The organism is Mesonia algae, assembly GCF_003253545.1.
Classification (GTDB): Bacteria; Bacteroidota; Bacteroidia; order Flavobacteriales; family Flavobacteriaceae; genus Mesonia; species Mesonia algae.
In genome coordinates, this window is record NZ_QKYV01000002.1 from 57,672 (window position 1) to 115,342 (window position 57,671).

The 57,671-nt window shown below is 31.9% G+C and carries 47 protein-coding genes and 1 tRNA gene (2 of these 48 cut by a window edge); 37 read left to right on the plus strand and 11 right to left on the minus strand.

The annotated features are described in order from the left end of the window. Positions 1-1,141, minus strand: the 5' portion of a protein-coding gene (gene porX, locus LX95_RS03470) for a T9SS response regulator signal transducer PorX (protein WP_111540050.1). 407 nt of this gene lie to the left of the window's left edge; the window shows 1,141 of its 1,548 coding nt (coding positions 1-1,141); the start codon lies at positions 1,139-1,141; the stop codon falls past the left edge of the window. 35 nt (positions 1,142-1,176) lie between these two features. Here porX and LX95_RS03475 point away from each other — a divergent pair, with 35 nt between their 5' ends. The 23 genes from LX95_RS03475 (at position 1,177) to LX95_RS03585 (ending at position 25,926) form a co-directional block, all read left to right on the plus strand. After that, positions 1,177-2,406 (plus strand): HD domain-containing protein, encoded by a 1,230-nt coding sequence (locus tag LX95_RS03475; protein ID WP_111540051.1) that lies wholly within the window; start codon positions 1,177-1,179, stop codon positions 2,404-2,406. A 23-nt stretch (positions 2,407-2,429) separates the two neighbouring features. Beyond that, on the plus strand, positions 2,430-3,461 hold the full coding sequence (lpxD, locus tag LX95_RS03480; protein ID WP_111540052.1) for a UDP-3-O-(3-hydroxymyristoyl)glucosamine N-acyltransferase: 1,032 nt from the start codon (positions 2,430-2,432) through the stop codon (positions 3,459-3,461). Between the two features lie 4 nt (positions 3,462-3,465). Beyond that, positions 3,466-4,851: a bifunctional UDP-3-O-[3-hydroxymyristoyl] N-acetylglucosamine deacetylase/3-hydroxyacyl-ACP dehydratase gene (locus tag LX95_RS03485; protein WP_111540053.1), complete on the plus strand. Its 1,386-nt coding sequence runs from the start codon at positions 3,466-3,468 to the stop codon at positions 4,849-4,851. A 9-nt stretch (positions 4,852-4,860) separates the two neighbouring features. Further along, the gene (lpxA, locus tag LX95_RS03490) at positions 4,861-5,643 is read left to right on the plus strand and encodes an acyl-ACP--UDP-N-acetylglucosamine O-acyltransferase (RefSeq protein ID WP_111540054.1); all 783 of its coding nucleotides are present in this window, start codon (positions 4,861-4,863) and stop codon (positions 5,641-5,643) included. A 12-nt stretch (positions 5,644-5,655) separates the two neighbouring features. Beyond that, on the plus strand, positions 5,656-6,222 hold the full coding sequence (gene efp / locus LX95_RS03495; RefSeq protein ID WP_111540055.1) for an elongation factor P: 567 nt from the start codon (positions 5,656-5,658) through the stop codon (positions 6,220-6,222). 6 nt (positions 6,223-6,228) lie between these two features. Further along, positions 6,229-7,164 (plus strand): UDP-3-O-(3-hydroxymyristoyl)glucosamine N-acyltransferase, encoded by a 936-nt coding sequence (locus LX95_RS03500; RefSeq protein WP_111540056.1) that lies wholly within the window; start codon positions 6,229-6,231, stop codon positions 7,162-7,164. Positions 7,165-7,166: 2 nt separating this feature from the next. After that, positions 7,167-7,577 carry a nuclear transport factor 2 family protein gene (locus tag LX95_RS03505; protein WP_245924719.1) on the plus strand — a complete coding sequence of 137 codons (411 nt, stop codon included), beginning with the start codon at positions 7,167-7,169 and terminating at the stop codon, positions 7,575-7,577. A 104-nt stretch (positions 7,578-7,681) separates the two neighbouring features. Beyond that, a complete protein-coding gene (sucD, locus tag LX95_RS03510; RefSeq protein WP_111540058.1) occupies positions 7,682-8,554 on the plus strand; it encodes a succinate--CoA ligase subunit alpha in 873 nt (290 codons plus the stop codon). A 112-nt stretch (positions 8,555-8,666) separates the two neighbouring features. Beyond that, positions 8,667-11,645, plus strand: coding sequence for a M16 family metallopeptidase (locus LX95_RS03515; protein ID WP_111540059.1), 2,979 nt, complete (start codon positions 8,667-8,669; stop codon positions 11,643-11,645). 111 nt (positions 11,646-11,756) lie between these two features. After that, entirely contained in the window at positions 11,757-12,503 is a 747-nt protein-coding gene (fabG, locus tag LX95_RS03520; protein WP_111540060.1) for a 3-oxoacyl-[acyl-carrier-protein] reductase, read from the plus strand. Positions 12,504-12,526: 23 nt separating this feature from the next. Next, entirely contained in the window at positions 12,527-14,554 is a 2,028-nt protein-coding gene (locus LX95_RS03525) for a vWA domain-containing protein (protein ID WP_111540061.1), read from the plus strand. 18 nt (positions 14,555-14,572) lie between these two features. After that, a complete protein-coding gene (locus LX95_RS03530) occupies positions 14,573-15,388 on the plus strand; it encodes a prohibitin family protein (RefSeq protein WP_111540062.1) in 816 nt (271 codons plus the stop codon). Between the two features lie 226 nt (positions 15,389-15,614). Further along, on the plus strand, positions 15,615-16,472 hold the full coding sequence (gene hisG / locus LX95_RS03535; protein ID WP_111540063.1) for an ATP phosphoribosyltransferase: 858 nt from the start codon (positions 15,615-15,617) through the stop codon (positions 16,470-16,472). A 235-nt stretch (positions 16,473-16,707) separates the two neighbouring features. Further along, positions 16,708-17,991, plus strand: a complete 1,284-nt coding sequence (gene hisD / locus LX95_RS03540; protein WP_111540064.1) for a histidinol dehydrogenase — start codon at positions 16,708-16,710, stop codon at positions 17,989-17,991. Positions 17,992-18,071: 80 nt separating this feature from the next. After that, positions 18,072-19,124 carry a histidinol-phosphate transaminase gene (gene hisC, locus LX95_RS03545; RefSeq protein ID WP_111540065.1) on the plus strand — a complete coding sequence of 351 codons (1,053 nt, stop codon included), beginning with the start codon at positions 18,072-18,074 and terminating at the stop codon, positions 19,122-19,124. Positions 19,125-19,172: 48 nt separating this feature from the next. Further along, the gene (hisB, locus tag LX95_RS03550; protein WP_111540066.1) at positions 19,173-20,315 is read left to right on the plus strand and encodes a bifunctional histidinol-phosphatase/imidazoleglycerol-phosphate dehydratase HisB; all 1,143 of its coding nucleotides are present in this window, start codon (positions 19,173-19,175) and stop codon (positions 20,313-20,315) included. Positions 20,316-20,561: 246 nt separating this feature from the next. Then, positions 20,562-21,149, plus strand: a complete 588-nt coding sequence (gene hisH, locus LX95_RS03555; protein WP_111540067.1) for an imidazole glycerol phosphate synthase subunit HisH — start codon at positions 20,562-20,564, stop codon at positions 21,147-21,149. A 101-nt stretch (positions 21,150-21,250) separates the two neighbouring features. Next, positions 21,251-21,994, plus strand: a complete 744-nt coding sequence (gene hisA, locus LX95_RS03560) for a 1-(5-phosphoribosyl)-5-[(5-phosphoribosylamino)methylideneamino]imidazole-4-carboxamide isomerase (protein ID WP_111540068.1) — start codon at positions 21,251-21,253, stop codon at positions 21,992-21,994. Between the two features lie 200 nt (positions 21,995-22,194). Beyond that, the gene (gene hisF / locus LX95_RS03565) at positions 22,195-22,950 is read left to right on the plus strand and encodes an imidazole glycerol phosphate synthase subunit HisF (protein WP_111540069.1); all 756 of its coding nucleotides are present in this window, start codon (positions 22,195-22,197) and stop codon (positions 22,948-22,950) included. Positions 22,951-23,221: 271 nt separating this feature from the next. Further along, positions 23,222-23,818: a bifunctional phosphoribosyl-AMP cyclohydrolase/phosphoribosyl-ATP diphosphatase HisIE gene (hisIE, locus tag LX95_RS03570; protein ID WP_111540070.1), complete on the plus strand. Its 597-nt coding sequence runs from the start codon at positions 23,222-23,224 to the stop codon at positions 23,816-23,818. Continuing rightward, entirely contained in the window at positions 23,818-24,462 is a 645-nt protein-coding gene (locus LX95_RS03575) for a thiamine diphosphokinase (RefSeq protein WP_111540071.1), read from the plus strand. The genes hisIE and LX95_RS03575 overlap by 1 nt, the downstream gene beginning before the upstream one ends. A gap of 300 nt (positions 24,463-24,762) precedes the next feature. Further along, a complete protein-coding gene (locus LX95_RS03580; protein ID WP_111540072.1) occupies positions 24,763-25,044 on the plus strand; it encodes a GIY-YIG nuclease family protein in 282 nt (93 codons plus the stop codon). 204 nt (positions 25,045-25,248) lie between these two features. Then, positions 25,249-25,926 (plus strand): DUF2461 domain-containing protein, encoded by a 678-nt coding sequence (locus LX95_RS03585; protein ID WP_111540073.1) that lies wholly within the window; start codon positions 25,249-25,251, stop codon positions 25,924-25,926. 1 nt (position 25,927) lies between these two features. Here the strand turns inward: LX95_RS03585 and LX95_RS03590 are convergent, their stop codons facing one another. The 3 genes from LX95_RS03590 to epsC form a co-directional block, all read right to left on the minus strand. Beyond that, the gene (locus tag LX95_RS03590) at positions 25,928-26,467 is read right to left on the minus strand and encodes a hypothetical protein (RefSeq protein ID WP_111540074.1); all 540 of its coding nucleotides are present in this window, start codon (positions 26,465-26,467) and stop codon (positions 25,928-25,930) included. 115 nt (positions 26,468-26,582) lie between these two features. After that, positions 26,583-27,470 (minus strand): cysteine synthase CysM, encoded by an 888-nt coding sequence (gene cysM, locus LX95_RS03595; protein ID WP_211307640.1) that lies wholly within the window; start codon positions 27,468-27,470, stop codon positions 26,583-26,585. Further along, on the minus strand, positions 27,460-28,248 hold the full coding sequence (gene epsC, locus LX95_RS03600; RefSeq protein WP_111540076.1) for a serine O-acetyltransferase EpsC: 789 nt from the start codon (positions 28,246-28,248) through the stop codon (positions 27,460-27,462). Before epsC ends, cysM begins: the two co-directional genes overlap by 11 nt. Before the next feature lie 148 nt (positions 28,249-28,396). On the opposite strand from epsC, the gene LX95_RS03605 reads away from it, so the two are divergent. Both LX95_RS03605 and LX95_RS03610 read left to right on the plus strand, forming a co-directional pair. After that, positions 28,397-29,182: a tRNA pseudouridine synthase A gene (locus LX95_RS03605; protein ID WP_111540077.1), complete on the plus strand. Its 786-nt coding sequence runs from the start codon at positions 28,397-28,399 to the stop codon at positions 29,180-29,182. A 42-nt stretch (positions 29,183-29,224) separates the two neighbouring features. Next, positions 29,225-29,914, plus strand: a complete 690-nt coding sequence (locus tag LX95_RS03610) for a TVP38/TMEM64 family protein (RefSeq protein WP_111540078.1) — start codon at positions 29,225-29,227, stop codon at positions 29,912-29,914. A 32-nt stretch (positions 29,915-29,946) separates the two neighbouring features. Here the strand turns inward: LX95_RS03610 and LX95_RS03615 are convergent, their stop codons facing one another. The 3 genes from LX95_RS03615 to LX95_RS03625 are packed head-to-tail and all read right to left on the minus strand — an operon-like array spanning position 29,947 to position 31,978. Continuing rightward, entirely contained in the window at positions 29,947-30,468 is a 522-nt protein-coding gene (locus LX95_RS03615) for a DUF3124 domain-containing protein (protein ID WP_111540079.1), read from the minus strand. A 13-nt stretch (positions 30,469-30,481) separates the two neighbouring features. Next, the gene (gene corA, locus LX95_RS03620; RefSeq protein ID WP_111540080.1) at positions 30,482-31,564 is read right to left on the minus strand and encodes a magnesium/cobalt transporter CorA; all 1,083 of its coding nucleotides are present in this window, start codon (positions 31,562-31,564) and stop codon (positions 30,482-30,484) included. 3 nt (positions 31,565-31,567) lie between these two features. Then, positions 31,568-31,978, minus strand: a complete 411-nt coding sequence (locus tag LX95_RS03625) for a glyoxalase (protein ID WP_111540081.1) — start codon at positions 31,976-31,978, stop codon at positions 31,568-31,570. A 165-nt stretch (positions 31,979-32,143) separates the two neighbouring features. Between LX95_RS03625 and LX95_RS03630 the strand changes: the two genes are divergently transcribed. The 3 genes from LX95_RS03630 to LX95_RS03640 all read left to right on the plus strand — a co-directional run bounded on the left by LX95_RS03630 (position 32,144) and on the right by LX95_RS03640 (position 35,297). Next, positions 32,144-33,496, plus strand: coding sequence for an NAD-dependent succinate-semialdehyde dehydrogenase (locus LX95_RS03630; RefSeq protein WP_111540082.1), 1,353 nt, complete (start codon positions 32,144-32,146; stop codon positions 33,494-33,496). Positions 33,497-33,616: 120 nt separating this feature from the next. Further along, positions 33,617-33,690, plus strand: a tRNA-Arg gene (locus LX95_RS03635). A 224-nt stretch (positions 33,691-33,914) separates the two neighbouring features. After that, complete coding sequence (locus LX95_RS03640; RefSeq protein ID WP_111540083.1) at positions 33,915-35,297, plus strand: NAD-dependent succinate-semialdehyde dehydrogenase; 1,383 nt, start codon at positions 33,915-33,917, stop codon at positions 35,295-35,297. 76 nt (positions 35,298-35,373) lie between these two features. Here the strand turns inward: LX95_RS03640 and LX95_RS03645 are convergent, their stop codons facing one another. Continuing rightward, on the minus strand, positions 35,374-35,886 hold the full coding sequence (locus tag LX95_RS03645; RefSeq protein WP_111540084.1) for an NADPH-dependent FMN reductase: 513 nt from the start codon (positions 35,884-35,886) through the stop codon (positions 35,374-35,376). 120 nt (positions 35,887-36,006) lie between these two features. Here LX95_RS03645 and acnA point away from each other — a divergent pair, with 120 nt between their 5' ends. Together acnA and LX95_RS03655 are read left to right on the plus strand one after the other, a co-directional pair. Then, entirely contained in the window at positions 36,007-38,793 is a 2,787-nt protein-coding gene (acnA, locus tag LX95_RS03650) for an aconitate hydratase AcnA (RefSeq protein WP_111540085.1), read from the plus strand. A gap of 283 nt (positions 38,794-39,076) precedes the next feature. Next, positions 39,077-40,201: a PepSY-associated TM helix domain-containing protein gene (locus LX95_RS03655; RefSeq protein ID WP_111540086.1), complete on the plus strand. Its 1,125-nt coding sequence runs from the start codon at positions 39,077-39,079 to the stop codon at positions 40,199-40,201. 53 nt (positions 40,202-40,254) lie between these two features. On the opposite strand, the gene LX95_RS03660 is transcribed toward LX95_RS03655, so the two are convergent. Continuing rightward, a complete protein-coding gene (locus tag LX95_RS03660) occupies positions 40,255-43,854 on the minus strand; it encodes a metallophosphoesterase family protein (protein ID WP_111540087.1) in 3,600 nt (1,199 codons plus the stop codon). 221 nt (positions 43,855-44,075) lie between these two features. Here LX95_RS03660 and LX95_RS03665 point away from each other — a divergent pair, with 221 nt between their 5' ends. The 3 genes from LX95_RS03665 to LX95_RS03675 are packed head-to-tail and all read left to right on the plus strand — an operon-like array spanning position 44,076 to position 52,079. Continuing rightward, positions 44,076-49,145, plus strand: coding sequence for a translocation/assembly module TamB domain-containing protein (locus LX95_RS03665; RefSeq protein WP_146240733.1), 5,070 nt, complete (start codon positions 44,076-44,078; stop codon positions 49,143-49,145). Positions 49,146-49,156: 11 nt separating this feature from the next. After that, positions 49,157-51,442: a translocation and assembly module lipoprotein TamL gene (gene tamL / locus LX95_RS03670; RefSeq protein WP_111540387.1), complete on the plus strand. Its 2,286-nt coding sequence runs from the start codon at positions 49,157-49,159 to the stop codon at positions 51,440-51,442. A 25-nt stretch (positions 51,443-51,467) separates the two neighbouring features. Further along, positions 51,468-52,079: a class I SAM-dependent methyltransferase gene (locus tag LX95_RS03675; RefSeq protein WP_111540089.1), complete on the plus strand. Its 612-nt coding sequence runs from the start codon at positions 51,468-51,470 to the stop codon at positions 52,077-52,079. A 186-nt stretch (positions 52,080-52,265) separates the two neighbouring features. Here LX95_RS03675 and LX95_RS03680 read toward each other — a convergent pair whose 3' ends face one another. After that, positions 52,266-54,113, minus strand: coding sequence for a cation:proton antiporter domain-containing protein (locus LX95_RS03680; protein ID WP_111540090.1), 1,848 nt, complete (start codon positions 54,111-54,113; stop codon positions 52,266-52,268). Positions 54,114-54,164: 51 nt separating this feature from the next. Then, positions 54,165-55,052, minus strand: a complete 888-nt coding sequence (locus LX95_RS03685) for an AraC family transcriptional regulator (protein WP_111540091.1) — start codon at positions 55,050-55,052, stop codon at positions 54,165-54,167. Between the two features lie 170 nt (positions 55,053-55,222). Here LX95_RS03685 and nfsB point away from each other — a divergent pair, with 170 nt between their 5' ends. From nfsB to LX95_RS03710, 4 genes are all read left to right on the plus strand, one after another. Then, a complete protein-coding gene (gene nfsB, locus LX95_RS03690) occupies positions 55,223-55,882 on the plus strand; it encodes an oxygen-insensitive NAD(P)H nitroreductase (protein ID WP_111540092.1) in 660 nt (219 codons plus the stop codon). A gap of 208 nt (positions 55,883-56,090) precedes the next feature. Then, positions 56,091-56,453: an MBL fold metallo-hydrolase gene (locus LX95_RS03695; protein ID WP_111540093.1), complete on the plus strand. Its 363-nt coding sequence runs from the start codon at positions 56,091-56,093 to the stop codon at positions 56,451-56,453. Between the two features lie 232 nt (positions 56,454-56,685). Further along, entirely contained in the window at positions 56,686-56,988 is a 303-nt protein-coding gene (locus LX95_RS03700; RefSeq protein WP_111540094.1) for an ArsR/SmtB family transcription factor, read from the plus strand. A gap of 325 nt (positions 56,989-57,313) precedes the next feature. Then, positions 57,314-57,671 carry the 5' portion of a short chain dehydrogenase gene (locus LX95_RS03710; protein ID WP_111540096.1) on the plus strand. It continues 245 nt past the right edge of the window, so only the first 358 of its 603 coding nucleotides appear in the window; it begins with the start codon at positions 57,314-57,316; its stop codon lies beyond the right edge, outside the window.

Consider the following 57,671-nt stretch of genomic DNA (forward strand, 5'->3'; position numbering starts at 1 on the left):
GATAAGACTTATCGTTAGAAGCCAATTCTTTTATAACTTCCATTTCTGTTTTTGAGTGTGAAAGCATATCAACAAAATTGTAAACTACAACGGTTAAATCGTTTTCTTTTTGCGATTTAAAGTTGTCTACCAACTTTTTTCCGCCTTTAAGGCTAGTTATTTTATGGTATGCAGTTTTATAATCTAAGCCTAAGCGTTTCATTTGGGCAATAAGAAAATCTTCTTCGTGCAAGTTTTTACCTCCGTCATCTGTATCATTTAACCACCATTCTGGATGTTTCTTTTCCATATCGGAAGGCATTAAGCCCGAAAAAATGGCATTTCTAGCATATTGGGTTGCTGTAGGTAAAATACTATAGAAAGGAATCTCACTTTCTTTTTTGTAATAATTATTAACTATTGGCTCAAAAGCACGCCATTGATCATAACGGAGATTGTCAATTACCACTAAGAGTGTAGGTTGTTCTTTATTAAGTTGCGGAACTACTTTTTCTTTAAATAAAGTATGAGACATAACTGGCTTATCATCGCCATCGAACCAAGTGGTGTAATTTTTCTCTACAAATTTACAAAATTGACTATTGGCTTCAGTTTTTTGAGATTCTAGAATTTCAAACATTCCAGTGTCTTCAATATTTTCTAACTGCAGTTCCCAGTAAACTAAACGTTGATAAATTTCTGCCCATTCTTCAAAAGTGTTAACCATAGACATATCCATTGCGATTTTTCTAAACTCTTGTTGATAGTTAGAAGTAGTTTTTTCTGAAACTAAGCGCGAGTGGTCTAAATTTTTCTTTAAACTTAATAGAATTTGATTGGGATTAACAGGCTTAATAAGGTAATCGGCTATTTTAGAACCAATAGCTTCCTCCATAATATATTCCTCTTCGCTTTTGGTAATCATTACTACAGGAAGTGTGCTGCGTTTTGATTTTATTTCCGATAAGGTTTCTAGTCCGGTTAAACCAGGCATATTCTCATCTAATAATACAATATCAAAATTATTTTCATTTACCTCCTCAATTGCTTCAGTTCCACTTTGGCATGTGGTTACATTGTAGCCTTTTCCTTCTAAAAAAATAATATGAGGTTTTAATAAATCTATTTCGTCATCTACCCAAAGTACTTTGATATGGTTCATATATGTATATTTGCTTTAATTATTAAATTTTTGATTTGAATCAGAGAAACAAACTTAAAATATTAAACGATCCAATTTACGGATTTATTACCATTCCCAACGAACGGATTTTTGATATTATCGAGCATCCATATTTTCAACGCTTAAGAAGAATATCTCAAATGGGCATGTCTTATTTGGTATATCCAGGAGCTCATCATACTCGATTTCATCATGCTTTAGGTTGCATGCATCTTATGAGAAAATCTTTAGATGTGCTTAGATTTAAAGGAGTTAAGGTTTCAGACAAAGAAGAAGAAGCTTTACTTATTGCTATATTGTTGCACGATATTGGACACGGACCTTTCTCTCATGCTATGGAACATAGTATTGTAAATGGGATTAGTCACGAGTCAATTTCGCTTCAATTTATGGAAAAAATGAATGCTGACTTTAACCAAAGTTTAACGTTGGCTATTCAGATCTTTAAAGGTGAATATCACAGAAAATTTTTTAAGCAGCTAATTGCAAGTCAGCTCGATGTAGACCGCTTAGATTATTTAAAACGAGATAGTTTCTATACAGGTGTTGCCGAAGGTAGTATTAATAGTGAGCGACTCATTACCATGCTAAATGTTGTTAATGATGAGTTAGTGGTAGAACAAAAAGGAATTTATTCAGTAGAAAAATTCTTAGTAGCTAGAAGACTTATGTATTGGCAAGTGTATTTGCACAAAACTAGTTTAGGTGCAGAGCAACTGTTAATTAGAGTTTTAAAAAGAGCTAAATATTTATCTAGTACGGGAGTTAAGCTTCATGCGAGTAGAGCTTTAAATTATTTTTTAAATAATGAAATTGCTCAAGATAACTTTACGGAAGAGACTCTAGATATATTCAGCAAGTTAGATGATTACGATATTGTGTCGGCCATGAAAGAATGGGTTTATATAGATGACTTTGTGTTAAGTAATTTATGTAAAATGGTCATAGATCGAGATTTGTTGAAGGTAAAATTAAAAAAGCAACCCGTTTCTGAAAAGAAAAAAGAACGACATTTAAAAAGATTAATTGAAAAGTATAATATTAGCGAAGAAGAGGCTTCTTATTTTGTTTTTACAGGTAAAGTTGCTAACCTTGCATATAATACTAACTTAGAGAATATAAATATTTTACATAAGAACGGGAAGATAAGCGATGTAGCAAAAGTTTCAGATCAATTAAACTTAGATGCATTATCAAAAGCTGTTGTAAAATATTATATCTGCTATCCAAAACAAAAAGATTAACATTTTTTTCTATTTTTGTCAGAATGAAATTTAAAGCAGCACAAATAGCCGAAATATTAGAAGGGGAGATTCATGGTAATCCTGAGGTAGAAGTTTCTCAGCTTGCCAAAATTGAAGAAGGCACCGAAGGGTCACTAACTTTTCTTTCTAATCCAAAATACGAATCTTTTATTTACAGTACTAATGCATCTATTTGTATAGTCAATAAAGATTTCGTTCTAGAAAAACCAGTCGACACTACGCTTATAAAGGTAGAAGATTCATACAAATCGTTTACGACACTTTTAGAATATTATAATCAAGTAAAACTAAATAAATCTGGAATAGAGCAACCTAGTTTTATAGGGGAGTCTTCAAATTATGGAGATAATATTTATTTAGGAGCATTTGCATATATAGGTAATAATGTAAAGTTAGGTAATAATGTAAAAGTTTACCCTAATGCTTATATAGGTGATAATGTAACAATAGGAGATAATGTAATTGTTTTTGCTGGAGCAAAAATATATTCAGAATCTATTATAGGTAATTACTGTGTAATTCATAGTGGCGTTATAGTTGGTGCAGACGGATTTGGCTTTATGCCCAATGAGAGTGGAGAGTACCAAAAGGTTCCTCAAATAGGAAATGTTATCGTTGAAGATTATGTAGATATAGGAGCAGGCACAACGATAGATCGTGCTACATTAGGTTCTACCATAATAAGAAAAGGAGTAAAATTAGATAACCAAATTCAAATAGCTCATAATGTAGAAATTGGTGAACATACTGCTATTGCTGCACAAACGGGTATTGCAGGTTCTACTAAAATTGGTAAAAACTGTATTATTGGTGGGCAAGTAGGTATTGTTGGGCACATAAGAATTGGGGATCGAGTTAAAATACAAGCACAATCTGGTATAGGTAGAAATGTAAAAGATGATGAGGTTTTACAAGGTTCTCCTGCTTTAAATTACGGAGATTTTAATAAATCTTATGTGCATTTTAAAAATTTATCAAAATCGATCAATAGATTAAATCAAGTAGAAAAACAGCTAAATAGTAAGAAAGCTTAAAAAAATGAAACAACAAACTATCCAAAAAGAGGTCTCTTTAAAAGGTGTAGGACTTCATACAGGAAAAGAGGTAAACTTAACTTTTAAGCCAGCTCCTGAAAATCATGGCTATGTTTTTAAAAGAATGGATTTAGAAGGTCATCCTTCTTTACCTGCTGAAGCAGCTTATGTTGTAAATACACAACGAGGTACTTCTTTAGAGAAAAACGGAGTTCAAATACAAACCTCAGAACATGTATTAGCTGCTTGTGTAGGTCTAGAAATTGATAACGTACTTATAGAGATGGATGCTAGTGAACCTCCTATTATGGATGGTTCTTCTAAATATTTTGTAGAAGCTTTAGAGCAAGCAGGAGTAAAAGAGCAAGAAAGTGAAAGAGAGATCTACGAGGTAAAAGAAATCACAAGTTATGTAGATGAAGAAACCGGGAGTGAAATTATGGTAGTTCCTGCTTGTGATTATGAAATTACCACCATGGTAGATTTTGGCACTAAAGTATTAGGTACTCAAAATGCTAGCATTAAAAACCTTAAAGAGTTTAAAGAAGAAATAGCAGATTCAAGAACTTTTAGTTTCTTACATGAAATAGAAACCTTATTAGATCACGGCCTTATTCGAGGAGGAGATTTAAATAATGCTATAGTTTATGTGGACAAAGAATTGTCTCCAGAAACAATGGAAAAACTAAAGAAAGTTTTTGATAAAGATGAAATTTCAGTAAAATCTAATGGAATTTTAGATAACTTAACTCTTCATCACCCTAATGAAGCAGCGAGACATAAATTACTAGATATTATTGGTGATTTAGCTTTAATAGGAACAAGAATAAAAGGAAGAATTATTGCCAATAAGCCAGGACATAAAGTAAACACTGAGTTTGCAAAGAAAATGGCAAAAAAGATCAAAGCTGAAAAGCGAAATCAAGTTCCTCAAGTAGATTTGAATCAGGCTCCGTTAATGGATGTCAATCAAATCATGAAAATGTTACCACATAGACAACCTATGTTGTTAATAGATAAGATTTTTGAACTAACAGATAATCACGTTTTGGGAACAAAAAATGTGACTATGAATGAAGAGTTCTTTAAAGGTCACTTCCCAGGAGCTCCAGTTATGCCTGGTGTTCTTATTGTAGAAGCAATGGCCCAAACAGGTGGAATTCTTATTTTAAGTACCGTTCCAGATCCAGAAAATTACTTAACCTATTTTATGAAAATAGATAACGTTAAGTTTAAACAAAAAGTAGTTCCAGGAGATACTCTAATTTTTAGATGTCACTTAATTTCTCCAATTCGAAGAGGGATTTGTCATATGCAAGGTTATGCATATACTAATGGAAAATTATGTGCCGAAGCAGAGTTAATGGCACAAATAGTAAAATCAAAATAATTTAATTTTATGAACCAACCTTTGGCATATGTGCACCCAGGTGCAAAAATCGCAAAAAATGTTGTAATTGAGCCTTTTACAACGATTCATAATAATGTAGTAATAGGAGAAGGAAGTTGGATTGGTTCTAACGTAACCATAATGGAAGGTGCTAGAATTGGTAAGAATGTTAGCATTTTTCCTGGAGCAGTAATTTCTGCAGTTCCACAAGATAAAAAGTTTAATGATGAAGATACGCTTACTATTATTGGAGACAACACTACTATAAGAGAGTGCGTTACCATTAATAGAGGAACTTCAGACCGTATGAAAACGGTTGTAGGAAACAATTGTTGGATTATGGCTTATTGTCATATTGCACACGATTGTATTGTAGGTGACAATTGTATTTTTTCTAATAACAGTACCCTTGCAGGACACATTAATGTAGGAGACTACGTTATTTTAGCGGGGATGACAGCAATACAGCAGTTTTGTAGTATTGGAAGCCACGCTTTTATAACGGGTGGTTCTTTAGTAAGAAAAGATGTACCTCCATTTGTAAAAGCAGCAAGAGAACCTTTATCATATGTAGGAATTAACTCTATAGGCTTACGCCGAAGAGGTTTTACTACCGAAAAGATTAGAGAAGTTCAAGATATATATAGAATTTTATACCAAAAGAATTATAACAACTCTCAAGCAGTTACTATTATTGAAGCTGAAATGGAAGCTACACCAGAGAGAGATGATATTTTAGAGTTTATCAAAAACTCTCAGCGAGGAATTATGAAAGGTTATTTTTCAAACTAAAAACAAAACAGAATGGCAACGACTAGCGATATTAGAAACGGATTGTGTATTAAATACAATCATGATATATATAAAATTATAGAGTTTTTACATGTTAAACCAGGAAAAGGTCCAGCATTTGTAAGAACGAAAATGAAAAGTGTTACTAACGGAAAAATTTTAGAAAACACTTTTTCTGCAGGTCATAAAATTGAAGATGTTCGTGTAGAAACTCATAAATTTCAATTTTTATATAATGATGGAGAATTTTATCATTTTATGAATACTGAAGATTATACTCAAATTAGATTATTAGAGTCTGCTTTAGACACTCCTGGATTATTAAAAGAAGGGGAAGTGGTAACAGTAATTATCAATTCAGAAGATAATATGCCGCTTTCTGTAGAAATGCCACCAAGTGTAATTCTTGAAGTAACACACACAGAACCTGGTGTAAAAGGAAATACAGCAACGAATGCTACAAAACCTGCAACAGTAGAAACTGGTGCAGAGGTAAACGTTCCACTTTTTATAAATGAGGGAGATAAAATAAAGGTAGAAACCGATAAAGGAACTTACAAAGAACGTATCAAAGAGTAATTTGAGATGAATTTCCCTCAACAACATACCCTTCAGCAAATTGCCACAATTATTCAGTCAGAGTTTGTAGGCGATAAAGATTTTCCTGTATGGGGAATGAATGAGATCCATGTCGTTAGGGAAGGAGATATTGTATTTGTAGATCATCCAAAATACTACGATAAAGCTTTAAATTCCGCTGCGACGGTAATTCTTATCAATAAGAACGTAGAATGTCCAAAAGGAAAAGCTTTATTAATTTCAGACGATCCATTTAGAGATTTTAATAAACTCACAACGTTTTTTAAACCCTTTAAAAATTCTACTCAACAAATTTCAGCTTCCGCGGAAGTAGGAGAGAGAACAACCATTCAGCCAAATGTATTTATTGGTAATCACGTTCGCATTGGTAAGAATTGTATTATTCATTCTAATGTGAGTATTTATGATCATACGTTTATAGGCGATAATGTTACCATACATGCAGGAACTGTTTTAGGTGGTGATGCTTTTTATTACAAAAACAGACCTGAAGGTTTTGATAAATTAAAATCTGGAGGGAAAGTGGTTATTGAAGATAACGTAGATATAGGAGCTGCTTGTACTATTGATAGAGGAGTAACTGGAGAAACTACAATTGGTGAAGGTTCTAAAATAGATAATCAAGTACAGATAGGTCATGATACGATAATTGGTAAGAAGTGTTTGATAGCTTCTCAAGTAGGTATTGCTGGTTGTGTAGTTATAGAAGATGAAGTGACTATATGGGGACAAGTAGGGATTACTAGCGGAATTATTATTGGTAAAAAAGCAGTTATTTCCGCGCAAAGCGGAGTAAGTAAATCACTTGCGGGAAATACTTCTTATTTTGGGACGCCAGCAGACAGTTTTAGAAAAAAATATAAAGAAATTGCTTCTATACGCTTAATACCAAGTTTAATTGAAAAAATAGATAAGTTGTAATGATGAAACAAGCTAAGGATATTGTTAGAGAATTTTATGATTCAGATATAGCAAATGATGCATCAATCATAGAAAAATACTTTCACCCAAATGCTGTTTTAACGTGGAATGGAATTGAAGGTCTTACTAATCTAGGTTTTGATAAAATTTCTGACTTTTTCGCAGATATTAGAAAAAACTATAAAGAACTTAAAATTGAAGTAAGTCACTTACTTCAAGACAATGATACTGTAACCATTCGTTATAAGTATTATGTGCATCCTATAGAGAATCCTGATGAAGAAATAGGAATTGCTCATTTTATTTGTATTTGGGAGATTAAAGATGAAAAATTATACCGAGGATATCAAGTAAGTCAGCCTTTTAAGGATCAAGACGAAAAAGATAATTCTTATGAGAAGGTAAAAGCCTAATTTTTTTTCAAAGCTGTAGTAAAAAAGTTACCTTTGCGCAGCTACTTATAAAATAAGACGTAGTAAACTGAAATAGAAAACAATTAATAAAACCAACTAGTAAAATGAGTGTTTTAGTAAATAAAGATTCAAATATAATCGTTCAAGGTTTTACCGGAAGTGAAGGAACTTTTCACGCTGAACAAATGATTGAATACGGTACAAATGTAGTAGGTGGAGTTACTCCAGGAAAAGGAGGGCAAAAACACCTAGACAAGCCTGTTTTTAATACTGTAGCCGAAGCGGTGAAAGAAGTTAATGCAGATACTACTATTATTTTTGTACCACCAGCTTTTGCAGCAGATGCTATTATGGAAGCAGCAGACGCAGGTATTAAAGTAATCATTACCATTACAGAAGGTATTCCCGTTGCAGATATGATTAAAGCTGCAGAATATATTAAAGATAAAGAATGTAGATTAATAGGTCCTAACTGTCCAGGTGTAATTACTCCAGGTGAAGCTAAAGTTGGTATTATGCCAGGTTTTGTTTTCAAGAAAGGAAAAGTAGGAATTGTATCTAAATCTGGTACATTAACTTATGAAGCTGCAGACCAAGTTGTAAAACAAGGATTAGGTATAACTACTGCCATAGGTATTGGTGGAGATCCAATTATTGGGACTACAACAAAAGAAGCTGTTGAGTTATTGATTAATGACGAAGAGACTGAATGTGTTGTAATGATCGGAGAAATTGGAGGTCAATTAGAAGCAGATGCTGCAGAGTGGTACAAAGCAAGTGGTTCTAAAAAGCCAATCGTAGGTTTTATCGCAGGAGAAACTGCTCCAGCAGGAAGAACCATGGGACACGCAGGAGCTATTGTAGGAGGTAGTGAAGATACGGCTCAAGCTAAAAAGAAAATTATGAGAGAATGTGGTATTCACGTAGTAGATTCTCCAGCAGAAATAGGTAAAAAAGTAGCTGAAGTATTAGGTTAATATAAAATTTGTTAAATTTTAACAAATTTACTTTATATAAAAGTTCGTTAGTAAGTATTTACTAACGAACTTTTTTTATTTTTAACCATCTCTTAACAAATTATTTAAAATAATGAAAAAAATCTATTTACCATTTTTTCTTTTCTTATCTAGTTTAGCAATTATCAGTTGTGGCGAAAAGAAAGAAAATGAAACTTCAGATGAAAATAAGTATCAGCATACAGATGATGCGGGATTTGCTTATCAAACATTTAAAGACGACCCTACAGGACTTAGACTGTATACCTTAGACAACGGACTTAAAGTTTATTTAGGGAAAAATGAAGAAGAACCTAAAATTCAAACTTTAATTGCTGTAAGAGCTGGCTCTACTTATGATCCTGCAGATAATACAGGATTGGCTCATTACTTAGAGCATATGGTTTTTAAAGGAACCCATAAAATTGGAACCCAAGATTGGGAAAAAGAAAAAGTACTCTTAGACAGTATTTCAGATCTATATGAAATGCATAAAGCTGAAAAAGACGAGGAGAAAAAACTGAATCTTTATAAACAAATAGATAGTGTTTCTCAAAAAGCTTCAGAATATTCTATTGCTAATGAATATGATAAAATGGTAGCCTCTTTGGGAGCAGAGGGTACGAATGCATTTACTTCTAATGAACAAACGGTTTATGTAAATAAAATTCCTTCAAATGAATTAAATAAATGGTTACAAGTAGAAAGTGAACGTTTTAGTACATTAGTTTTACGTTTATTCCATACAGAATTAGAAGCGGTTTATGAAGAATTTAATCGCGGTCAAGATAGCGATGGTCGTAAGCAATACCAAGCTACCTTAGAAGGTTTGTTCCCAACTCACCCTTATGGTACGCAAAGCACCATTGGTAAGTCTGAACATTTAAAAAATCCATCTATGGAAGCTATTCATAATTATTTCAATACTTATTACGTGCCAAATAATATGGCAGTGGTTTTGGTAGGGGATATAGATTTTGATGGAACTATAAAAAAAGTAAATGACGCTTTTGGAAGCTATGAGAAGAAGGAGGTTACTCATCCAACATTTAAGAAAGAACAACCTATTACCTCTCCAATAGAAAAGGAAGTTTTTGGACCAACATCAGAGTCGGTGTATGTTGCGTTTAGAACTGGAGGAATAGGTAGCAAGGATGAAAAAATAGTAACTTTAATCGATTATATTTTAGCAAATTCTCAAGCGGGTTTAATCGATTTAGATTTAAATCAGCAGCAAAAAGTACAAAATGCATCTTCGTTTACAAACTTTGATAACGATTACGGTTTTCATCTCCTTTACGGAATGCCAAAAGCAAACCAAACACTAGAAGAAGTTCAAGCTTTACTCTTAGAAGAAGTTGAAAAAATAAAAAAGGGAGAGTTTGATGATTGGTTGATAGAAGCGGTTATTAATGATTTAAAACTTTCAGAAATTCGTGAATATGAAAATGCTTCATCTACAGCTTACGCCTATATGGATGCTTTTATACATTTTCAAGATTGGCAGTCTAGATTAGATTTTATAGAAGGTTTAAAATCAGTTACTAAAGAAGAACTAGTAAATTATGCTAACGAGCACTACAACGACAATTATGTTGCCGTATATAAACGTAAAGGAGAAGATGCAAACATCGCTAAAGTTGAAAACCCAGGAATAACTCCAGTAAAATTAAATCGCGATAAGCAATCTGTATTCATTCAAAATTTTAACAAAGAAGAATCTCCTGCCTTAGAGCCACAATATATTGACTATAAAAAAGCTATAGGAAATTCAGAAACCAAAAACGGATTACCCGTAGCTTACATAGAAAATGAAAACAATGATTTGTTCAACTTGTACTTTATTTTTGATATGGGTCAAGATAACGACAAAGAAATTTCTCTAGCTGCTGGTTATCTAGATTATTTAGGAACAAATAAGTTATCACCCGAGCAAGTAAAACAAGAATTCTATAAATTAGGAATTAATTATTCTGTAAACTCAGGAACAGATAAAACTTACGTTGGTTTATCTGGTTTAAAAGAGAATTTACCAGCAGGTTTATCACTTCTAGAAGATCTTTGGCAAAATGCGGAAGCTAATCAAGAAACCTATGACAAGTATGTAGAGCAGATTTTAAAAGGTCGTGAAGATAATAAAACACAAAAAGGAAATATTTTATTTAACGGATTAATGAACTACGGTAAATATGGAGAAGAATCTAGGTTAAGAGATATTTATTCAGCTGCTGAATTAAAATCTAAAGACCCACAAGAATTGGTTCAGAAAGTTAAAGATTTACGTAATTACAAACAACGTATTTTTTATTACGGAAAAGATTTAGATAAGGCCATTACTTCTTTAGATAAAGAACACCAATTGCCAAGTGAATTAAAGGAATACCCAGAAGCTAAAAAGTTTAATGAGGTAGAAACTGGCGGTAAAGTGTACTTTGTAGATTACGATATGGTGCAAAGTGAAATGGTTTTCTTAGCAAAAGGAGATAAATTTGATGCTGAAAATATGGCAGCAACCGAATTGTTTAATACCTATTTTGGTAGCGGTCTTTCCTCTATTGTTTTTCAAGAAATTAGAGAATCAAAATCTTTAGCTTACTCTGCCTATTCATCTTACCAAATGGCAAATGAAAAGGAAAAGCCAAATTATGTAATGGCTTATATAGGGACTCAAGCCAACAAGATGCCACAAGCCGTAGATGCCATGATGGAGTTAATGACCAATATGCCAGAAGCTGAAGAGCAATTTCAGTCGGCTAAAGAAGCGGCGTTAAAACAAATTGCTGCTAATAGAATTACTAAAACATCTATTTTCTGGAATTATGAAAGTTTAAAGAAAAGAGGCTTAGAGGAAGATTATAGAAAAGAAATGTACAATACTATTAAAGGCATGTCTTTAGAAGATTTAAAAACTTTCTTCAACAACAATATTAAAGGACAAGAATATAATGTATTAGTAATAGGAAACAAGAAAGATGTAGATATGCAATCGCTTTCTAAACTAGGGAAAGTAGAAGAATTAGATGTAGATTATTTGTTTAACTATGAAAAATCTGGAGATAAATTAAAGTTATAAATATAACTCCTTACAAATATGAAAACCTCTTGAAATCTCAAGAGGTTTTTTTATGCCTTCCCGCTATAGTTGCTTATATTTGAGGCTAGGTTATTAATTACACCATCAACTATGAAATTATTAGAAGGAAAAAATGCAATTATTACTGGAGCTAGTAGAGGAATAGGTAAAGGAATTGCCATGATATTTGCTCAGCACGGCGCAAATGTAGCTTTTACTTATAGTTCTTCTGTAGAAGCAGCTCAAGATTTAGAAAAAGAATTAACCGATTTAGGGATTAAAGCAAAAGGTTACAAAAGTAATGCAGCCAATTTTGAAGATGCTCAGAAACTAATAGAAGACGTAAATAAAGACTTTTCTAGTATAGATATTTTAGTAAATAATGCAGGGATTACCAAAGACAATTTGTTAATGCGTATGACCGAAGAAGATTTTGATAAAGTTATAGAAGTTAACTTAAAATCAATTTTTAACATGACTAAAGCAGTACAGCGTACTATGCTTAAGCAACGTAAAGGAAGCATTATTAATATGAGTTCTGTAGTTGGAGTAAAAGGAAATGCAGGCCAAGCAAATTATGCAGCTTCTAAAGCAGGTATGATTGGTTTTTCTAAATCTATGGCTTTAGAATTAGGTTCTCGTAACATTAGAACTAATGTTATTGCGCCAGGATTTATTGAAACAGAAATGACTGCAAAACTTGACGAAAAAACGGTTGAAGGTTGGAGAAATGCTATTCCTTTAAAACGAGGAGGTAGCCCAGAAGACATAGCTAATGCTTGCGTATTTTTAGGTAGTGACCTTAGTGGTTACATTACAGGACAAGTATTAAATGTAGATGGCGGTATGCTTACCTAACCAATCAATTATAAAGTAACTTAATGTCAGGACAAACCCTAATTTTTATTATTCTATCTGCAATTGCAGCGTTAGGTTTGTCTTTATTATTTTATTTATTCAATAAAAAAAAGAAACGCCCAAAACACTGGATCATTTTCAGTGTTTTGCGTTTTTTAAGTCTCTTTTCACTCTTTCTATTGTTGATTAATCCAACTTTAGAATCCCTTCAACTTTCTACAGAAAAACCGAACCTCGTTGTAGCGATAGATAATTCTTCCTCTATAGCTTACTTTAAAGAAGAAAATAAGGTTTCTTCCTTCGTACAACAAATTAAAGAGCACCAAGAATTACAAAAAAAGTTTAATGTTCATTATTATAGCTTCGGGGAGCAAATTAAAAAATTAGATACACTTTCCTTTACGGAAAACAAAACCCAAATTACTCCTTTATTCTATGATTTAGCAGACATTTATGAAAACCAAATAACACCCACCGTTTTAGTAACCGACGGGAATCAAACCTATGGCGAAGATTATTTGTATAAAGCTTCTCAGTTTCCACAAGATATCTATGCAGTTGCGGTAGGTGATACGACGAGTTATAGTGACTTAAAGATTGAAAGAGTCAATGTAAATAAATATGCCTTTCTAAATAATAAATTCCCTGTAGAACTTTTTTTAAATTATAAAGGAGAAAAAGCAGTGCAAAAAGAGGTTTCTATTCAATTAGGTAATTCAACTGTTTTTTCACAGAAAGTCACATTTTCTAAAGAAGATAAAAGCGAAATTCTACAAATAAAATTACCAGCCAATCAAATTGGTTTACTCAATTATACAGTTAGTGTAGAAACGATCGACAATGAGAAAAATATAGCTAATAACACTAAAAAGTTTTTGGTAGAAGTGATCGATGAAAAAACGAAGGTTTTAATTTTATCATCGTTTTTACATCCAGATCTAGGTTCTCTTAAAAAGTCTATAGAGAGTAATCAACAAAGGGAAGCTAATATAGAACTCGTTTCTAATTTCCGAGGAAGTTTGTTAGACTATCAATTAGTTATCTTATATCAACCTAATCCTCTTTTTAAGACTATCTTTGATCAAGTTGCTAAGGAAAATTTAAACTCTTTTATTATTACAGGAACAAAAACTGACTATGATTTTTTAAATAGGAGTCAGGATAATTTCCGTAAAGAAATATTTACTCAATTAGAAGAATTTCAACCCAGTTACAATTCGGATTATAGTAGTTTTCAGCAACCCGATATTCAATTTGGTAGTTTCCCTCCTTTACAAGATTACTTTGGCGGAATATCTTTTAATAAAACACCGCAAATACTGCTTTACCAGAATATAAACGGAATAAAAACCAAAACTCCTGTAATTGCAACCTTAGAAGAAAATCAACGAAAAACAGGTTTTTTATTCGGAGAAAATAGTTGGCAATGGCGTTCTAAAAGCTTTGTTCAGCAAAAAAGTTTTGAAAGTTATGATGATTTTTTAGGAAAGCTAATTCAATACCTTTCTTCAAATAAACGAAGAGAGCGTCTAACAGTAGATGCACAACCATTTTATAATTTCGGAGATAAAATCATAATTCAGGCAGGATATTTTGATAAAAACTATGCTTTTGATGATCGTGCAAAATTAAATATTTCAGTAAAAGAAAAAGAAACTAAAAAGAATAATGAATACCCTTTTATACTTCAGGACAATACTTATGAGGTGAATTTAAGTCAGCTTCAACCTGGTGATTATACTTACAAAGTTTTTACTGAAGAGGAAAATATTCAGAAAACAGGCAGTTTTACCATTATAGATTTTGAAGTAGAAAAGCAGTTTTTAAATGCAGATGTAGAGAAACTGACACAAGTAAGTCAAGATAAAATTTATTTTTTATCTGAAAGCGAGCAACTTTTTAAGCAACTTCTTGAAAACAAAAAATACCAACCCGTTCAAAAAAGCGAGGTTAAAAAAAGCAGTTTAATAGATTGGAAAATCCTTTTAGGTATAATTATAATTTGCCTTTCGGCGGAATGGTTCTTCCGAAAATATAAAGGATTAATATAAATTAATAAGTAAAATTATATGGAAAGATTACCAAAAATAGCATTACCAATAGTATTTATTGGGATTGTAGTAGTTATTTTAATTTTTAAAAGTACAGTAACTATTGGCTCTGGAGAGGCAGGAGTACTTTATAAAACTTTTGATGGTGGAGTTGTAGCCGATGAGCCGCCATTAAGTGAGGGGTTTCACTTTGTTGCTCCTTGGAACAGTGTTTTTGTTTATGAAGCAAGACAACAATCTTTAGAAGAAAAAATGCAAGTTTTAAGTTCTAACGGATTGGAAATTAGATTAGATGCCTCAACTTGGTTTCAACCTAAATATGCAGATTTAGGAAAATTACATAAAGAAAAAGGAGAAAAATATATTGAGCGTTTACTTAAACCTGCTGTAAGATCTGCAGCTAGAGCAGTGGTAGGGAGGTATAGTCCTGAACAATTGTATGCCAGTAAAAGAGAAGCGATACAAAATGAAATCTTAGAAGAAACTCAAATTCTTTTAAAAGATCAGTATGTACAAGTTAATGAAGTATTGGTGCGAGATGTGTCTTTACCAACAACCATTAAAGATGCTATTGAGCGTAAGTTAAGACAAGAGCAAGAATCTTTAGAATATGAATTTAGGCTGACTAAAGCTACAAAAGAAGCAGAACGTCAAAAGATTGAAGCTGAAGGTAAAGCTAGAGCAAATAGCATCCTAAGCCAGTCTCTTACCGATAAAGTATTACAAGAAAAAGGAATTCAGGCCACTATAGAACTTTCTAAATCGAATAATGCAAAAACTGTGATTATCGGTAATTCAGATAATGGTATGCCACTTATATTAGGAAATAATTAGACAAATACTAAAGTTATCTAAAAACCCATTTTTTTGAAAAATAATCTCTAAGTTTGTACCCACAATGAGAAATTTAAATTTACATCATCATCATTTTCATATCCACGCTCAAGCGAGGTGATTTTGTATTTGATGTAATTCAAAAATAATTTACAAACCCGTTTGAGTAATTTCAAACGGGTTTTTTGTTTCCTGTCTGCAATTATTCAAACTATAATTTACCTAAATGAAAAAATTAAAAATTGCGATTCAAAAGTCAGGACGATTGAACGAAGACTCCGTTAAAGTATTAAAAGAAGCTGGTATTTATATAGATAATGGGAAGGAGCAGCTTAAAGCATCTGCTCGTAATTTCCCTTTAGAAGTTCTATATTTAAGAAATGGCGATATTCCTCAATATTTAAGAGATGGAGTGGTAGATATTGCTATTGTAGGTGAAAATTTATTGATAGAAAAAGGAGAAGATTTACAAATTATAGAAAAGCTAGGTTTTTCTAAATGTAAAGTTTCTATCGCCATACCTAAGGAACAAACTTATAGCGGAATTCAAGTTTTACAAGGCAAAAAAATTGCTACTTCTTACCCAAACACTGTCAAAAACTACCTAGCTAAACAAAATATTACAGCAGATTTACACCAAATATCAGGTTCTGTAGAGATTGCGCCAAGCATTGGTTTGGCAGATGCTATTGTAGATATTGTTTCTAGCGGTAGTACTTTATTTAAAAATAATTTAAAGGAAGTAGAGCAAATTTTAACTAGCGAAGCTGTTTTAGCAGTTTCTCCTAGAATATCTGTAGAAGCAAATGAAATTTTAGAGAAATTACAATTCAGAATTCAATCGGTTTTAAAAGCAAGAACTTCTAAATATGTATTGTTAAACGCTCCTAATAGTAAAATTGAAGATATTATAAAAATCTTACCAGGTATGAAAAGTCCAACTGTTTTACCACTTGCAAAAGAAGGTTGGAGTTCTTTACACTCAGTTATTAATGAAGAAGCTTTTTGGGAAGTAATTGATGAGTTAAAAAATAACGGAGCAGAAGGAATCCTTATTTGTCCAATAGAAAAAATGGTGTTGTAAATTTTTATTTAGCTGAATTGTCACACTGAGCGTGTCGAATTGTGTTCTTGTATTAGGTATAAATTCATAAATAAAAAAATTAAAACGCGTCATGCTGAACTTGATTCAGCATCACATCAGCGATATAAAATTGAAATAAGATAGATGAGATCCCGGATCAGGTCTGGGATGACGAAGCAATAAAATAAATATAGTCTGTCATTTCGAGAGAAGTCGAGAGATAAAAAACATAAATATGAAAATCATAAAAAATCCGCTTCAAGAAAATTGGCAAGAAGTCTTAAAAAGACCAACACAGACCATAGATGATATTGAGGCAACGGTTAACGAGATTTTTACAGAAGTAAAAGCAAAAGGAAATCAAGCCATTGCAAAATATACAAGTTTGTTTGATGGTACTTCTATAAGTAATATTGAAGTTTCTGCAGAAGAAATTGAACAAGCAGAAAAGAAAATTTCTACCGAGTTAAAAAATGCTATACAACTTGCTAAAGAAAATATTACCAAATTTCACGCTGCTCAAAAAACAGATAAGGTAGAAGTTGAGACGCAAAGTGGGGTAAAATGTTGGCAAGAAAAACGAGCTATTCAAAAAGTAGGTTTATACATTCCAGGTGGTTCAGCTCCTTTATTTTCAACAATTTTAATGCTAGCTATACCAGCTAATTTAGCAGGTTGTAAAGAGATTGTGTTGTGTACACCACCTAATAAAGAAGGTAAAATAAATCCAGCTATTTTATATACTGCGAACTTATGCGGAGTTACTAAAATATTTAAAGTTGGCGGTATTCAAGCAATTGCAGGAATGACTTTTGGTACAGAAAGTATACCTAAAGTGTACAAAATTTTTGGTCCAGGTAACCAATTTGTTACGGTAGCCAAACAATTGGCAACTAGATTTGATGTAGCTATAGATATGCCTGCTGGGCCTTCAGAATTGTTGGTATTTGCAGATAAAACCGCTAACGCAAGTTTTGTAGCATCAGATTTACTTTCTCAAGCAGAACACGGTGCAGATAGCCAAGTTATTTTGGTAACTACTTCTGAATATATTTTAGAGAAAGTAGAAAAAGAAGTACAAAGTCAATTAGAGAAATTGCCAAGAAAAGAAATTGCTACTAAAGCTATTGAAAATTCTAAACTTATCTTGGTAAAAGATGATGAAGTAGCTTTAAACTTAATTAATCAATATGCTCCAGAACATTTTATTGTAGTAGCAGAAAACGAAGAATTTTTTGTTGACGGAATTGAAAATGCAGGTTCTGTGTTTATTGGCAATTACACACCAGAAAGTGCTGGAGATTATGCTTCAGGTACTAACCATACGTTACCAACTAATGCTTATGCTAGACAATATAGTGGTGTAAATTTAGATAGTTTTCAGAAGAGTATGACTTTTCAAAAAATTGATGAAAATGGAATTAAAACCATAGGGGAAGCTATTGAATTAATGGCAGAAGCAGAAGGTTTGCAAGCGCATAAAAATGCTGTAACTTTAAGATTAAAAAGTTTAGAGTAAGGCAATAATATAGAGAAAACTTTAAATAAAACGTCATACTGAACTTGTATCAGTATCTCATCATCAAGGATAGATTCAAAATGAATAAAATTTTCAATATACAAAATCTGGTACGTGCTAACGTTCAAAAACTAAAACCATATTCGTCAGCAAGAGATGAATATAAAGCCAACGGAACAGATATGGTTTTTCTAGATGCAAATGAAAACCCGTTTGAAAACGGAGTAAATCGTTATCCAGATCCGCAACAGCGTGATTTAAAATTGGCTTTAGCAAAACTGAAAAACCTAAAACCAGAGCAAGTTTTATTAGGGAATGGTAGTGATGAAGTTTTAGATTTAATTTTTAGAGCATTTTGTGAACCTCAAATAGATAACATCCTTACTTTGCCGCCAACTTACGGAATGTACAACGTATTGGCTGGTATTAATAATGTAGAAAATAAAGAAGTTTTACTTACTGTAGATTATGAATTAGATATAAAATCAATTCTAAATGAAGTTACAGAAACTACAAAGCTTATTTTTATTTGTAATCCTAACAACCCAACAGGAAATGCTTTTGATGCACGATCTATTAAAACTTTAATTGAAAATTTTAATGGAATTGTAGTAATAGATGAAGCATATATTGATTTCTCTTCTTATGAAAGTTGGATTAACTTCTTAGATATTTACCCAAATATTATTATTACTCAAACCCTTTCTAAAGCATATGGGATGGCAGGAGTAAGGTTAGGCGTTTGTTATGCTTCCGCAGAAATAATTTCTGTTTTAAATAAAATAAAACCTCCTTATAATGTTAATGAATTAACTCAACAAAAAGCATTAGAGCGTGTTTTAGCGTTTGATGAAGTTTTTAACGAAGTAGAAACTATTATCATTGAAAGAGAAAAAATGATCTCTAATTTGGAGCAAATAGGTTTTATAGAAACGGTTTACACTACAGATGCTAACTTTGTATTGGTAAAAGTAGATGATGCTACTAAAAGATACAATCAATTGTTAGAAAGAGGAATTGTGATTAGAAATAGAACTAACCAGCCTCTATGTGAAAATACATTGCGTTTTACCGTGGGTACAAAACAAGAAAATAAGAAGTTAATAGAAGTTTTACAAACTTTAGATAAATAAATATGTCATCCCAGACTTGATTTGGGATCTCATCCAAAGAAAATAAAAATGAAAAAAATACTTTTTATAGATCGTGATGGTACTTTAATTCAAGAACCAGAAGATTACCAAGTAGATAGATTAGAAAAATTAGAATTTTATCCAGAGGCTATTTACTATGTTTCTAAAATTGCAAAAGAGTTAGATTTTGAATTAGTGATGGTAACTAATCAAGACGGTTTAGGAACCGATAGTTTTCCTGAAAAAGAATTTTGGCCAATTCAAAATTTTATAGAAAACGTATTTGCTAATGAAGGAGCAACATTTAAAGAAAGTTTAATTGACAAAACTTTTGCTAAAGATAATGCAGATACCAGAAAACCAAATATTGGTTTATTACAAAAAAAAGGATATTTAGAAGAAGGGAAATACGATTTAGAGAACTCTTTTATGGTAGGTGATCGTTTAACAGATGTTGAATTTGCTTACAATTTTGGAGGAAAAGGAATTTTCATTAACACTCACGTAGAATTAGGTGCAGATGAAATTAAAAATGATAAAAGTAAAGTAGAAAATGCCATAGCATTAGAAACTAACTCTTGGAAACAGATTTATGAGTTTTTAAAACTGAATGATAGATCTGTTCAAATTTCTAGAAAAACCAATGAAACAGATATTTTTATCGATTTAAATTTAGACGGTACAGGAAAAAGTAAGATAGATACTGGTATTGCTTTTTTTGATCATATGTTAGATCAAATTGCTCGTCACGGTCAAATGGATTTAACTATTCAAGTAAAAGGAGATTTAGAAGTAGATGAACATCATACTATAGAAGATACGGCTATTGCTTTAGGAGAAGTTTTTAATCAAGCTTTAGGTAACAAATTAGGTATTGAACGTTACGGATTTTGCCTACCTATGGATGATTGTCTTGCGCAAGTATCCATAGATTTTGGTGGTAGAAATTGGTTAGTTTGGGAAGCAGATTTTAAACGAGAAATGGTAGGTAAAATGCCAACAGAAATGTTTTATCACTTCTTTAAATCGTTTACAGATGGAGCTAAAGCAAATTTAAATATAAAAGCAGAAGGTACTAATGAGCATCATAAAATTGAAGCCATCTTTAAAGCCTTTGCTAAAGCTATAAAAGTTGCTGTAAAAAGAGATACAGAAAAAATGATCTTGCCAAGCACTAAAGGAATGTTATAAAATAGAATTGAGGATTTTAGAGATGAGAAAATTAGTCATACTGAACTTGATTCAGTATCACATCAGGTTGATAAAAGTTAAGTTGAATAAAAAAACAGGATGAGATTCCAGATCAAGTCTGGAATGACGAAATTTAAATATAACCTAGAGTACGTCATGCTGAACTTGATTCAGCATCTCATTTGAGTAAGGTTTTATGAAATAAGAACTCAGTACTCAATTCTAACTATCAATTACCAATAGAAAATGAAAATAGTCATTATTAATTACGGAGCAGGAAACATACAAAGTATAAAATTTGCTATTCAACGGCTAGGTTTTGAAGCAGTTTTATCTCATAATGTAGAAGAAATTCTGCAAGCAGATAAAGTGATATTTCCTGGAGTGGGAGAGGCAAGTAGCGCTATGCAAATGTTAAAGTCTACAGGTCTAGATAAAATTATACAACAGCTAAAACAACCCGTTTTAGGTATTTGTTTAGGGATGCAGTTAATGTGTAATTATTCGGAAGAAGGAGATACAAACGGACTTGGTATTTTTGATGTTAAAGTAAAACGTTTTTCAAACCAAGTAAAAGTTCCGCAAATTGGGTGGAACCAAATAAACAATTTAAAATCAGAGCTTTTTAAGGGTGTAAAAGAAAACGAGTTTATGTATTTAGTCCATAGTTTTTATGCTGAAAAATGTTCAGAAATGATTGCTGAAACTAATTATGATTTACCATACGCTTCGGCATTGAAAAAAGATAATTTTTACGGAGTTCAGTTTCACCCAGAGAAAAGTAGTAACGCTGGAGAAAAGATATTAGAGAATTTTTTGAATATAAATATTTGAACTGTTTAATTTTAAACTGAAATAACAAAAAGCGTCATGCTGAACTTGATTCAGCATCACATCATAATTATATTTTAATTAAATATAAAAGCTTAAACAAAATGAGAATAATTCCTGCCATAGATATTATAGACGGTAAATGTGTACGACTGTCAAAAGGAGATTATAACACTAAAAAAATATATAATGAAAGTCCGTTAGAGGTTGCAAAGCAATTTGAAGCACACGGAATTCAGCATTTACATTTAGTAGATTTAGATGGCGCTAAAAGTAAGCACATTGTAAATTATAAAATATTAGAACAAATTGCCTCTAAAACAAAAATGAATATTGATTTTGGTGGCGGACTAAAATCGGATGAAGATCTTAAAATTGCTTTTGAAAGTGGAGCAAAACAAATTACCGGAGGAAGTATTGCGGTTAAGGATAAAGTAATTTTTGAGAGTTGGATTGAAAAATATGGAGCCGAAAAAATAATTTTAGGGGCAGATGCTAAAGATGAAATGATTGCAGTTTCAGGTTGGCAAGAAGAGTCTAAAGAGGAGTTAATTCCTTTTATTCAATCTTACCAAGAAAAAGGAATTGAATACGTAATTTGTACTGATATTAGCAAAGATGGTATGTTAGAAGGTCCTTCTTTTGATTTGTATAAAAAAATATTAGAAGAAACTGTCACTTCAACCGGAGACAAGAAAATCAAATTAATAGCTTCAGGAGGGATTTCAACATTTGATGAGCTTCCTAAACTTGCAGAAATGGGCTGTGAAGGGACAATTATTGGTAAAGCCATCTATGAAAACAGAATCTCTTTAAAACAATTAGAAGATTACATATTAAACTACTAATAATAAAATTAGAAGTATAAATGTCATTTTAAGCGGAGTCGAGAAGTCTTTATGATTGATAAAAACAAGATGAGATCCTAGGTCAAGTCTGGAATGACGAAATTTAAAAATAACTAGAGTACGTCATGTTGAACTTGACTCAGCATTGCATCAACAGAGAAAATAGAACATTGAATACATTTCAATAAAAAAAATATATTATGCTTACCAAAAGAATAGTTCCTTGTCTAGATATTAAAAACGGAAGAACGGTAAAAGGCGTGAACTTTTTAGATTTACGGGATGCGGGAGATCCTGTAGAATTAGCTCAAATTTATGCTGAAAATGGAGCAGATGAGTTGGTTTTTTTGGATATATCTGCTACAGAAGAAAAACGAAAAACACTAGCTAATTTGGTACTTCACGTAGCAGAGAAAGTAAATATTCCGTTTACAGTTGGTGGAGGTATTTCTTCGGTAGAAGATGTAGATATTCTTTTGCAATCTGGAGCAGATAAAGTTTCTATTAATTCTTCCGCAGTAAAAAGACCAGATTTAATTAATGAGCTTTCAGCTAAATTTGGTAGTCAATGTGTGGTAGTAGCCATAGATGCAAAACAAGTTGATGACGAATGGATTGTGCATTTAGTTGGTGGTAAAGTACCTACTAAATTAAACTTATTTGATTGGGCAAAAGAAGTGGAAAAACGTGGAGCTGGTGAAATTTTATTCACTTCTATGAATAATGACGGAACTAAAAATGGATTTGCTAATGAAGCTTTGGCTAAACTATCTAATGAGTTGAATATACCTATTATTGCTTCTGGAGGTGCAGGAAATATGCAACATTTTGCAGATACATTTAAAGAAGGAAAAGCAGATGCAGCTTTAGCAGCAAGTGTATTTCATTTTAAAGAAATAGCAATACCAGAATTAAAAAGTTTTTTGAGTAAAGAAGGAGTCTTAGTAAGAAGATAAATTAATAGGATGTGTCATACTCAACAGGATTCAATATCACATTAAGATGACAAAAATATAAGGTTACGTCATGCTGAATTTATTTCAGCATCGCATTGAGAGAGAAAAAAGTTAAGTATTACGATTGCTGTACTGAATTTACTTCGGTATATCACGCATTAATAAAGCATCACAGAGATACTAATAAGATTCTGAAACAACTTCAGGATAATGAACAAATAATAAATTACTACCTCAAGCAAAGTCATGAGGTTGCATAAATTACAAAACAATGAATATAGATTTTAATAAAAACAATGACGGACTTGTGCCTGCGGTGATTCAAGACGCTAAAACCTTAAAAGTTTTGATGTTGGGGTATATGAATGAAGAAGCATTTTTAAAAACTAACGAATCTAAAAAAGTAACTTTTTATAGTAGAACTAAAAAACGTTTATGGACCAAAGGGGAAGAAAGTGGAAACTTTTTACAATTAGTAGACATCAAATTAGATTGTGATAATGATACGCTTTTAATACACGTAAACCCAGTAGGTCCTGTTTGTCATAAAGGAGATGATACTTGTTGGCAAGAGAAAAATAAACAAGACTATGGGTTTATTTCAGAATTAGAACAAATTATTGAAAACCGTAAAAATCAATCTACGCCAGACGATAGTTATGTAGCTTCACTTTTTGCTAAAGGGATGAATAAAATTGCGCAAAAAGTAGGGGAAGAGGCAGTAGAAGTAGTTATTGAAGCAAAAGATGATAATGAAAACCTGTTCTTAAATGAGTCAGCAGATTTATTATTTCATTATTTAATTTTATTAAAAGCAAAAGGCTATGAATTAAACGATATTGTAAAGGTTTTACAAAATAGACATTAATGAATATACATCGTAACAATTATAGGTTTGAAAGTGAGGTAGTTTTATTTATCAACGGACAATTTCCTGAAAAAATTCCGCAATTAACTCACTTTCAAAAAATATACTGTACTGACGGTGCTTATAAAAGTTTAAAAGCTAAAGGTATTCAGCCAGATGTAGTCTCTGGTGATTTTGATTCTATTGCAATTACTGAAATTTCTTCTGAAATAAAAATTATTGAAACGCCAGATCAAAATGCTACAGATTTTGAAAAAGCACTGAGAATCATTATTCAAGATGGTTTTAATAGTGTTTCTGTATTTGGTTGTAGCGGATTAGAACAAGACCACTTTCTAGGGAATTTAACCTCGATGTTAAAACATAAAGCGGAGATTAATATTAGGTGTTTTGATGATTACGGATTTTATTTTTTTGCTGAAAAACATACACTTTTAGAAGGATTTAAAACAGAAATATTTTCTCTTTATCCATTTCCAGAAACAAATAACGTTACTTCTACTGGTGTAAAATATCCATTATCTAATGAAGATTTAAGTATAACTACCAAAATAGGCACTCGTAATACTATTATAGAAAATACTGCCACGGTAAGTTTTGAAGAAGGTAATTTGTTACTTTTTGTTCAAGATCAATCAAAGTAAATTCTCATCGTCATAGGGTATTTGATTCAGCATCCCATACCGCTGAGTAATTTCAATACAAAAAATGAAGAAGTATGATGAGATCCCAAATCAAGTTTGGGATGACGATAATTCAAATACAAAGTAAATTCTCATCGTCATGCTGAACTTGATTCAGCATCACATCAAAATAATAAAAGTGATTGTCTGCAAACCTGTATGTGATCCCTAAATCAAGTTAGGGATGACTTTTGGCTTTTTTTATTGTAGTTAATTTTGATTAATTTCATTTTGATATTTCTTCACAGAAAATAATTTATAATGAAAACTTCCTATGTTTATATAATGACTAATGAATATAGAACTACACTCTATATTGGTGTTACATCTAATTTAAGCAAACGAATAACAGAGCACCAATTAGGTAAAGCTTCTTTATTTACTGCAAAATATAACTTGAAGTATTTAATTTATTTCGAAGAATTTTTAGACATTCAAGAAGCGATAAAAAGAGAGAAACAACTGAAAAGTTGGAAAAAGAATTGGAAAATTGATTTGGTTAAAAAACTAAACCCTGAATTAAAAACAATTGAACTAACCTAACCGAATGAGATCCCAGATCAAGTCTGGGATGACGATATGTAGAAGGCAAAATTAATTCTTTAGTCATGCTGAACTTGATTCAGCATCGCATCAAAATAATAAAAGTGATTGTCTGCAAACTTGTATGTGATCCCAAATCAAGTTTGGGGTGACGATAATTCAAAAGAAGAATAAGTTTTATAACTTTGAAGAAAAACACTTGTTATGAAATCTATACCCCAAGAAGCACTCCCATTTCTACTTCAGCTGCAAAATAATAACAATAGAGACTGGTTTGATGAGCATAAACCCAAATTCAAATCTATTGAAGCAGAAATGAAAGAATTCTATAAAGAAATTGAATTTCAACTAAATCAGCATGATCAAATTGAAAAAACAAAAGCTTTTAGAATTTATAGAGATGTTCGTTTTTCTAAAGATAAAACTCCATATAAAACTAATTTTGGCGCTAGTTTTACTCGTAAAAAACCAGAATTAAGAGGTGGGTATTACGTACATATTCAGCCAGATAATAAGTCTTTTATTGCTGTAGGTTTTTGGAATCCGGCTAAAGAAGATTTATACCGAATTAGAAAAGAGGTAGAAACGGATGCAGAAGAGATAAAAGAAATTCTTCAGCAAAAAGAATTAAAAAAGTTTTGGGGTAAAGTAGAAGGGGAGCGTTTAAAAACAGCACCTAAAGGTTTTGATAAATCGCATCCAGATATTGATTTATTGAATTTAAAACAATGGACATTTACTAAAAAGTTTAACGATAAGGAGGTACTGGAGCCGAAGTTTGCTAGTACCGTTAATGATCATTTTAAAGCAATAAAACCATTTTTTAATTATATGAGTAGTGTTTTAACTACAGATTTAAACGGAGTTTCTTTAATTGATTAATCTATTTCTTTACGTTTAAAGAATTCATGATTTCTGCTGCGGTACTTTTCCATTCTGATAAAATTTCTTCAGAACAATTAAAAGTACAAAGTAATAGTTTATCGTTTAAATTGGTAAAGAAAATTAAATTATAAATATTGGTGTCAGCTGCTGGAGTAATTAGTTCTAAATAACCTACATTTTGTCCGTTTATATTTCTTATACCTTGATCTTTCCATTCTGAAGAAGGATAAAATGATTTGAAAGTCTTAACAAATGTATTTTTATATGTTTCAATAAGCTCTTGGTTAGCAGGGCTTGGTGTTAAATTAAATGCTACATTTATATTTCCTTTTTCATTAGAATATGCCAATGTTGGTCTTCTAGATAAGGGATATTTTATTTTGAGGAGTTCTTCAGACATTACTTCAAAACCAACTGGGACTTTAATTTGCAGTTTATCTTCGAACAAAGAAATTTCTTTAAGTTGATGAATTTGAGCAGATATGGTATATGCTGGAATAACTAAAAAACAAAAGACTAGTGATTTGAAATATTTCATTAGAAGAGGGATGCTAATTAAAAATGATGGCTTGTAAATATAAAATTCGGAAATAATAAGATGTCCATCATATCATTATTTCCGAATTCACAAAAATAGACTTTTAAATCAAAAACTATTCTTCAAACAAATTAGAAGAAAGATAACGGTCTCCACGATCACAAACAATAGATACTACCACACCTTCTTCCATAGTATCTATAAGTTTTAATGCTGCTGCTGCTGCACCGCCGCTACTCATACCTGCAAAAATCCCTTCTTCTTTTGCTAAGCGTTTGGTCATTGCTCTAGCTTCCTTTTCACTAATTTCAATTACTTGATCTACTTTTTTAGGATTAAAAATTTTAGGTAAATATTCTGTTGGCCATTTTCTAATTCCAGGAATCTTAGAATTATCTGTAGGTTGTACGCCAATAATTTGAATAGCTTCGTTTTGTTCTTTTAAATAAGTAGAAGTCCCCATAATAGTACCTGTAGTACCCATAGAGGAGACAAAATGAGTTATTTTTTGGTTAGTATCTCTCCAAATTTCTGGTCCGGTGGTTTTGTAATGCGCTTTCCAATTGTCATTATTTGCAAATTGATTTAAACCTACATAGCCTTCATTTTTCACTTTATTTTCAGCATAATCACGAGAACCCATAATTCCAGTTTCACTAGAAGTTAAAGTCACTTTTGCACCATAAGCACGCATAGTTTGTATACGCTCTTTGGTAGAATTTTCTGGCATGACTAACTCTATATTTAGATTAAAAAGTTTTGCAATAAGTGCCAGTGCAATACCTGTATTACCACTAGTGGCTTCAATAAGTTTCGAGTCTTCGTTAATATCGCCACGCTCTAAAGCACTTTTAATCATATTATAAGCAGGACGGTCTTTTACACTTCCGCCAGGATTATTTCCTTCCAACTTAAAAAATAACTTTACATTTTTATTTTTCACTAAGTTTTGTGCTTCCGCTAAAGGAGTGTTTCCTATTAAATCTAATATACTACTCATAATTTTGTCTAATTTTAATTTCAGGACTGTGCGTGACTAAAGAATTTTCAGGAATAGAAGAAGTAATCCATACATTTCCACCAATAATGCTGTTTTTTCCGACAATAGTCTTTCCTCCTAATATGGTTGCATTTGCATAAATAGTCACATTATTTTCTACTGTAGGATGTCTTTTCGTGTTTTTTAAATTCTTTTCTACATATAATGCGCCTAAAGTTACTCCTTGATAAATTTTTACGTTATTTTTAATTTCGGCAGTTTCACCAATCACGATACCTGTCGCGTGGTCTATAAAAAATGATGTACCTATAGTTGCTCCAGGATGAATATCTACACCCGTTAAACGATGAGCATATTCTGTCATCATTCTTGGGACTAACGGAAAACCAGCTTCATGAAACTCGTGAGCAAAACGATAGATAGCTACAGCAAAAAAACCAGGATAACTTAAGTAAACCTCTTCTATAGAATTAGAAGCAGGGTCGTTAGTAAAAATAGCTTCTGCATCTTTGTTTAATTTACATAACAACTCGGGTAATTTAGCTAGATAATTGTCCCAGAGTTTAAAACAAGGTTTCTCAAGATCCCAACAAGCTAAATCTACTAGCGTTTCAAAATCTTTTTCTAACTCTTCTAAATTTTTTGCAACGGGAATTTCAGCATCAAAAAGCGTGTGAAATAATTTATTGGTAAAACTTTCAGTAGAAGTTTTAAGTCGGAATTTTAAATGCGGTACCTTCTTCTGATTCTCTATTTGTTGAATGACTTCTTCTTTGTTCATATATTACTGATTACAAAAACTAAATTATGAATATTGATCTTGTTAATCCTTATTATAAAGAAATAAATGCATTAATGAGTTAGCTTAGACGAAAAATTGATTTTATATTGACATTTTCCAATAAGTATTTATTTTTAAGATAAAAGATATGCAAAGAATTAGGTTTTACTACCTTATTAAACTTCAATATTTAGGTTTTCGTTACCACGGTTGGCAAAAACAACCCGATGTAAATACAGTAGAAAGAATGGTAGAAAGAACCATCTCTTATGTTTTAGAGCGCAAAAAATTTAAACTTATTGCTGCAGGAAGAACAGATGCTAAAGTTTCTGTAAATCAGACTTATGTGGAGTTGTTTGTAGATAATGAACCGTTGAATATTGAGGGATTTTTTCCATTATTAAATCAAAATCTACCACCAGATATAAGAGCTTTAGCAGTAACAGAAACCACTAAAGATTTTAATATTATAAACCATCCTAAACAAAAAGAGTATTTGTATTTTTTTGCGTTTGCAGAAAAGTTTCATCCCTTTTGTGCTCCATTTATGGTGTTTATGAAAGAAGATTTGAATATTGAATTAATGAAAAAGGGAGCAAAGCTTTTTGAAGGAGAACATGATTTTTGGTCTTATGCATACAAACCAAAACCAGAAACGCAAACACAAGGTAAGATAGATGAGTGTGAAATTGTAGAAAATGATATTTACACGGCTAATTTTTTTCCGAAGAAAAGTTATGTGTTAAAAGTGAGAGGAAAAGGCTTTAAACGTCATCAAATACGTTTAATGATGGGTACATTATTTGATTTAGGTAGAGGTCTAGTTACTTTAGAATTTATACAATCTACGCTAAATGCGGAAAATAAAATTAAGTTAGAACATATAGCACAACCATCGGGCTTGATATTGAATAAAGTAGATTTAGATGACTAACTTTGTAATCAATTTTTTTATAAATCCTAAATTTATCTACGTTTGAAAGCTACTAAAATTGCTAAATACGGTTCTCTTTATTTTACGCTTGCTATTGTTTTAGTGTTAGTTGGTTTATTTTTTATCTATCCACCTTTTCAAGACTCAATGAAAGAGCTTTGGAATGCATTAATGTCAGGTAATCAACAGGAGATTTCATCTGTAATAAAAAGTTTTGGTGCTTGGGGTATTGCAGCGATTATTCTTATCATAATTTTACAAATGTTCCTAGTGGTTATACCTTCTTGGTTACCAATGATAGCTGCTGCTTTAGTATATGGAACCTTTTCTTCTATTTTAATTTCTTCTACGGGAGTTTTTCTAGCCTCTACAATAGGTTATTCTTTAGGTATTAGCCTTAGTGAGAATGCATTACATAAATTTATAAGTGATAAAACTTTTGATAAACTTAATTATTGGGTTTCTCACTATGGGTTTTTGAGTATTGTTTTATTTAGAGTTTCTCCTTTTTTATCTAATGACGCCATTAGCGTATTAGCAGGTGGGCTAAAAATGAATTATATAAAATTTATTACAGCAACCATGATTGGTATTGTGCCACTAGCTACAGCTATTGCCTTTTTTGCTAGTGATATTGAAACTTTAAAAACAGGTCTTTATTGGATTGGTGGAGCTGGAATTGTATTTTATGGAATTTTCGTATTCATAGATCATAAAAAAAGAAAAGGATAACCAACTTTTTTCAACCTTCAATTTCCCTAGGTTTATTGAATTTTTTGTCCCTGTGTGGTAAACGATAAGCCTTGCTGACTTGTAGTCGAAATCATAACGCCCTCAAACAAAGGCTCGGGAGAAGTGCTAGGAATAGACCATTCAAAAATAAAATTACCTCCTGTGCCTCCTAAATCTTCTTTTTCATTAATTACAATCTCGATAGTTTCCATTGGTTTTAAATACACTGTTTTATTTATATAAGAACTTACCATTTTTCCTTCCGTAGAGTAATGATCTGCTTTACTTATAAAAAGAGTATCTTTTAAACTCGTATTCCTCATACTAACCGTAGCCGTAAGATTATTTTTTTTATGTTCAGATAGACTGTAAATTTGAGAGTATAGAGACAGATAAGTAATTCCAGTATTCATTAAAGAATCTGTGAGAGGTTGGCTACTAATTCTTTCTTGCCACTCAAAAGATCTTACTTCACTTTCATTTTGTTCTTGTTTGCAAGAAAAAAAAAGGAATATGACTCCTATATAACATAAAGCAATTGCACTATTTTTCATAAATGAATATTAGTTAAAGCCATTTTTTTCTTTTAAAATACCAAAGTAGCCCAAAGAAAACGATTAACATAGCGGCCCACAGGTAAAAATAACCATATTTTAACTGAAGCTCTGGAATATATTCAAAATTCATCCCATAAATTCCAGCCATAAAAGTTAACGGAATAAAAATACTTGCCATAATTGTAAGCACCTTCATCACTTCGTTCATTTTATTACTTATAGTGGTCATATACATATCCATTAAGCCCCAAGTCATTTCGCGATAGATCTCAATATTTTCAGAAACCTGAATAATATGATCGTATAAATCTCTTAAATAATGGTTCGTTTTCTCTTGGATTAATGGATGCTCTCCTTTTTCTAAACGATTTATTACTTCCCTTAACGGATATATAGCGCGTCTAATACGTATAATTTCTTTTTTTAAATCTTGGATATCTTGAGTTATAGTTTCTTCAGGATCATCAAGAAAAAGGCTATCTTCTAATTCTTCAATTTTATCACCCATGGTTTCAATAATGATAAAATAATTATCAATTATAGCATCTATAAAGGTGTAAGTGAGGTAATCTGGTCCAGAATTTCTAATTCTCCCTTTTGCATTTTTTATACGATCTCGAACACCATCAAATACATCTCCATCTGCCTCTTGAAAAGTGAGTACATACTTTTCTCCTAGAACAATACTCATATGTTCTTTAATCAATTCACCATCTTCAGCATAATACATCATTTTAAGAACCATAAAAATATATGTATCATACTCATCAATTTTAGGACGCTGTTGTGTATTTACTATATCTTCTAGAATTAAAGGATGTAATCCATAAAACTTTCCAAGTTGTTCAATTTCTTCAGTAGCATTAAGACCATTGACATTTACCCACGTAATATCTTCCGAATCTCTATATTGAAAAACTTCATTAATATTATTGGTATGTTTAACCTCATGTTTCTCTTTATTATAATCAATAATCTCTAAAGAAGTTGACGTATTTTCTTTACTACCTACATAGATAACCTGTCCGGGAACTTGATTAACAGATGTGTTTTTAACCTTTACCGGTTTATTCTTTTTCTTTTTTCTTCTCATAATTTATGCAACAGAAGACGTAGGCTCTAATAACTGAATACTATCTATCACTCGTTTTTTTACTAAGTTCATCATGCGTTTGTTTAATGCTGAAGAGTTTTGAGTGTACAATTCATATTCTTCAATCGTAAATTGACCAATGATAATACCTTTCAAACTGTTTCTAAATTTAATATCTTTTTGAATAGCGTTTTCTATATAAGTTATTCTTTTTTCTAAAGATATTTGATAAAAAACATTTTTATGTTTTCTAATATAATTTTTAAAAACCTCAATAATTAAATAATGCTGTAATTTAATCACAGGACGCAAAGTTTTGTTTTGAAAACTCTCATCAAATGAAACACTGTTATGTCGTTGAATACCTTCAATAACAGGCCTTACCTCTAATAAACCTAAATCTCGCTGACTCATAATTAATCGATTTTTATTAAAATTACAAATCAAACTCTTCCCATATGTTAAATTCCTAATAGGTTATTCACTATTTGTCCACAAAATGAATAGTTAAAGTAGTCTTAATAAAATAGCCATCTATGACACTATTCTTAATTTTATAGGCAAAGAATATATTAAATTATGATTAAGTCTATCAATCCATATACTAACGAAATCATTGAAAAATTTAAACAAGATTCAAAGAGTAGCGTTAATAAAAAAGTAAAATTAGCTGATAAAACTTTTCAAACTTGGAGTAGAACCAATTTTGAGAGAAAAAAAACTTTAATGCTTCAGTTAGCTAAAGAATTAAAGCAAAATAAAAAGGATTATGCATTAGCTATCACTCGAGAAATGGGTAAACCCATAACCCAGGCAATCGCCGAAATAGAAAAATGTGCTTGGTTGTGTGAATATTACGCAAACAATGCAGAATCTCAATTACAGTCACAAGAAATAAAAACTGATGCATCAAAATCTTATGTAAGGTTTGATCCACTAGGGGTAATATTTGCAGTAATGCCTTGGAATTACCCTTTTTGGCAAGTTTTTAGATTTGCTGTACCTTCATTAATGGCAGGAAATGTTTGTTTACTCAAACATTCTAGTAATGTTATGCGTAGTGCAGAAAACATACAACAAGCATTTAAAAATGCAGGTTTTCCTGAAGGTTGCTTTCAAAACTTAATTATTAAAAGTAGTAAAGTTGAAGATGTAATTAGAAATAAAAGGGTAAAAGCAGTTACTCTTACTGGTAGTAAACCTGCAGGAAGTTCGGTTGCTTCTATTGCTGCAGAAGAAATAAAAAAATCTGTATTAGAATTAGGAGGTAGTAATGCATTAGTGGTATTTGAAGATGCCGATATTGATAAAACTATAAAAGCTTGTGTACAAGCAAGATTTCAAAACACAGGTCAAAGTTGCATTGCAGGTAAGAGATTATTAATTCACGAATCAATTTACCTAAAGTTTATAGAGAGTTTTATAACCGAGGTAAGAGAACTTAAAAGCGGAAACCCAGAAGAAGAGGATACCTATATTGGTGTAATGGCGACAGAAGAATTGGCTAAAGAACTAGAAGAGCAATTAAAATCTTCTATAGATAAAGGAGCCAAAGTGATACTAGGAGGGAAGCGAAACAAAGCATATTTTGAGCCTACAGTCGTTATTAATGTAAATAAAAAATCTCCTATTTTTGAAGAAGAAACTTTTGGCCCAGTCATGGCAGTAACTTCTTTTAAAACAGATATGGAAGCGTTAGATTTAGTGAATCGTTCTAAATTCGGGTTAGGAGTATCTATCTTTACGGAAGATCTAGAACGTGCTAAAGCAATGATACCGCAAATTGAAGACGGAGCTGTATTTATTAATGAATTAGTAAAAAGCGATCCTCGTTTGCCTTTCGGCGGAACAAAAGAGTCAGGTTTTGGTCGAGAATTGTCTTCTTTCGGAATTCATGAATTTATAAATAAAAAAACTGTTTATATTAAATAAGTATTTCTAACTGATTATTAGTAGGTTAAAATTAAAAACAAATATTTATTAAAATTAACACATTCAAAAGCTTGATTTTTTTAAAACTATTAATATATTTGCACCGCCTTAGGGCATAAGGGTCGCATAGCTCAGCTGGATAGAGCACCTGCCTTCTAAGCAGGCGGTCCCAGGTTCGAATCCTGGTGCGATCACTTATTAAACTTAAAACCCCTTGATTTTCAAGGGGTTTTTTAGTTTAAAAACTACTCTTTCTTATTTTAAAGCTACATAATCATCTTAATGAGTTTTAAATTTTTCTGATTTTCGGAAAGTGCACATTTTTTTATCTATAATGATGAACTCTTAAAGAATTGTTTAATAACATTTTATTAGGAAAAAGCGCTAATGTTCTTTCTATCTTTAAAATAAAAAAACTATGTCAAATTTATTTAAGACTACCAATCCAGCAACCGAAGAGGTATTAGAAACTTACGAGTATATGTCCTCAAAAGAAATGGAGGATGCTATTGAAAGTTGTCATGAAGCCTTTTTAGAATGGAAAAAGAAATTACCAGAAGAAAGAGCTTCATATATCAAGAAAGTAGGAGAATCACTAAAAAACCACAAAGAGGAGTTGACTCAGTTAATGACCAATGAAATGGGGAAACTTCTCAAGCAAAGTAAGCAAGAAGTAGATCTTTGCGCCCAAATTTGTGATTGGACTGCAGAAAACGGTCCTGAAAATCTCAAAGATGAAGAAAAAGAACTTCCCAATGGAGGAAAGGGAGTAATCACTTATTCGCCTATTGGCGTTATTTACGGAATTCAACCTTGGAACTTTCCCGTTTACCAAGTAGTGCGTTACGCAATCGCTAACCTTATGGCGGGTAACGGAGTTTTATTAAAACATGCGGCTAATGTAACTGGAACAGGGTTATTATTGGAGAAAGTATTTGCAGAAGCAGGATTACCTAAGAACCTTTTTAAAGTCCTCGTAATTGACCACGATGCTTCAGATAATGTTATAAAAAATAAAAGGGTTAGAGGAGTTACTTTAACAGGAAGTCCAGATGCAGGAAAAGTTATTGGAGAAAAAGCAGGAGCAGAATTGAAGAAAACAGTCTTAGAATTAGGATCTAATGACGCATATGTTGTCTTAAAAGATGCCGATATCGAAACAGCGGTTAAAGCCTGTGTAAATGGAAGAATTTACAACAATGGTGAGACTTGTGTAGCAGCAAAACGTTTTGTTATTGTAGAAGAAGTTTACGAAGAGTTTAGGGACGCCTATGTAGAGAAAATGAAGTCTATTAAAGCAGGAGATCCAAACGATAAAGATTCAAAAATCGGTCCTATGGCTCGCAAAGATTTAAGAGAAAAACTTCACGATCAAGTAGAGAAAAGTGTGGAAAACGGAGCTAAAGTTTTATGTGGAGGAGAAATTCCAGACCAAAAAGGATATTATTATCCAGCTACTGTTTTAGAAAATGTTGCTTCAGGACAACCAGCTTATGATGATGAATTATTTGGTCCAGTAGCTTCTTTAATTAAAGTGAAAGACGAAGAAGAAGCTTTCAAAGTAGCTAACGATAGTAGATTTGGGTTAGGCGGTGGAATCTTTACAAAAGATGAATCTCGAGCATTTGAACTTGCTAAAAATCATTTTGATACTGGTATGGTGTTTATTAACTCTTTTGGTTTAGCACAACCCAATATGCCTTTCGGCGGAGTAAAAGATTCGGGTTATGGAAGAGAGCATGGAGGTTTTGGAATGAAAGAATTTGTGAATGCAAAAGCAATGATGAGCTTAAATTCATAAATTATTTAAAGGGAAATTAAATATAAACCTTTAAATAATATTTAAAAAAAGCTACATATTAATTTATGTAGCTTTTTTATTCTAATAGCTCTACCGCTTCTTTAATTAACGTTTTAGATTCTTCCGTAAAGGAAATTTCTCTATTTGAAAAAGTAACATCGGTTCGATAAAGAGGAAACTGAGTAATAATGTTCGCTTTCATAGCCTTTAAAGAACTAAGTAGAGATTGCATCGCAAATTTTCCACGTGGTTCATACGGTGTAAATGTCATCGCAATTATTTTTTTACTTTCAAATTCTCCTGAATGCGTGCACCATTCTATCATATTTTTTAAAACAGCTGGTATATTGTGAGTATATTCAGGGGTACTAAGAATTATAGCATCATTATGTATAAGCTCTTTTTTAAAATTAAGAACAGATTTTGGTATACCATTCTCCAAACGTTGAGGTGTAAATAAGGGAAACTCAGACAAATTCTCTATTATTTTCATTGAATGTTTTTCATTGATTTCATTTTGTATAGCTTTCAGTAAATAAAAATTACTACTCTGTAAACTTGCTGACCCCGAAATCCCTAAAATTTTCATGACTTATATTCTATATGAAGTTAAAAAAGGCTTAATGCTCAATCTGTTGAATTTAATAATTTGTAAATTTAAAAGTCAACTTCAAAGACTGCTTCAAACCGATTAAATTTAAACATTGCTATGAAAGAAACCATCCAAAACTTAAAAAAACAATTAAAAACTTCTAAAGGAGAGCTAAACTTCATCAGTCTTGAAAAGCTTAGTAAAGAATTTCCCAAGATTGAAAAACTTCCCTTTTCCATAAAAATTCTATTAGAAAATGCTTTACGGAATTATGATGGCTTTTTAGTAGATGATGATCATATCAAAAATCTTATTAACTGGAATCCAAAAGGAAGTGAAAACGCAGTACCATATAAGCCGGCTCGCGTTTTAATGCAAGACTTTACAGGAGTTCCGGCAGTCGTAGATATTGCAGCCATAAGGTCTGAAGCTATCCGTAAAGGTAAAGATGGTTCTAAGATTAATCCTAAAGTACCTGTAGATTTAGTGATAGACCATTCGGTTCAAGTAGATTTCTTCGGTACGGACTATGCTTATAAGAAAAATGTTGAATACGAATATAAAAGAAACAAAGAACGTTACGAAGTATTAAAGTGGGCTCAAAATGCTTTTGAAAATTTCACGGTTGTCCCTCCAGGAATGGGAATTTGTCACCAAGTAAACTTAGAATACTTGGCAAAAGGAGTGGTAGAAAGAGATGGGTGGGCATTTCCCGATAGTTTGGTAGGAACAGATTCTCACACTCCTATGGTAAATGGTATAGGTGTTGTTGGTTGGGGAGTTGGAGGAATAGAAGCAGAAGCTGCACTTTTAGGTCAGCCTATTTACTTTACCACCCCAAAAGTGATTGGTTTGGAGTTGACAGGTAAACTGCCAGAAGGAATTACAGCTACCGATATGGTTTTAGAAATTACTAATAAGTTACGATCTTATGGAGTAGTGGGAGATTTTGTTGAAGTTTTTGGAGATGGTTTAGATCACCTTTCGGTTCCTGATAGAGCTACAATTTCTAATATGTCTCCAGAATTTGGTTGCACGGTAACTTATTTTCCTATAGATGATCAAACCATTCGCTATATGGAAAAAACCAATAGAGATGAAGAGCAATTAGAGTTGGTTGAAACTTACTGTAAAGAAAACTTGCTTTGGCGAACTGGAAAAGAAAATATTGAGTATTCAGATGTATTGATGGTAGATTTATCAAGTTTAGAGCCTTCAGTATCTGGACCAAAACGTCCGCAAGATAAAATATTAGTTAAAAAACTTAAAGATCAATTTAGCAATTTACTTAGTGAAGTTCACGGCAGAGATTATTTACCACGAGAGAAAAGAGAATTATGGTACGATGAGGGAGGTAGCGGAACAGAGTTACATCAAGATGAAGAAGGTGCAAAAGGACAACAAAAGGAGGAAGATGTTGAGGTAGAAGTAGAACGAAATGAGTTACAATCAGTTCGCATTAAGCGAGAAAATGAAGAATATTTATTAAGTGATGGTTCAATTGTAGTAGCTGCCATTACATCGTGTACCAACACCTCAAATCCATCGGTAATGTTAGGAGCAGGTTTGGTAGCTCGCAAAGCTATAGAAAAAGGAATAGATGTAAAACCTTGGGTGAAAACATCGTTAGCACCAGGTTCTAAAGTAGTAACAAACTACTTAAAAAGGGCAGGACTTTTAAAAGATTTAGAAGCCTTGAGATTTCATGTGGTAGGGTATGGTTGTACCACCTGTATAGGAAATTCGGGGCCTCTACCAACCCATATTGAAAAAGCAATTGATAAAAGTGACTTGGTAGTATCTTCCGTCTTAAGCGGAAATAGAAACTTTGAAGCTCGTATTCATCCTAAAATTCAAATGAACTTTTTAGCTTCTCCAATGTTGGTGGTGGCTTATGCTATTGCTGGTAGGGTAGATATTAATTTAATGGAAGAACCCTTGGCAACCGATGCGAATGGGCAAGATGTTTTTCTCAAAGATATTTGGCCGACACAAGGCGAAATCCAAGAAGCGATAGAATCTGCTACCAGTAAAGAAGATTATGAACACGAATATAAAGTAATTTTTGACGGGGAAGAACAGTGGAAAAAATTAGAAGCACCTAAAAGTTTGGATTATCAATGGAAAGAAGATTCTACGTACATTAAAGAAATTCCTTTTTTTAAAGACATAAGTGAAAACCCTGAAGCTATGCAAAACATTAAAAATGCAAGGGTTCTTATGAAGTTGGGAGATTCGGTTACTACAGATCATATTTCACCTGCTGGCGCTTTCGCGGAAGACAGTCCCGCTGGGAAATATTTAAAATCTAAAGGAGTGGAAAAAGGAATGTTTAACTCTTACGGTTCACGTAGAGGAAATCATGAAGTGATGATGCGCGGAACTTTTGCTAACGTGCGAATAAATAATGAAATAGCTAGTAGACAAGGAGGTTATACGCATTATTATCCTGAGGACAAAGAAATGACCGTTTATGATGCTGCTATGAAATATCAAGAAAGTAAAACTCCTTTGGTTGTTTTAGCAGGAACAGAATATGGTTCTGGTTCTTCTCGAGATTGGGCTGCGAAAGGAACCGATTTACTCGGAGTAAAAGCTGTCATTGCAGCATCATATGAAAGAATTCATCGATCTAACTTAGTAGGTTTGGGGGTTCTACCTTTAGAGTTTAAAGAAAATGAAAATGCTAAATCCTTAGGATTAAGCGGAGAAGAAACTTTTGATATTGTAGGGATTGAAGATGGCTTAACGCCAGGAAAAGAGTTGAGTGTTATCGCAAGAAATACAAATGGTGAAGAAACTCAATTTAAAGTAATTACCCGGTTAGATTCTCAAATAGAAATTGAATATGTAAAACACGGAGGAATACTTCAATACGTTTTAAGACAGTTTCTAGAAGAATAAACCCGATAAAGATTTTGTCACTTAATTTTATAAAAGAGCAAGCTTTTAAAGCTTGCTCTTTTTTTGATTATAATTTTAAATCCGTTAAGAAAAAATAAAAGAACATTACATTAAGAATACCTTTTAGGGAATTAGCTAGATATAAAATGTACTTTAATAATTATTTAAAATTAATCTAAATAATAGTTGTTTGTTATGAATACTATAATATTTTTGCAGGCTATAAAACTTCAGAAACAAATAAAATTTAGCGTGATTTCTTACAGCTTTAAATAGGATAGGTATGATAAAGAAGAAAAAATATACTTTTAAAAAATTTATAAATGATGTTCATTTATGGTTGGGAGTAGGAAGTGGAATTATACTTTTTTTAGTTTGCCTTAGCGGAACTTTACTGGTTTTTGAAAACGAAATCAAAGACGTATTTAAAGAAAAGCTTACCATAAACCCTGCTGAAAGTGAAGTGCAATCTATCACACAATTAAGTCAGAAATTAAGTGTAAACGGAGAAGTAAAACGTTTAACCATCCCAGTAGAAAAAGATGCGCTTTATGAGTTTAATATCAAAACTTCACCAGAAGATCGCCGCGGTACCACTTTTCTAGTCAATCCATATACCAGCGAAACCCTACTGCCTAAAAAAACAAGTTTAGACGAGTTTTTCTCTACGATGTTTAAAATGCATCGTTGGTTATTATTGGATGTTCCAGTGGGAAGACCTATAGTTGGTATTGCCACCATTATATTTTTAGTCCTTTCGGTTACTGGAATTATTTTATGGTTTCCAAAAAAATATAAATGGAAGAACTTTAAACCTGGGTTTAAAATTAAATTTTCAGCCAACTGGAAGCGTATTAATCATGATTTACATAATACTTTAGGATTTTATGCCTGTATTTTTATAATAATTATGGCTTTAACAGGTTTAAACTGGTCTTTTGATTGGTATAGAGAAGGTGCAAGTGATGTAATAGAAGCAAAGATTTTTGATAGAGGAGGAGGACCAAAATTTAAATCATCTATACCAAAAAATGAGAAAAGTGTAGAAGAACTAATAGAAATTTCTTCACAAGAATTAAATTATTCTGGAAAGTTAAGAATTACATTTCCTGCTACCTCAAATGATATAATAGAGATTCGAAAGTACAATTCAAACAATTTTTCTCCAGTAACTTCAGATCAACTAATTTTAGACAGAGATGGAAAAGTTCTGCATAAAGAGATCTTCAATGAAAAGCCTTTAAATGTGCAATTAGCATCTGTAATTAAACCCTTACATACGGGAGAAATTTATGGTTCTTTCTCTAAAATAATTTATTTTATAACTTGTTTAATCGCTACAAGTTTGCCCGTTACCGGAACTATTATTTGGTTGAATAAATTAAAGAAGAAAAAAAAGAAATCTTAATAGATATAAAAAAAGCTTCAGGTAAAACCTGAAGCTTTTTTTATATCTATAGATTAGAATCTAAATCCTAATGTAAAAATAAGCCTATTATCTTCATCACTTAAATAATAACCAACATTAGCGGTAAATGCATTAAATCCGTTAAGGAATACTGAACCACCATAACTGGTATGTATTTTATTGGAGTCTTCTCCTTCAACCCAAACTCTACCATAATCAAAACCTCCAGTTACTCCTAATCTAATAGGAACAAAATTGGTTCTAAACTTGGTAATCCCTACACGTAAATCTGTACTGTGAAAGAAAGATGTCTCTCCTAAAAATCGATCGTTTCTAAATCCGCGTAAGCTTTCATTTCCTCCTACACTTGCAGCGTGATAAAATTCATAATCTTCACCCAAATCACCTAATATAAAATCGGCACTCGCACGTGTTGCTATGGTTGCTGCTCCACTTTCGTGAATAGGATATACAAATGAAACTGTTGGGTTTAAATAGGTAAATTGGTTATCATAATCTTCGTTTATACTCGATTTGTAACCTGCCTTTAAGTCTAGTTCCATTCCTCTTCTTGGGTAACCAATAAGGCTTCCTTTGTTGTTGAAATTAAATCCAACTTCTGCTCCTGCGTACATTTGCTTTTCGAAGATGTCGTTATTTTCATCGTAAAAATTACTTACAAAATCATTAAATGAATTATCTACTTCGTAAGACTCTATACTTGGCTTAAAATAAGCTTTCATAGTTGAGTTTTTTCTATAAATTAAAGACGGAGCAACATGCCATTGTTTGATAGGTACTCGGTTAAAATCTTTATCAATATCGTTATCATAACTTGTTCCATTTCCTACTCCAAAAAAGTTTATAGCGTAGTTAGCGCTTGTATATTTAGCATCTAACCCTAAATTCCAATTGTAGAAAATATGTGCGAACTCTCCGTAATAGTTAAATTCAAAACCTTGAGTTGCAGAAAAATAATTAGCACTTAATGTATGTTGTGTACTAAATGGATTTCTAGCTAAACCGTAGGTAGTAAAAGTATTTGATAAACCTACTTTAAAACCAGCATCTGGATCAAATCCTAAGCTAGGTAATACCACATTACTCGAATACTTTTTTCTGGTAGGGTCGTAATTATTAATTTCATAAGAGTCGGTTAATCTTTTTGATCCTACATTTTTAAAGGTGTTATTTTTTGATTTGTAATCGTAAACTTTAGTTTTAGCTTTTCTATCAAAATCATAGATATCATTTTCTTCTCCACCTAATATTTTCAATTTTATGGGGTTATTTCCGTCTCCTTCAACTTTGAATTCGTCATCTCCATCTAATCCATATACCCAAATTTCTTTGGTCTCTTTTGCGTCATATTCATTAGAGAAAATAACTTCATTATCTTCTTCAATTTCAATTTTTGTAATACCGTTATCTTTTCTTGTAATAAGAAACTTATTGTCTTCATTTGTTCCTATTACCGTTTCAAACTTTTTAAAATATGTGAAATAATCTTTAGTAATATCTACGATATTTTCTCTTCTTAATTTAAGAGTTTTCTTAATTTGATCAATAGTTTCATCTTGCGTATCTTTAGGTAATTCCGCGAAAGCGTTATCTATATCTTCATCACTTAAATTATTTTGAATATATAGCGCCTGCTTTTTCCAGTCTTCCCAGCTTGAGGTATTAATGAAGTTTTTATCTAAAGGATATCCCGCCAAGTTGAACCATTTTGTGTTTTTAATTGTAGGTTCATAATTTTGCATTACTCTTAAGGCTGGGACACCAATTTTTAATAGAGAAATAATAGGCCCGTCATACTTAGGAAACGCTTGATCACGATCTCTTGGTATAGGTTTATATATATCTTTACCATCTTCTTCGAACTTAGACCATCTCCATTGGTCTTGGTGTCTATCCCAATCTCCAATTAACATATCAAAAATACGAGCTTTGATATACTCATCTTCATCAATTCTAGCGTCTTTGTTATCTTGAATTTCCAAAAGCATGTCTGAAGTGCTAATGATATCATCTGAGTTTCCAAAGGTTTCAAAATCTTTGTTTTCATCTCCTACGTGCTCTTCTAGCATATATAACTTATCTCCATATGATTCGTTAAATCTACCTAATGCTTTTTGTTTAGGAACGTAAACGACTTTAGGATTTGCATGATAAATATTTAAATTCTTTGATAATCCATTTACAGCAAAGGGAGCGTAAGGATGTGCAGTTGTGTAAAAATCTAAAACGATATCTTCTGCTAAGGTATTTCTCATATAATCTACCACATAATGGTCTTGTATAGTAGACTGAATAAATCTTACTGCACTTTTGCGTAATTCTCTAATGTTATATTCACGCCCTTCGTCATTAGCTATTCTTAAAGTTCTAGATTGGTTTCCTCCTCCAGCTCTAGAAGCTTTCATATTGTTAGGTAAAGTATCTATAAATAATACAGGAGCTTCAATTTTTTTACTATAAACATCTCGGTAATGATCTCCCCAAGCCCATTCGTGAAAATTAGACTTATCGGTTTCCTCTTCTGTATAAATTGAAGCTTTATAAGTAGATCCAAATTCGTCTTTAGTATGATAATCGAAGTCTTCTAATTTTCCTTTTTTTCTAGTAATTTCTTTGGTATAAACTAAAGTAGATTTACCGTCTTGGACTTCATACATTTCTACAAGAGAATTACCGTCTTTATATGCTATTAATTTAGCAAACCCATTTTTATTACTTGCGAAATATCCTTTATCTTCTTCTGGTCTTGTTTTTTCAATTTTTCCTGAAGCACCACTAATAATTTGTGGGATTCCATCATCTACTAAATATTGAAGGTTTTTATGGGCACCTGAAACAAAAATTACATCTTCAAACTGGCTAGCCAAACTCTCTAATCTTCCTACTAACTCTTGCATTTGAGTATTATAATATGCCTGATTAGAAAAACCACCCATTCTACCAAAAAATCCTTTTCTATTAGCACTTAAAACAGGGTGGTGAATTGCAACAATTATTGTTTTATTTTGCTCATCTTTTAACTCGTCTTTAAATTGTGCAAAAAACTGCTCTCTGGTTTTGAGTTCACATTTGTTGTTTAAATAAGGATAATCATCCCAATTTTCTATATACCATTGAGAATCTATCATTACCAGTTCTACCTCATCACTTAAAGATTCACGTTCGATGGGACAACCATCATTGGGCCAAAACTCAGACTTGCTATTGTCTTGTAAAAAAGACTCTAAATCGTCTATGTTTTTATGTCCGCCTTTATTCCATTCATTTTTTCCTGGTGTAAAGATTACATTTCCGTTAAAATTTTTAAGAGGATTTAAAAGACTGTTGGTTAAAAAGTCTTCTTCTTTCTTTCTATCTTTTTTATTTTTAGGATATCCATCCTTTCTAGTAATATTTCCTATCACTACGATAGCTGCATCTTTATCCTGTTGAGAAGATTTTACAATTTCGCTAAGGATTTCATCGGTTTTTGATTCTTTTTCCAAGCCTGTATTAGCAGTGAAATAGATAGTTTTAGAAACTTCTTGATCCTTTTCCTGTGCAAATGCACTAAAAGTAAAGAAGAATAAAATACTAGAAAAAATCAATAAAAATTTAGGATTTTCTTTGATTTGAGTAAAGTAATTTCGCATAGTTTATGATTATGGTCTTTTGTTTAGTGAGCTAAAATTCATGAAAATATTTAAGATGTAATTTTTTTTAACTCATTATAACATTTCAACAAGTTTTCTTTAAGTGTATTAAATTAATATATCTACTTACCTGTAGGTTAAACTTTAACTTAATTTAAACAGAGTAAAACCCCTTTATTACGCTTTTGCTGAATAAATTTGAAGATTAATAAGATATTCGAGTGAATAAACCCAAAAAAGATAATAAGAATACATCTGTGCTAAAGAAAGTCTTGCGAATTACCGCTAAGTCTTTCCTCACTTTACTTACTATAATTATTCTATTATTACTATTTGTAAGAAGCCCATGGGGGCAGGATATTATTGTAAATAAGGTAACACAATACATATCCAACAAAACAGAGACAAAAGTAAACATAGATAAGCTTTTTATTACTTTCTCTGGTGATATTTCTATTGAAGAACTTTACTTAGAAGATAAAAAAGGCGACACTTTATTATATACCAAATCGCTAGAAGCAGATATTCCTTTATGGAGTATTTATAAAAATAACGAGATTAATATTGATGATGTAGAAATAGAAGAGTTAACCGCAAATATTGTTCAAAAAGATAGCCTGAATGGATTTAACTATCAGTTTATAATTGATGCCTTTGCTACAGATACTACTCAAGCTACAACTCCAAAAACTAATAATCCTGGGAAACCTTATACCTTTTCGTTAGGTACTGTAGCTTTACAAAAGATAAAATTGAATTATCAAGATGAAGTTGCAGGTACGTTTTTAGATTTAAAATTAAACAACCTAGAAACCGAAGGAAAAAAATTAGATTTAGATAAAAGTATTTATGAATTAAAATACATTAATCTTAGTAATACGACTGTTAATTACAAGCAAACCAAACCTTTGGTAAGCGAATCTCAAGATACTATTCCTTTGCCTATACTTGCGGTAGGAGAAATAGAAATAAAAAACGTAAATGCTGTTTACGATTCTCAACCAGATGAGTTGAAAGCAAATGTGACAATTCAAGATTTTTTTGCCGAAGTTCCCCTTATTAACCTTCAAAACCAACAAGTTGAAGTTAATAACTTAAAATTACACAATTCTCTTGTAGAATTAAATACAGGCAAACCACAAGAAAATATAGAGAATGAGACTGTTGCAGAATCTACTTTCTGGCCAAAATGGGACGTAAAAATTAATGCGGTAGATATTAAAGATAATACGATTGCTTTCCGTCAAGCGGAAGAAAAAGTTACTTCCGGAGAGTTTAATCCCCTAGCTTTTGAACTGAGTAACTTTACTTTATTAGCCAATAAATTAGCACTTTCTAAAGAAGAAACCGCCGTTGTAAATTTAGATCAGCTTACCTTTAAAGAAATAGGAGGTTTTGAATTACAAGAATTTTCTACGCAAATCTCTTTAAGTCCGCAAGCTTTGCAAGTCAATAATTTGAATGCAGTAACCCCAAAAAGTAATTTAAACGGAAGTTTAACTACAAGTTTTGCATCCTTAGAAAGTTTTATAGAAAATCCAAATAAAGGAAGTTTTCAGGTTTCAGTTCCTAATTTTAATGTAAATGCTCAAGAAGCATATTATTTTGTCCCAGAATTACGAAAAAATACAGAATTTAAAAAGGTAGCTTCTAAAAAATTCTATGGAAAAATTAATGCTAACGGTACTTTAGCTAACCTTCAGTTAAAGAATACACAAGTTAATTGGGGCGGTAAAACTTCGGTAGTTGCAAACGGAAATTTAAAAAATGTTTTAGATACAAATAACCTCACTTTCGATATTCAGCAATTTGAAATCAATTCCGTTAAGGAAGATATTTTAGTATTCACTTCAGAGAAAGAGTTGGGAATTAGTCTTCCAAAAACATTAAACATTAACGGAAATCTAAAAGGACGTCTAGATCGACTTTCCGCGAAAGCGCAAATGACTATTCCTGAAGGAAAAATTAAAATAAGCGGATCGTTTAGAAACGACAACCAGATTGCTTTTGATACACAGGTAGAAACTATCGATCTAGATTTAGGAAAAATCTTACAAATGCCAGAATTGGGAGAGGTTTCATTGGTGTTAGAAACTTCAGGAAGCGGTAAAGATATCAATTCTTTAGACGCTACTTTAGACTCTCGTTTTACTCAACTTACTTATAATGAGTACGATTTATCTGCGGTAAAACTTTCTGGGGAAATTGTGAACGGTACGGGGAATGTAAATTTGGGTTTTAAAGATAAAAGTGTAAATCTAAAATTAGATTCTCAAGTAGTTTTAGACTCTGTTGCACCAGAATTGGATTTTAAAGCCGAACTAGAAGGAATAGATTTGTATGCTTTGGGATTCACTAAAAAAGATATTAAAGCAAAAGTTTATGTAGATGGTCATTTTAAAGGAAATGCTGAGGATTTTACTACACAAGTAAATATTACTGAGGGTGTGGCAGTATATGAAGATAAGCCTTATTATTTGGGGGATATTGCTATCAATTCTCAAGTGACAAAAGACAGCACCGCTTTAAATATTGATGGTACTTTCTTAAAAACCCAATTAAATTCTAATGCAAGTCCGGCGCAGATTATAACCGCCTTGCAGCATCACGCCAATCATTATTTTAAAGACCACATTGAAAAGGATAGTATTTCTCATTTTGTAAATCTCAAAATGGAAACTACCATTACTGAATCGCCTATTATTACCGATGTTTTCCTTGACGGAATTCAACAAATGGATACCGTTTATTTTAAGGTAGATTTTAATGAAAAAGAAGAAGATTTAAAAGCTAGAGTTTCTTTACCAAGTTTGGTTTATCAAGAAAATAGACTAGATAGTTTACACATTAATATAAACTCTAACAGTAAAGAAGCGAAATTTAATATAGGATTCGGCAATTTAGAAGCAGGACCTCTTGCCATTAATAAAACCTATTTTGATGGGAGCTTAACCCAAGATACACTTTACTTAGATTTTAATTCTTTTGCAAATGACGAGAAGCTTTTTCGTATTCAATCAGAAATTACGGGAAATGATGAGGAGCTCAATTTTAGGATCAACCCATCAGATTTAATATTGAATAGAAACCCTTGGGAAATTCCAAATTCTAATCAAATTTCCTTTTCAAAAGAAGCAATTACGTTTAATGACTTTGTACTTTCTAGAAATAGTCAAGAAATTAAGTTAAGTGATGATTTAGGAGAAGCAAAAAATCATATTGGCGTAGCGTTAAAAAACTTTAAGCTTTCTACGTTTATGAGTTATTTTAATCCCGATGAATATTTGGCTTCGGGTATCGTAAATGGAGATTTTAAAATTATCAACCCGTTGGCAGACTGGGGAATGGTTGCCGATATGAATATTACAGATTTTAAAGCTATAGAAGTTCCGTTAGGAGAATTGCAACTTAAAGCTAAATCTATTAATAATAAAAAGTACGATTTTAAATTAGACCTTAACGGACAAAATGTTGACTTAAATATAAATGGAGATTATTTAGCAGAAGAAACAGGTCCGCAACTCAATTTAAATGTAGATTTAAATAAGTTGGCGTTGTCTATTATAGAAGGTTTTTCAAATGAAGAGCTACAGGAGTCTGAAGGAAGTATAGCCGCTAATTTTGAATTAGATGGACCTATAACTGATTTAAATTATAAAGGCGAAATTAATTTTAATGAAGCCGCATTTTTGGTAAGTAAACTCAATTCTAAATTTAGATTAAGTGACGATAAAGTTAAAGTAGATAATCAAGGAGTTTATTTTAATCAGTTTTCTATTGCTGACTCACAAAACAATAAATTTAAGGTAAGTGGAGAAGTCCTTACTAAAGAAATTACAGATCCAACCTTTAACTTAAGCATAAAAGCAAACGATTTTGAAGCTCTTAATTCTACCAAAGAAGATAACGAGTTATATTATGGAAAAGTAGTTTTTGATGTAGATGCAACCGTAGGAGGAAAATTAAGTTTTCCTAAAATTGAAGCAAAACTTATTGTAAATGAAAATACTAATGCTACGTATGTTTTACCAGAAACGCAAGTAGATGTAGTAGAGAGAGATGGAGTAGTGGTGTTTGTAAATAAAGAAAACCCCGATGCTATTTTAACCCGAAATGATGAAAAAGAAACCTCTGCTGTAATTACAGGTATAGAACTCAATACAGAGCTAATCATTGAGCCTGAAGCTACTTTTAATATTGTTTTAAATGAGAGAACAGGAGATAATTTACAAGTAGTAGGCGAAGGAAATTTATTTTTTGATATTGATAGAAATGGAAGAACATCGTTAACTGGAAGATATGAAATTAGTGACGGTCATTATGAAATGAGCCTTTATAATTTGGTAAAAAGAAAGTTTGATATTGCACCAGAAAGTTCGGTGACTTGGCAAGGAGATCCTATGAATGCAGATTTGGATGTAAAAGCTATTTATGATGTGAAAACCTCTGCTTCGGCTCTTATGGCAAGTCAAACCTCGGGAGAATCAGCTTCTTCTCAAAATAGATTTAAACAGCGACTTCCGTTTTTCGTTTATTTAAATATCAAAGGAGAATTAAATCAGCCAGTTTTAGATTTTAGTTTAGATATGCCTGAAGATGAGCGAGGAGCCATTGGTGGTGCCGTTTACGGAAGAATCTCTCAACTTAACCAACAAGAAGATGAACTTAACAAGCAAGTTTTTTCTTTACTGGTTTTAAATAGATTTTTTCCTCAATCGGGAACCGATGGAAGTGAGGGAGGAGCAGCTGTTGTAGCACGTGATAACCTCAACCAAGCGCTTTCAGATCAACTAAATGTGTTTTCAGATAAACTTACTGGCGATACAGGAATCGAACTTAATTTTGGACTTAATAGCTATACCGATTATCAAGGATCTTCTCCAGAAAGTAGAACCGATTTAAATATAAGTGCCAGCAAAAAATTATTAAACGACCGGTTAGTGGTCACCGCAGGGAGTGAAGTTGGCGTTCAAGGAGAAGCGAGACCAGGAGAAAATAACCCTGTTATAGGGAATGTGAGTATAGAATATTTATTAACCGAAGATGGAATATGGCGCTTACGCGGATTTAGAAAAAGTGAATATGAAAACATTATTGACGGTCAGGTATTTGTAAGTGGAATTGCTCTAATTTTCACGAGAGAATTCAATAAGTTTAGCGAATTATTTGAGAAAGAAATTCAGCAAATAGAAGAAGAGAAATCTCAAAATGAAGAAGGTGAAAATCCTTCTCCCGAAAAGGAAGAGAATAACTCCACTTCCGCGGAAGCGATAAAAGAAGAAGAAAACTAATGAGAGAGATCATGAAAATAAATTATTCTTTTGTTTTGATAACGTTTGTGACTGCAATAGTTCTTAGCTCTTGCGCGGTGAAAAAATTTATTCCAGAAGGAGAATACTTGTATCGTGGTGGGACAATAAAATTAGAAGATACTATAGGGATAAAAAACAAAACCGATTTACAATTAGAATTAGATAACTTACTTTATCCGCAAGCGAATTCTAAGTTTTTAGGTCTTTATCCTGGATTACATTATTACTACAAAGGACAGCAAGAAAAACCTGGTTTTATAAATAAGTTTTTAAATAAAAAGTTTGGTGAAGAGCCAGTATATTTATCAGATGTTGACGTTCCAAGCACAGAAGAAATTATAGAAAATCGATTAGAAAATAATGGATTTTTTAGTAGCAGAATTACTTCCGCCGTAGAGCGAGATAGCAGCGCAAAAACAGGAAAAACAATTTATGAAGTAACGCTTTCTCAGCCTTATAAGATGGAAACTTTTACGGTAGAAAAGGACTCTGTAGATACTTTATCCTTAAAACTTTTGGAAGATATAGAATCATCTATGAAAGAAACGCTTATAGAAGATGATATGCGTTTTAATTTGACGAGTTTTAAAGCCGAAAGAGAACGAATTGATGATTATTTAAAGCAAAAAGGTTACTATAACTTCAATTCTAATTTTATCATTTTTGAAGCAGATACCAATCAATACGATAATAGAAAATACGATTTGTTTCTTCGCCTTAAAGGAGGTGTTCCAGAGAAATCTAAGGTTACCTATATCGTAGATAAAGTAAGGGTTTATCCTAATGAGACATTAGCTTCTGAAAAAGAATTACAGGACACTGTAGTGTTTGACAGTTTGCATTATATACAAAAGGATAATTTTTTTAAGCCACATCGTATGGATCCGTATGTGTTATTGCAACCTGGCGAGAAGTATGATCCGTTGTTATCAAAATATACAAGTAGACGATTGTCTTCTATAGGGATTTATAAATATGTAAATATTCGATATAAAGAAAAAGATACCATTACCGATGAAAACGGATTTAGACATTTAGATGCTGAAATTCACCTTTCACCATTTAATAAGAGAACTTTAAGGGCAGAATTGCAAGGAGTTACTAAATCTAATAATTTTGCAGGTCCAGGTTTAGGACTCACTTACGTGAACCGAAATTTATTTAGAGGAGGAGAAATTTTAAGAATTACTGGAAGTTTTGCTTACGAACAACAATTTTCTAGTAGTGGTGACCAATCGGGGCTACGTAGCTTGCAATTAGGCTTAGGGTCTTCGTTGACATTTCCTAGACTTTTATTTCCTATAGATTTAAATAATAGGTTTAAATATTCCATTCCGCAAACTCAAATTAAAGCTGGGATAGATTACTTAGACCGAAGTCAATTATACTCATTAAATTCATTTTCAACCTCCTTTGGTTATATTTGGAAGGCAAATAGGTTCGTTACTCACCAACTAAACCCTATTAATATAAACTATGTGAAATTGGGCAATACAACCGATGAATTTGATGAAATACTAAATGAGAACCCTTTTCTAAGACGTAGCTTTGAGCAACAATTTATCGCAGGCTTAACCTATAGTTTTACGTATAACGAATTAGTAGATGCTTCAAAAAAAGGTAGTTTTTATTTCAATTTTAATTTTGACATTGCAGGTAATACTATCGATTTGTTTGCAAAAGAAAACAGTGAAGGTGATAAAACTTTTTTAGGACTTAAATATGCTCAATACGCTAAAGCGGATATAGATTTACGTTACCATTATAAAATAGGAACTAATGGAGATGTACTTATAGGACGACTTTTTGGCGGACTTGGTTTGCCTTATGGAAACTCCAAATCTTTACCCTTTGTAAAGCAATACTTTTCTGGAGGACCATATAGTGTAAGAGCTTTTAATATACGTTCATTAGGACCAGGAACTTATCAGCCAGAAGAAGAGGGCGTAGATTCTTATTACGATCAGGCGGGAGATATACGTTTAGAAGCAAATATAGAATACAGATTTCCTTTATTTACGTATTTGAACGGAGCTGTTTTTGCCGATGCAGGAAATGTGTGGTTAACCGAAGAAAATGAAGCTTTACCAGGAGGAAAATTCTCGAGTAGTTTTTCAGACGAATTGGGAATAGGAACAGGAGTAGGTCTTAGAGTTGATATTCAGGGGTTTGTAATTCGTTTTGATTTGGCATCACCATTAAAAAGACCAGCAAAGAAATGGGAGTTTGAATATGATAAACCAGTGTTTAATTTTGCCATAGGTTACCCTTTTTAATAATTTATAAAAAAAGACTTCTAAAATGAAAGCTAATTTAAAATCTCATTGGGAAAATGTTTATAAAACTAAAACGCCTCAAGAAGTAAGCTGGACACAAAAAACACCAACAGCTTCTTTAGAATTGATCCAATCTTTTTCTTTAAGCAAAAAAGCTAAGATTATTGATGTAGGAGGTGGGGATAGTAATTTAGTAGATCACCTGTTGGAAAATGGTTATGAGAATATTACAGTTTTAGATATTTCTGCGAAAGCAATAGAAAGCGCTAAAATAAGATTAGGAACTAAAGCGGAAAAAGTAAATTGGATAGTGTGTGATATATTAGATTTTAAGCCTAATACTACTTTTGATATTTGGCATGACAGAGCAGCTTTTCATTTTTTAACTACTAACGAGCAAACTAGTAAATATATAGATTTGGTATCTAGGTATGTAGAAAACTATTTAGTTTTAGGTACATTTTCTAAAAATGGTCCGCAAAAATGTAGCGGATTAGAAATTAAACAATACTCTGAAGAAACGCTCACCAATAAGTTTAAAAGCAATTTTAATAAAATAGCTTGCTTTACGGAAGATCACATGACTCCATTTAAAACCACTCAAAATTTCTTATTTTGTAGTTTTAAGAAAGTTTAGTTTCAGTCCCAGTTAAACTTTTTTCTTTTCTTTATAAAAACCTTTCTTACCATGTCGTGGTAGCATTCGTTTGTGGTAAAATAAATGATTTTTGACCATTGTGTCGAAATCTTTTTTTTTAGAATTTTAAATTATATTATTATAACTTTAGTTGGTTAGAGTATACTTCAACTGGTTTTCATGATCTTAACTATTTCCAACTCTACTACTACCAATTTTCAAATCATCTACAAGGAGTTTTTCTTGCTGGGCTATTTCTTCTTTTGCTTTAAAAATATATTCTTTTCCATTTTTTGGAGTCGTTGCCAAACGTTTTAGGCTACGAACATCAAGATTAATAAATTTTGTAGCTTGATCATGAGTTGCATCTCTGTCAAATCCCATAAAATGGAGTACATCACTAGCCATTTTTACCGATGTGTCTAATGATTCTCGGTAAATATGTTCGACACCTATATTATGTAAATCATAAGCATCATAACGGTTTCTTGCTCGAACTAATAATTTTACATGTGGATATTTATCTTTCACTTTCTTTACAATACCAAGAGCTACATCGGGATTATCAATAGCACAGATTAAATAATCGGCTTCAGCAATTCCTGCAGATTCTAATAAATCCATTCTGGAAGCATCTCCGTAAAATACTTCAAACCCCATTTTCCTTAAAAAATCTACTCTATTTGAGTCTATATCCAGTACAGTTGTAGATATACCGTGCGCCCGTAGAAACCTTCCTATAGTACTTCCAAAATGACCAAAACCAACTAAGATGGTTTTGTTGTTTACTTGAATGTCGTCCATGGGTTTATTTTCAGATTCCTTCGTACCAATCTTGGGTAAACATAGGTGTTCATTTATTATCCAAAGAATAGGAGTAAGTGTCATGGTAAGAGCTGTGACAACCAACAGGATATCTAATTGTTCCTTTTCAAAAATATTTAGTTGAAAGGCAAAGGAAAGCAAAACAAAAGCAAATTCTCCAATTTGAGCTAACCCTACCATAAGCAATAAACGCTGGTCGATCTTCATTTTAAAAATGATTCCTATAATAAAAAGGACAATGGCTTTAATTAAAATTACTGAAATTACGAGTCCCGAAATTAAAAGTGGGTTCTCTTCTATGACTGCAAAATTAATCGAAGCTCCAACTGCCATAAAAAATAAGCCTAGAAGTAAATCTTTAAAAGGATCTAATGTGCTTTCTAATTCGTGTTTAAATTCGCTCGTTGCTAAAACTACACCTCCCAAAAAAGCTCCTAATGCTGGACTTAAACCTACTAACTCCATTAAAAAAGAGATGCCAGCCACGATTAATAATGCTGATGCGACTAACAGCTCACGAACTTTAGATTTAGCAACAATCCGTAACATGGGTACTACTAAAAATCTACCCGCTACAATAATGAGTATGATTGATGAAACGATACTTAAAGCTTGCCAGCCTAAAGGTAAGTTTTCAAGAAAACTTGTGTGAGAGTTATGTCCGTTTGTTTCAACTGTAGCGCCATCTGAAAGATTGGATAAAAGAGGCAAAACGGCCAACATCACAATAACAATAATATCTTGAAACAATAGAATTGAAAAGGAAGATGTCCCGTAGGTGGTTTGCATTAACCCTTTTTCTTTATTGGTTTGTAAGGTAATTGCTGTAGATGATAGAGCCACAGCCATGGCAACTGTTAATGAAAGTTTCCATTCAATATCAAAACCGTATAAGATAGCAAAGGTGAGTGCTATGGTTCCAAACACCTGTATGCTCCCCATGCCTAAAACGATTTTTCGCATTTGCCAAAAACTCTTAGGTTTTATTTCTAACCCAATAATAAAAAGCATCATTACGACTCCAAATTCAGCAAATTCTAAAATATCTTCACCTTCTTGACCTACGAAGCCTAAAATAAACGGACCGAGTAACATTCCTGCCATTAAATAACCAATAACAGAACTTAAGCCAAAACGTTTAGCAATAGGTACGCATAGTATTGCTCCCGCTAGAAATACAATAGATTGAAAAAGGATGCTACCAGTCATAATGAGTAATTGAGTTTTTAATTCTTTTAGTTAACTTCTTAATACTTCTTTTTATGAGGTTGTACACTCAGCACGTTTTAAGAGCATATATTCTCCATTGCTTTTAAAATCACGAACAGACTGTCCTACATGACGTTTAAAAGTTTTAGATAAATGACTAACATCAGTAAATCCTAACTCGTCAGCGATTTCAGTAAGAGTATAATCAGAATTTAGAAGGCGTATTTCTACTAACCTTAATTTAGCTTTTATAATATATTCCCGTAAAGATATCCCAACCTGTTTTCTAAAAAACTCACTTACATAAGTAGGTGACATAGAAAACTCATCTGCTAAGTGTTCTACTTTTAAAAGATCTGTTTTATGAATGTTCTCACTTATATAGGTTAACATTTTAGTGGCTCTATCATTGCTGTTTTTCTTAGCAACTTCATAATGACTACTTTTTTTTATATTCCGAATTAAAATTTCCAGAATACTAGTCATTAAGCTAGAAACTAGTGATATAGATTCCTCTCCATAATTTCGTGATTCCTGCAATATCATAGCTATTAACCTTTTTAAATGCTGTCTATCAATATCATTATTAATCACATCCCCAGGAAGTTGATTATAATTAGAAAGAATATAAGCAGCTTCATTAAACCACTCAGATCTATTTACAGCAAGTCGATTTGAATTTTTAAAAAAGGCATCAGTAAATTTTAAAAACACAAATTTGGAAGTTGATTCAATATTAAAAGAATGACACCTTAGTGGTGGAAGTAAAAATATATTTCCTTCCTCATAAGGATGAAAATTATAATTGATACATTGTGTACCATTGCCTTCCTTAATTAGAACTAGTTCGAAAAAATTATTTTTTACAGGACGCTGCTTCCATTCAGATAATTTTAATTCTTGTATTTCAAAAGGTTTTTGAGCTTCTAATATTTGCATTTCAGTCCATTTTAAGTCCAAAACTATATAAAAAAAAGTTAAGGTTATTTATTTTTAGATGAATAACCTCTATTTGTACATAAATACCCATTTTTTGTACAAGATTACTACTTTAATATATACTTACTTTTGTAATGAAAATTAAAACAACTTATTAAAAACACATACAAATGAATTTAAAAGAAACATTAAACTGGAGATACACAACCAAGGAATATGATGCAAGCAAGAAAATATCTGATACAGATATGGCTGAAATCAAAAACTTATTGAGAATGAGTCCTTCTAGTGTAAACTTACAACCTTGGCATTTTATCGTTGCTGAAACTGCAGCAGGTAAAGCACGTATGGCTAAAGGAACTCAGGGCTTTTTCAGTTTTAATGAACCTAAAGTTACCAATGCTTCAGCAGTAGTATTGTTTTGTGTAAAAACAGATGCTGATGATGCTTATTATCAACATATTGCCGATACCGAAGATAAAAGCGGAAGATTTCCAAATGATGATGTTAAAAACCGGTTTTTAGGTGCTGTAAAAGCATTTACGGGTATTCATAAATACGATTTAAAAGATTTACAACATTGGATGGAAAAGCAAGTGTACCTTAATATTGGTAGCTTTTTATTAGGAGTGGCTAGTTTAGGTTTAGATGCTACACCAATGGAGGGTATTGATGTAAAAGCTTTAGATGAAGAATTTGGGTTAAGAGAAAAAGGGTACACTTCATTAGTTGCTGTTTCTTTAGGATATAGAACGAAATCAGATTTTAATTCTACCGAAAAGACTCCTAAATCTAGATTAGCAGAAAGCGAAATTTTTACTGTGATTTAATTGCTATCTATCATTAAACTTCAAAGTATGAAAAGATATGTTTAATTTACATTAATAATAATAATAACAACGACCGGCATTTATAAGTGTGCAAACATTACTAGCATATTTTACAAAATCTGTAAATGAAGTAGTAACTCAAAATAATGTAGAATGAGGATGGTTAAATCCGTTTCAAGGGGATAGGAATCCTGCTGTATGAAAATTTTTGGGAGACAGGACCAAAAATGATATAGCAGGATTTTTAGTGAAATTTAAAAAAGGATTTTCTTCGCTACCATACAGTCAGAACAATGGCTATCGTAATGTAGGTATAAAAGTAATGTTGAAACTACTTTTTTATGGAGAAGACTCAAGGAAAATTTATTGCGTGCAACATTTTTATGTGCCACTTGGTGTTGGGGTACATTTAGAAGCTTGGGGAATTCCTTCAGAAAAAATTACAGAAATGGATTGGTGGCAAGAAACGCAATTTGAAACTTTAAAATATAGTAAACGTTACTATGATTGTCCATTATTTACAAGAACCAACCTAAATAAAAATTATTTGGTTGAATTTGAACACTTTTAAAAAGCTATTTTGCTTCATCAGAATTGGTATAAGAAGGATTGCCAAATATTATTCAGTTGATAAAATAATCTATTATTTAAAGTTTTAATATTCTCAGCATTTCATTAAAATCTTCAAAAATAAAACCTTTATAAGTCCTCTGGAGTTTCGCATAGTTTAAATTAAAGTTCTCATAGTTATAAAATTTCGTTAGATGTTTTTATATATCTAGATTTATAGATATATTTGATCTATGGATTTAAAACTTGCAACTGAAATAGGGAAATGTTTATCTAACCAAACTAGATTTCAAATTATGGAATGGTTAAAAGAGCCAGAAAAGAATTTTCCTCCTCACGAATCATTAAGACATTTTGATGAAGGGGTTTGTGTAACCTATATTCAAGAGAAAGCAGGTTTATCTCAATCTACCATTTCAACTTATTTGACCAATATGGAGAAATGCGGACTTTTAATTTCTACTAGACATGGTAAATGGTCTTATTTTAGAAGAAATGAAGAAACAATAAAGCAATTTGTAAAATACATAACCTAAAAAAAATTTAAAAAAACATATCGACATATAGCAATATAACAAACTATGAAATTATTAATTGATATTTTAGGATGGTCAGGCTCAAGCTTAATTATTTTCGCCTATGCGTTAACGCTTATAGAAAATAAAAAATACTTAACTTTTAGCAAATATTTGAATTTGCTGGGCGGAATATTCATTGCGATAAATTGTTATTATTATAATGCAATACCTCCCTTTGTTACCAATTTACTATGGAGCATTATTGCCACGTTAACGATATATAAAACAAGAAAAAAGAAAATACACTGTAGTAAAAATAAATGTTTAACATAATATATAAAGCATGAAAATTTTAATTATTGGAGGAAACGGAACTATTGGTAAAAAAGTAGTTTCAAATTTTAAAAATGAAGATGAAGTAATTATTGCTGGACGTACAAGCGGTGATGTTACAGTAGATATTTCTAGTAGCGATTCTATAAAAGAAATGTTTGAAAAAACAGGTAAACTTGATGCTATAATCTGTATCGCAGGAGAAGCAAAATGGGCAAAGTTTAATGACCTTACCGAAGAGGATTATTATATAGGCTTAAAGAGTAAACTTATGGGGCAAGTTAATTTAGTGAGAATAGGACAAAATTATTTAAACCCAAAAGGTTCTATTACGCTTACCACTGGAGTACTAGCCACTAATCCTGTTG

Bases quoted from the DNA above. Each gene is read 5' to 3' on its own strand.
- hisF (WP_111540069.1), top strand. From the start codon at position 22,195: ATGCTTACCAAAAGAATAGTTCCTTGTCTAGATATTAAAAACGGAAGA.
- hisH (WP_111540067.1), top strand. From the start codon at position 20,562: ATGAAAATAGTCATTATTAATTACGGAGCAGGAAACATACAAAGTATA.
- LX95_RS03530 (WP_111540062.1), top strand. From the start codon at position 14,573: ATGGAAAGATTACCAAAAATAGCATTACCAATAGTATTTATTGGGATT.
- hisIE (WP_111540070.1), top strand. From the start codon at position 23,222: ATGAATATAGATTTTAATAAAAACAATGACGGACTTGTGCCTGCGGTG.
- LX95_RS03685 (WP_111540091.1), bottom strand. From the start codon at position 55,052: ATGCAAATATTAGAAGCTCAAAAACCTTTTGAAATACAAGAATTAAAA.
- LX95_RS03700 (WP_111540094.1), top strand. From the start codon at position 56,686: ATGGATTTAAAACTTGCAACTGAAATAGGGAAATGTTTATCTAACCAA.
- LX95_RS03675 (WP_111540089.1), top strand. From the start codon at position 51,468: ATGAAAGCTAATTTAAAATCTCATTGGGAAAATGTTTATAAAACTAAA.
- LX95_RS03630 (WP_111540082.1), top strand. From the start codon at position 32,144: ATGATTAAGTCTATCAATCCATATACTAACGAAATCATTGAAAAATTT.
- LX95_RS03500 (WP_111540056.1), top strand. From the start codon at position 6,229: ATGAATTTCCCTCAACAACATACCCTTCAGCAAATTGCCACAATTATT.
- LX95_RS03625 (WP_111540081.1), bottom strand. From the start codon at position 31,978: ATGAGTCAGCGAGATTTAGGTTTATTAGAGGTAAGGCCTGTTATTGAA.
- LX95_RS03580 (WP_111540072.1), top strand. From the start codon at position 24,763: ATGAAAACTTCCTATGTTTATATAATGACTAATGAATATAGAACTACA.
- LX95_RS03660 (WP_111540087.1), bottom strand. From the start codon at position 43,854: ATGCGAAATTACTTTACTCAAATCAAAGAAAATCCTAAATTTTTATTG.
- LX95_RS03640 (WP_111540083.1), top strand. From the start codon at position 33,915: ATGTCAAATTTATTTAAGACTACCAATCCAGCAACCGAAGAGGTATTA.
- LX95_RS03585 (WP_111540073.1), top strand. From the start codon at position 25,249: ATGAAATCTATACCCCAAGAAGCACTCCCATTTCTACTTCAGCTGCAA.
- LX95_RS03505 (WP_245924719.1), top strand. From the start codon at position 7,167: ATGAAACAAGCTAAGGATATTGTTAGAGAATTTTATGATTCAGATATA.
- fabG (WP_111540060.1), top strand. From the start codon at position 11,757: ATGAAATTATTAGAAGGAAAAAATGCAATTATTACTGGAGCTAGTAGA.
- LX95_RS03485 (WP_111540053.1), top strand. From the start codon at position 3,466: ATGAAACAACAAACTATCCAAAAAGAGGTCTCTTTAAAAGGTGTAGGA.
- LX95_RS03590 (WP_111540074.1), bottom strand. From the start codon at position 26,467: ATGAAATATTTCAAATCACTAGTCTTTTGTTTTTTAGTTATTCCAGCA.
- LX95_RS03655 (WP_111540086.1), top strand. From the start codon at position 39,077: ATGATAAAGAAGAAAAAATATACTTTTAAAAAATTTATAAATGATGTT.
- LX95_RS03615 (WP_111540079.1), bottom strand. From the start codon at position 30,468: ATGAAAAATAGTGCAATTGCTTTATGTTATATAGGAGTCATATTCCTT.
- efp (WP_111540055.1), top strand. From the start codon at position 5,656: ATGGCAACGACTAGCGATATTAGAAACGGATTGTGTATTAAATACAAT.
- sucD (WP_111540058.1), top strand. From the start codon at position 7,682: ATGAGTGTTTTAGTAAATAAAGATTCAAATATAATCGTTCAAGGTTTT.
- hisD (WP_111540064.1), top strand. From the start codon at position 16,708: ATGAAAATCATAAAAAATCCGCTTCAAGAAAATTGGCAAGAAGTCTTA.
- LX95_RS03575 (WP_111540071.1), top strand. From the start codon at position 23,818: ATGAATATACATCGTAACAATTATAGGTTTGAAAGTGAGGTAGTTTTA.
- LX95_RS03515 (WP_111540059.1), top strand. From the start codon at position 8,667: ATGAAAAAAATCTATTTACCATTTTTTCTTTTCTTATCTAGTTTAGCA.
- acnA (WP_111540085.1), top strand. From the start codon at position 36,007: ATGAAAGAAACCATCCAAAACTTAAAAAAACAATTAAAAACTTCTAAA.
- LX95_RS03525 (WP_111540061.1), top strand. From the start codon at position 12,527: ATGTCAGGACAAACCCTAATTTTTATTATTCTATCTGCAATTGCAGCG.
- lpxD (WP_111540052.1), top strand. From the start codon at position 2,430: ATGAAATTTAAAGCAGCACAAATAGCCGAAATATTAGAAGGGGAGATT.
- nfsB (WP_111540092.1), top strand. From the start codon at position 55,223: ATGAATTTAAAAGAAACATTAAACTGGAGATACACAACCAAGGAATAT.
- LX95_RS03605 (WP_111540077.1), top strand. From the start codon at position 28,397: ATGCAAAGAATTAGGTTTTACTACCTTATTAAACTTCAATATTTAGGT.
- lpxA (WP_111540054.1), top strand. From the start codon at position 4,861: ATGAACCAACCTTTGGCATATGTGCACCCAGGTGCAAAAATCGCAAAA.
- epsC (WP_111540076.1), bottom strand. From the start codon at position 28,248: ATGAACAAAGAAGAAGTCATTCAACAAATAGAGAATCAGAAGAAGGTA.
- hisG (WP_111540063.1), top strand. From the start codon at position 15,615: ATGAAAAAATTAAAAATTGCGATTCAAAAGTCAGGACGATTGAACGAA.
- hisB (WP_111540066.1), top strand. From the start codon at position 19,173: ATGAAAAAAATACTTTTTATAGATCGTGATGGTACTTTAATTCAAGAA.
- hisA (WP_111540068.1), top strand. From the start codon at position 21,251: ATGAGAATAATTCCTGCCATAGATATTATAGACGGTAAATGTGTACGA.
- tamL (WP_111540387.1), top strand. From the start codon at position 49,157: ATGAAAATAAATTATTCTTTTGTTTTGATAACGTTTGTGACTGCAATA.
- LX95_RS03680 (WP_111540090.1), bottom strand. From the start codon at position 54,113: ATGACTGGTAGCATCCTTTTTCAATCTATTGTATTTCTAGCGGGAGCA.
- LX95_RS03645 (WP_111540084.1), bottom strand. From the start codon at position 35,886: ATGAAAATTTTAGGGATTTCGGGGTCAGCAAGTTTACAGAGTAGTAAT.
- corA (WP_111540080.1), bottom strand. From the start codon at position 31,564: ATGAGAAGAAAAAAGAAAAAGAATAAACCGGTAAAGGTTAAAAACACA.
- hisC (WP_111540065.1), top strand. From the start codon at position 18,072: ATGAATAAAATTTTCAATATACAAAATCTGGTACGTGCTAACGTTCAA.